General features: G+C 69.5%; 51 protein-coding genes (2 of these 51 running past the window's edge). 24 read left to right on the top strand and 27 right to left on the bottom strand.

The genetic code is table 11. The features are described 5' to 3' along the window. Window positions 1-282, top strand: the 3' portion of a protein-coding gene (locus ACQEU1_RS36435; protein ID WP_433212346.1) for a TetR/AcrR family transcriptional regulator. 309 nt of this gene lie to the left of the window's left edge; only the last 282 of its 591 coding nucleotides appear in the window; the start codon falls outside the window, past its left edge; it ends in the stop codon at window positions 280-282. Here ACQEU1_RS36435 and ACQEU1_RS36440 read toward each other — a convergent pair. The 3 genes from ACQEU1_RS36440 to ACQEU1_RS36450 are packed head-to-tail and all read right to left on the bottom strand — an operon-like array spanning window position 279 to window position 3,230. Next, the gene (locus ACQEU1_RS36440) at window positions 279-1,775 is read right to left on the bottom strand and encodes a tripartite tricarboxylate transporter permease (protein WP_433212349.1); all 1,497 of its coding nucleotides are present in this window, start codon (window positions 1,773-1,775) and stop codon (window positions 279-281) included. The genes ACQEU1_RS36435 and ACQEU1_RS36440 overlap by 4 nt on opposite strands. Further along, window positions 1,768-2,259, bottom strand: coding sequence for a tripartite tricarboxylate transporter TctB family protein (locus ACQEU1_RS36445; protein WP_433212352.1), 492 nt, complete (start codon window positions 2,257-2,259; stop codon window positions 1,768-1,770). The genes ACQEU1_RS36440 and ACQEU1_RS36445 overlap by 8 nt, the downstream gene beginning before the upstream one ends. Then, window positions 2,256-3,230, bottom strand: coding sequence for a Bug family tripartite tricarboxylate transporter substrate binding protein (locus ACQEU1_RS36450; RefSeq protein WP_433212354.1), 975 nt, complete (start codon window positions 3,228-3,230; stop codon window positions 2,256-2,258). Before ACQEU1_RS36450 ends, ACQEU1_RS36445 begins: the two co-directional genes overlap by 4 nt. A 172-nt stretch (window positions 3,231-3,402) precedes the next feature. Between ACQEU1_RS36450 and ACQEU1_RS36455 the strand changes: the two genes are divergently transcribed. Continuing rightward, on the top strand, window positions 3,403-4,944 hold the full coding sequence (locus ACQEU1_RS36455; protein WP_433212357.1) for an ATP-binding protein: 1,542 nt from the start codon (window positions 3,403-3,405) through the stop codon (window positions 4,942-4,944). Next, complete coding sequence (locus tag ACQEU1_RS36460; RefSeq protein WP_285639118.1) at window positions 4,941-5,612, top strand: response regulator; 672 nt, start codon at window positions 4,941-4,943, stop codon at window positions 5,610-5,612. The genes ACQEU1_RS36455 and ACQEU1_RS36460 overlap by 4 nt, the downstream gene beginning before the upstream one ends. Here ACQEU1_RS36460 and ACQEU1_RS36465 read toward each other — a convergent pair. Together ACQEU1_RS36465 and ACQEU1_RS36470 are read right to left on the bottom strand one after the other, a co-directional pair. Then, window positions 5,597-6,739 (bottom strand): FAD-dependent oxidoreductase, encoded by a 1,143-nt coding sequence (locus ACQEU1_RS36465; protein ID WP_433212361.1) that lies wholly within the window; start codon window positions 6,737-6,739, stop codon window positions 5,597-5,599. The two genes, ACQEU1_RS36460 and ACQEU1_RS36465, sit on opposite strands and share 16 nt — an antisense overlap. Continuing rightward, window positions 6,736-7,326: a PadR family transcriptional regulator gene (locus ACQEU1_RS36470; RefSeq protein ID WP_433212364.1), complete on the bottom strand. Its 591-nt coding sequence runs from the start codon at window positions 7,324-7,326 to the stop codon at window positions 6,736-6,738. The genes ACQEU1_RS36465 and ACQEU1_RS36470 overlap by 4 nt, the downstream gene beginning before the upstream one ends. Before the next feature lie 231 nt (window positions 7,327-7,557). Here ACQEU1_RS36470 and ACQEU1_RS36475 point away from each other — a divergent pair, with 231 nt between their 5' ends. Then, window positions 7,558-8,166 (top strand): LysE family translocator, encoded by a 609-nt coding sequence (locus ACQEU1_RS36475; protein ID WP_433212367.1) that lies wholly within the window; start codon window positions 7,558-7,560, stop codon window positions 8,164-8,166. 19 nt (window positions 8,167-8,185) lie between these two features. Beyond that, window positions 8,186-8,794, top strand: coding sequence for a LysE family translocator (locus tag ACQEU1_RS36480; protein WP_433212370.1), 609 nt, complete (start codon window positions 8,186-8,188; stop codon window positions 8,792-8,794). Between the two features lie 2 nt (window positions 8,795-8,796). Here ACQEU1_RS36480 and ACQEU1_RS36485 read toward each other — a convergent pair whose 3' ends face one another. From ACQEU1_RS36485 to ACQEU1_RS36500, 4 genes are all read right to left on the bottom strand, one after another. Continuing rightward, window positions 8,797-10,962: an ATP-binding protein gene (locus ACQEU1_RS36485; RefSeq protein ID WP_433212373.1), complete on the bottom strand. Its 2,166-nt coding sequence runs from the start codon at window positions 10,960-10,962 to the stop codon at window positions 8,797-8,799. Between the two features lie 64 nt (window positions 10,963-11,026). Continuing rightward, window positions 11,027-13,486: a rhomboid family intramembrane serine protease gene (locus ACQEU1_RS36490; protein WP_433212376.1), complete on the bottom strand. Its 2,460-nt coding sequence runs from the start codon at window positions 13,484-13,486 to the stop codon at window positions 11,027-11,029. Then, a complete protein-coding gene (locus tag ACQEU1_RS36495; protein WP_433212379.1) occupies window positions 13,483-14,775 on the bottom strand; it encodes an alpha/beta hydrolase in 1,293 nt (430 codons plus the stop codon). Before ACQEU1_RS36495 ends, ACQEU1_RS36490 begins: the two co-directional genes overlap by 4 nt. A gap of 91 nt (window positions 14,776-14,866) precedes the next feature. Then, window positions 14,867-15,805: a maleylacetate reductase gene (locus tag ACQEU1_RS36500; protein WP_433212382.1), complete on the bottom strand. Its 939-nt coding sequence runs from the start codon at window positions 15,803-15,805 to the stop codon at window positions 14,867-14,869. A 98-nt stretch (window positions 15,806-15,903) separates the two neighbouring features. Between ACQEU1_RS36500 and ACQEU1_RS36505 the strand changes: the two genes are divergently transcribed. Beyond that, on the top strand, window positions 15,904-17,754 hold the full coding sequence (locus ACQEU1_RS36505) for a Xaa-Pro dipeptidyl-peptidase (protein WP_433212385.1): 1,851 nt from the start codon (window positions 15,904-15,906) through the stop codon (window positions 17,752-17,754). 39 nt (window positions 17,755-17,793) lie between these two features. Beyond that, window positions 17,794-19,779 (top strand): DNA helicase RecQ, encoded by a 1,986-nt coding sequence (gene recQ / locus ACQEU1_RS36510; RefSeq protein WP_433212388.1) that lies wholly within the window; start codon window positions 17,794-17,796, stop codon window positions 19,777-19,779. Window positions 19,780-19,978: 199 nt separating this feature from the next. Here the strand turns inward: recQ and ACQEU1_RS36515 are convergent, their stop codons facing one another. The 5 genes from ACQEU1_RS36515 to ACQEU1_RS36535 form a co-directional block, all read right to left on the bottom strand. Continuing rightward, on the bottom strand, window positions 19,979-20,677 hold the full coding sequence (locus ACQEU1_RS36515) for a hypothetical protein (RefSeq protein WP_433212391.1): 699 nt from the start codon (window positions 20,675-20,677) through the stop codon (window positions 19,979-19,981). A gap of 52 nt (window positions 20,678-20,729) precedes the next feature. Beyond that, the gene (locus ACQEU1_RS36520) at window positions 20,730-22,760 is read right to left on the bottom strand and encodes an NACHT domain-containing protein (RefSeq protein WP_433212394.1); all 2,031 of its coding nucleotides are present in this window, start codon (window positions 22,758-22,760) and stop codon (window positions 20,730-20,732) included. Between the two features lie 132 nt (window positions 22,761-22,892). Beyond that, entirely contained in the window at window positions 22,893-23,087 is a 195-nt protein-coding gene (locus ACQEU1_RS36525) for an antitoxin (RefSeq protein ID WP_433212397.1), read from the bottom strand. 54 nt (window positions 23,088-23,141) lie between these two features. After that, a complete protein-coding gene (locus tag ACQEU1_RS36530; protein ID WP_433212400.1) occupies window positions 23,142-24,917 on the bottom strand; it encodes an FtsX-like permease family protein in 1,776 nt (591 codons plus the stop codon). Beyond that, window positions 24,914-25,597, bottom strand: a complete 684-nt coding sequence (locus ACQEU1_RS36535) for an ABC transporter ATP-binding protein (protein WP_433212403.1) — start codon at window positions 25,595-25,597, stop codon at window positions 24,914-24,916. Before ACQEU1_RS36535 ends, ACQEU1_RS36530 begins: the two co-directional genes overlap by 4 nt. A gap of 108 nt (window positions 25,598-25,705) precedes the next feature. On the opposite strand from ACQEU1_RS36535, the gene ACQEU1_RS36540 reads away from it, so the two are divergent. Genes ACQEU1_RS36540 through ACQEU1_RS36555 form a run of 4 tightly spaced genes read left to right on the top strand, consistent with a single transcriptional unit; the run spans window position 25,706 to window position 28,542 of the window. Continuing rightward, window positions 25,706-26,779: a sensor histidine kinase gene (locus tag ACQEU1_RS36540; protein ID WP_433212406.1), complete on the top strand. Its 1,074-nt coding sequence runs from the start codon at window positions 25,706-25,708 to the stop codon at window positions 26,777-26,779. Further along, complete coding sequence (locus ACQEU1_RS36545) at window positions 26,776-27,402, top strand: response regulator (RefSeq protein ID WP_433212409.1); 627 nt, start codon at window positions 26,776-26,778, stop codon at window positions 27,400-27,402. Before ACQEU1_RS36540 ends, ACQEU1_RS36545 begins: the two co-directional genes overlap by 4 nt. A gap of 60 nt (window positions 27,403-27,462) precedes the next feature. Next, entirely contained in the window at window positions 27,463-27,795 is a 333-nt protein-coding gene (locus tag ACQEU1_RS36550) for a hypothetical protein (protein WP_433212412.1), read from the top strand. A gap of 51 nt (window positions 27,796-27,846) precedes the next feature. Next, entirely contained in the window at window positions 27,847-28,542 is a 696-nt protein-coding gene (locus ACQEU1_RS36555; protein ID WP_433212415.1) for a peptidylprolyl isomerase, read from the top strand. Here ACQEU1_RS36555 and ACQEU1_RS36560 read toward each other — a convergent pair. From ACQEU1_RS36560 to ACQEU1_RS36585, 6 genes are all read right to left on the bottom strand, one after another. Continuing rightward, complete coding sequence (locus ACQEU1_RS36560) at window positions 28,539-29,081, bottom strand: TetR/AcrR family transcriptional regulator (protein ID WP_433212418.1); 543 nt, start codon at window positions 29,079-29,081, stop codon at window positions 28,539-28,541. The genes ACQEU1_RS36555 and ACQEU1_RS36560 overlap by 4 nt on opposite strands. 102 nt (window positions 29,082-29,183) lie before the next feature. Further along, a complete protein-coding gene (locus ACQEU1_RS36565) occupies window positions 29,184-30,350 on the bottom strand; it encodes an acyl-CoA dehydrogenase family protein (protein WP_433212421.1) in 1,167 nt (388 codons plus the stop codon). Beyond that, on the bottom strand, window positions 30,347-31,429 hold the full coding sequence (locus tag ACQEU1_RS36570) for a CaiB/BaiF CoA transferase family protein (RefSeq protein WP_433212424.1): 1,083 nt from the start codon (window positions 31,427-31,429) through the stop codon (window positions 30,347-30,349). The genes ACQEU1_RS36565 and ACQEU1_RS36570 overlap by 4 nt, the downstream gene beginning before the upstream one ends. A 148-nt stretch (window positions 31,430-31,577) precedes the next feature. After that, entirely contained in the window at window positions 31,578-32,696 is a 1,119-nt protein-coding gene (locus ACQEU1_RS36575; RefSeq protein WP_433212427.1) for a Glu/Leu/Phe/Val family dehydrogenase, read from the bottom strand. An 8-nt stretch (window positions 32,697-32,704) separates the two neighbouring features. Further along, a complete protein-coding gene (locus ACQEU1_RS36580) occupies window positions 32,705-33,865 on the bottom strand; it encodes an NAD(P)/FAD-dependent oxidoreductase (protein WP_433212430.1) in 1,161 nt (386 codons plus the stop codon). Further along, window positions 33,846-35,330, bottom strand: coding sequence for an aldehyde dehydrogenase family protein (locus ACQEU1_RS36585; protein ID WP_433212433.1), 1,485 nt, complete (start codon window positions 35,328-35,330; stop codon window positions 33,846-33,848). The genes ACQEU1_RS36580 and ACQEU1_RS36585 overlap by 20 nt, the downstream gene beginning before the upstream one ends. Window positions 35,331-35,411: 81 nt before the next feature. Between ACQEU1_RS36585 and ACQEU1_RS36590 the strand changes: the two genes are divergently transcribed. After that, window positions 35,412-36,329 (top strand): LysR family transcriptional regulator, encoded by a 918-nt coding sequence (locus tag ACQEU1_RS36590; RefSeq protein ID WP_433212436.1) that lies wholly within the window; start codon window positions 35,412-35,414, stop codon window positions 36,327-36,329. A 491-nt stretch (window positions 36,330-36,820) separates the two neighbouring features. Here the strand turns inward: ACQEU1_RS36590 and ACQEU1_RS36595 are convergent, their stop codons facing one another. From ACQEU1_RS36595 to ACQEU1_RS36605, 3 genes are read right to left on the bottom strand one after another with little or no spacing between them, the layout of a single operon-like run. Continuing rightward, window positions 36,821-37,306 (bottom strand): DUF664 domain-containing protein, encoded by a 486-nt coding sequence (locus tag ACQEU1_RS36595; protein WP_433212439.1) that lies wholly within the window; start codon window positions 37,304-37,306, stop codon window positions 36,821-36,823. A gap of 17 nt (window positions 37,307-37,323) precedes the next feature. Next, window positions 37,324-38,703: a glycosyltransferase family 39 protein gene (locus ACQEU1_RS36600; protein ID WP_433212442.1), complete on the bottom strand. Its 1,380-nt coding sequence runs from the start codon at window positions 38,701-38,703 to the stop codon at window positions 37,324-37,326. 29 nt (window positions 38,704-38,732) lie between these two features. Beyond that, window positions 38,733-40,316, bottom strand: a complete 1,584-nt coding sequence (locus ACQEU1_RS36605) for a thiamine pyrophosphate-binding protein (protein WP_433212445.1) — start codon at window positions 40,314-40,316, stop codon at window positions 38,733-38,735. Between the two features lie 451 nt (window positions 40,317-40,767). Between ACQEU1_RS36605 and ACQEU1_RS36610 the strand changes: the two genes are divergently transcribed. The 4 genes from ACQEU1_RS36610 (at window position 40,768) to ACQEU1_RS36625 (ending at window position 43,396) form a co-directional block, all read left to right on the top strand. Beyond that, window positions 40,768-41,124 carry a PLDc N-terminal domain-containing protein gene (locus ACQEU1_RS36610; RefSeq protein WP_433212448.1) on the top strand — a complete coding sequence of 119 codons (357 nt, stop codon included), beginning with the start codon at window positions 40,768-40,770 and terminating at the stop codon, window positions 41,122-41,124. A 56-nt stretch (window positions 41,125-41,180) separates the two neighbouring features. Further along, window positions 41,181-41,720 carry a hypothetical protein gene (locus ACQEU1_RS36615; RefSeq protein WP_433212451.1) on the top strand — a complete coding sequence of 180 codons (540 nt, stop codon included), beginning with the start codon at window positions 41,181-41,183 and terminating at the stop codon, window positions 41,718-41,720. 200 nt (window positions 41,721-41,920) lie between these two features. Further along, a complete protein-coding gene (locus tag ACQEU1_RS36620) occupies window positions 41,921-42,742 on the top strand; it encodes a hypothetical protein (protein WP_433212454.1) in 822 nt (273 codons plus the stop codon). Between the two features lie 42 nt (window positions 42,743-42,784). After that, window positions 42,785-43,396, top strand: coding sequence for an ANTAR domain-containing response regulator (locus ACQEU1_RS36625; protein ID WP_285639166.1), 612 nt, complete (start codon window positions 42,785-42,787; stop codon window positions 43,394-43,396). A gap of 1 nt (window position 43,397) precedes the next feature. On the opposite strand, the gene ACQEU1_RS36630 is transcribed toward ACQEU1_RS36625, so the two are convergent. Next, window positions 43,398-44,792 (bottom strand): hypothetical protein, encoded by a 1,395-nt coding sequence (locus ACQEU1_RS36630; RefSeq protein ID WP_433212458.1) that lies wholly within the window; start codon window positions 44,790-44,792, stop codon window positions 43,398-43,400. Window positions 44,793-45,254: 462 nt separating this feature from the next. Here ACQEU1_RS36630 and ACQEU1_RS36635 point away from each other — a divergent pair, with 462 nt between their 5' ends. The 5 genes from ACQEU1_RS36635 (at window position 45,255) to ACQEU1_RS36655 (ending at window position 50,724) form a co-directional block, all read left to right on the top strand. Next, on the top strand, window positions 45,255-46,484 hold the full coding sequence (locus ACQEU1_RS36635) for a branched-chain amino acid ABC transporter substrate-binding protein (protein WP_433212461.1): 1,230 nt from the start codon (window positions 45,255-45,257) through the stop codon (window positions 46,482-46,484). Window positions 46,485-46,560: 76 nt separating this feature from the next. Then, window positions 46,561-47,475, top strand: coding sequence for a branched-chain amino acid ABC transporter permease (locus ACQEU1_RS36640; RefSeq protein ID WP_433212464.1), 915 nt, complete (start codon window positions 46,561-46,563; stop codon window positions 47,473-47,475). Then, complete coding sequence (locus ACQEU1_RS36645) at window positions 47,472-49,196, top strand: branched-chain amino acid ABC transporter permease (RefSeq protein ID WP_433212467.1); 1,725 nt, start codon at window positions 47,472-47,474, stop codon at window positions 49,194-49,196. The genes ACQEU1_RS36640 and ACQEU1_RS36645 overlap by 4 nt, the downstream gene beginning before the upstream one ends. Next, the gene (locus ACQEU1_RS36650) at window positions 49,193-50,011 is read left to right on the top strand and encodes an ABC transporter ATP-binding protein (RefSeq protein ID WP_433212470.1); all 819 of its coding nucleotides are present in this window, start codon (window positions 49,193-49,195) and stop codon (window positions 50,009-50,011) included. The genes ACQEU1_RS36645 and ACQEU1_RS36650 overlap by 4 nt, the downstream gene beginning before the upstream one ends. Further along, window positions 50,008-50,724 carry an ABC transporter ATP-binding protein gene (locus ACQEU1_RS36655; protein WP_285639176.1) on the top strand — a complete coding sequence of 239 codons (717 nt, stop codon included), beginning with the start codon at window positions 50,008-50,010 and terminating at the stop codon, window positions 50,722-50,724. The genes ACQEU1_RS36650 and ACQEU1_RS36655 overlap by 4 nt, the downstream gene beginning before the upstream one ends. 142 nt (window positions 50,725-50,866) lie before the next feature. Here the strand turns inward: ACQEU1_RS36655 and ACQEU1_RS36660 are convergent, their stop codons facing one another. The 3 genes from ACQEU1_RS36660 to ACQEU1_RS36670 form a co-directional block, all read right to left on the bottom strand. Beyond that, window positions 50,867-51,199 carry a hypothetical protein gene (locus ACQEU1_RS36660; RefSeq protein ID WP_433212474.1) on the bottom strand — a complete coding sequence of 111 codons (333 nt, stop codon included), beginning with the start codon at window positions 51,197-51,199 and terminating at the stop codon, window positions 50,867-50,869. Between the two features lie 85 nt (window positions 51,200-51,284). After that, window positions 51,285-52,457: a lipase family protein gene (locus tag ACQEU1_RS36665; protein WP_433212477.1), complete on the bottom strand. Its 1,173-nt coding sequence runs from the start codon at window positions 52,455-52,457 to the stop codon at window positions 51,285-51,287. A gap of 97 nt (window positions 52,458-52,554) precedes the next feature. Next, entirely contained in the window at window positions 52,555-52,914 is a 360-nt protein-coding gene (locus tag ACQEU1_RS36670) for a hotdog fold thioesterase (protein ID WP_433212480.1), read from the bottom strand. Between ACQEU1_RS36670 and polA the strand changes: the two genes are divergently transcribed. From polA to ACQEU1_RS36685, 3 genes are all read left to right on the top strand, one after another. Beyond that, window positions 52,913-55,693 carry a DNA polymerase I gene (gene polA, locus ACQEU1_RS36675; RefSeq protein WP_433216962.1) on the top strand — a complete coding sequence of 927 codons (2,781 nt, stop codon included), beginning with the start codon at window positions 52,913-52,915 and terminating at the stop codon, window positions 55,691-55,693. The two genes, ACQEU1_RS36670 and polA, sit on opposite strands and share 2 nt — an antisense overlap. A 155-nt stretch (window positions 55,694-55,848) precedes the next feature. Continuing rightward, window positions 55,849-57,000, top strand: a complete 1,152-nt coding sequence (locus ACQEU1_RS36680) for a glycosyltransferase (protein WP_433212483.1) — start codon at window positions 55,849-55,851, stop codon at window positions 56,998-57,000. Between the two features lie 9 nt (window positions 57,001-57,009). Further along, on the top strand, window positions 57,010-57,153 hold the beginning of the coding sequence (locus ACQEU1_RS36685) for a SecDF P1 head subdomain-containing protein (RefSeq protein ID WP_433212486.1). Its footprint extends 489 nt past the window's final position; 144 of the gene's 633 nt are visible here — the first part of the coding sequence; it begins with the start codon at window positions 57,010-57,012; the stop codon falls past the right edge of the window.

Here is a 57,153-nt window from a genome sequence, read left to right on the forward strand (position 1 = left end):
TCCCCGCAGCGCGTGCTGGAGATCTCCGGGCTGATCTTCGCGAACCCGCCGCTGCGCTCCCGCTACTTCGAGAAGCGGCTGCGGTGGCAGCGCGCGCTGGTGCCCGCGATCGAGCAGCGGATGGGCATCGACTCCGGTGACATCCCGGACGCCCGTGCGATGGGCGTCATCGCCACGGTGTTCGCGTGCGTGGACGCCGCGACGGAGCTGTGGGTCCTGCACGGCGGCAAGGCCGACGCGTTCGAACTGTACGAACAGGCGCTTGCCGCCGTGCGCGACTAGACCGTCACCTCGGACTTCTTGCGGCGCAACCGAAGCACGACCGTCACCACGAGCAGCACGACCAGGATGCCGTAGGCGACCGCCGCGAACGGGCTCGTCACCAACGCGCTCAGGTCACCCTCGCTGATCTGCAACGTGCGCCTGACCTGCTCCTCCGCCATCGGCCCGAGGATCAGGCCGACCACCAGCGGCGCGACCGGATAACCGTGCCGTCGCATGAAGAAGCCGATCACGCCGATCACCAGCAGCACGATCAGGTCGTCCGTCACGAAGTTCACCGCGTAGGTGCCCAGCGCGGCGAACAGCAGGATGCCCGCGTACAGGTACGGCCGCGGGATCTGCAGCACCTTCACCCAGATCTTCACCAGCGGCAGGTTCAGCACGAGCAGCATCACGTTGCCGATGTACAGCGACGCGATCAACGCCCACACCATCGGGCCGTTGTTGGTGAACAGCAACGGACCCGGCTGGATGCCGTAGCTCTGGAACGCCGCCACGATCACGGCCGCCGTCGCGGTGGTGGGCAGGCCGAGCGTCAGCAACGGCACCAGCACACCCGCCGCGGCCGCGTTGTTCGCCGCCTCCGGACCGGCGACGCCCTCGATCGCGCCCTTGCCGAACTCCTCCGGCCGCTTCGAGAGCTTCTTCTCCGCCGCGTACGACAGGAACGTCGACACGTCCGCGCCACCGGCCGGCACCGTGCCGATCGGGAAGCCGATGAACGTGCCGCGCAGCCAGGGCTTCCACGAGCGCTTCCAGAACTCGCCCGTCATCCACTTGCCGCCGATCGGCACGACCTCGATGGGCCCGTGCCGCAGCCGTGACGCCACGTACAGCGCCTCGCCGACCGCGAACACACCCACCGCCACCACGACGACGTCGATGCCGTCGGCCATGGTCGTGATGCCGAGCGTGAAACGCTGCTGCCCGCTCAGCGTGTCGGTGCCGATCAGGCCGATGAACAGGCCCAGTCCCAGCGATGCCAGGCCGCGCACGGGGGAGGACCCGAGCAGGGCCGCGACCGTCGTGAACGCCACCACCATCAGCGCCACGTAGTCCGCGGGGCCGAGCTGCACCGCGACGTCCGCGATGGTCGGCGCCAGCAACGTCAGCAGCACCGTGGCGATCGTGCCCGCCACGAACGAGCCGATGGCCGCGGTCGCGAGCGCGGCAGCACCGCGCCCGGCCTTGGCCATCTTGTTGCCCTCCAGGGCAGTCACGATGGACGCGGACTCGCCGGGGGTGTTCAACAGGATGGACGTCGTCGAACCGCCGTACATGCCGCCGTAGTAGATGCCCGCGAAGATGATCAGCGCGGCCGTCGGGTCGAGCGTGTACGTCAGCGGTAGCAGCAACGCCACCGTCATGGCCGGTCCGATGCCCGGCAGCACGCCGACCGCCGTGCCGAGCGTGACGCCCAGCAACGCGTACAGCAGGTACTCGGGCTGGGCGGCGGTCGCGAAGCCCTCCATCAGCATGGTGATGCTATCCATCGAGGAACGGCACCCCTTCGAAGATCCCGGCGGGCAGCGAGAGGCCCAGGCCGTACGCGAACACCACCTGCACGACCAGCGCGAGCACGATCGCGATCGGCAGCGCCCGCCACCAGGTCGCGCCCAGCGTCCAGGCCGCGCCGAAGAACAGCAGCGCCGCCGCGACCGGCCAGCCGACGAGGTCGATCAGCACCAGGTGCGCGATCAGCACCGCGACGAGCTTGCCCACGGTGATCCAGTCGGTGCGGACGTTCTCGTCGACGTCCTCACCCTCCTCGGCCTCGCCGAGCTTGCCGCGGGCGGTCGCGACGATCGCCACGATGCCCGTGACGACGAGCAGAACTCCCACGGCGTAAGGAAAAGCACGTGGTCCAACGACGTTGTCGTCGCGCGCGGCGATCGTGGTCGCGTCGACCAGGGTGAAGACCCCGATCGCCGCGACCAGACCGCCGAACGCGTACTCCTCGAGTTTTGCCGTGATCACTTCACGAGCCCGATGTCCTGCAGTGCGGGCTTCACGCGGCCGATCTCCTTGGCCATGAACGTGGAGAACTCGCTGCCGGTCAGGAACGTGTCCGTCCAGCCCTTCTTGGTGAGCTCGTCCTTCCACTGCTGGCTCGCGTGCATGTCGGTGACGAGCTTCGTGAGCCGGGTCTTGGCCTCGGCCGAGATCGACGCGGGCGCCACGACGCCACGCCAGTTGATCAGCTCGACGCCCAGGTCGCCGAACGTGGGCACGTTCAGCTCGGGCACGGGGTTCGGGCCGGACGTGCCGAGCGCGCGCAGCTTGCCCGCCTTGATCTGCTCCTTGTACTCGCCGACACCGGAGATGCCCGCGTCGACCTTCTTGCCCAGCAACGCCGCCAGCGACTCGCCACCGCCGGAGTACGGCACGTAGTTCAGCTTGTCGGGGGCGATGTTCTTCGCCTTGAGCAGCATCCCGGCGAGGATGTGGTCGGTGCCGCCCGCGGAACCGCCGGTGATCGAGACGCCCTTGCCCTTCTCGTTGACGGCGGCGAGCAGGTCGTCGATCGTCTTGTGCGGCGAGTCCGCCGGCACCACGACGACCTCGTCCTCGGCCGTCAGCCGGGCGATCGGGGTGGTCTCCTCCAGCCGGGCGGCCGACGCGTTGGTCTCCACCGCGCCGACCATCACCAGGCCGGTGATCATCAGGTACGCCTCGGAACGCTCGTTCAGCAGCTTCTGCAGGCCGACCGTGCCGCCGGCGCCGCCGACGTTGGTGACCTGCACCGAGTTCGCGAGCTTCGCGCCCTGCACCGCCGACTGCATCGACCGCGCCGTCTGGTCCCAGCCGCCACCGGGGTCGGCGGGCGCCATGATCTCCAGCTTCGCGATGGAGTCACCGCCGCTCGCGCTCTTCGCCCCCTGACCGCACCCCGCGAGCACCAGCCCGGCGGCGGCGACCGCCACCGCTCGTCTCCATGCCGTGGTCATCCGAGCACTCCTCGCCTCGTCGCGAACGTTGGGCGGGGACGCTAGGTAACTGGTGGGCGCCTCGTAAGGGTTAGGTCGTAAGTTCCGTATTGGTCGTTTAGTTCGTGACCTGTTTCACAGCGGATGCGTCATGATTCCATTCATGTTCCGCCGGTCTGTTTCGTTTGGAGCCTTGCTGCTCGCGTTGCAGGTGGTCATCGTGCTGATGACCGTCTGCGCGGCCGGGCTGCTCGCCGCCAAACTGCAGAGCGACAGGATCCGCGACTCCTACAAGGACCGGATGCTGTCGGTCGCGGAGAGCGTGGCGCGGCTACCGACGGTCATCGAGGCGTTCGACTCGGTCGACCCGCCCGCCACCATCCAGCCGCTGGCCGAGCTGATCCGCAAGGCGTCCAACGTGACGTACGTGGTGGTCACCGACCGCAACGGCGTCCGCTACGCCCACCCCGACCCGAAGCGCATCGGCGAGCGGGTGTCGACCGACCCGACGTCGGCGTTGTCCGGCGAGGTCTTCGTCGGCACGGAGACCGGCACGCTCGGCACGTCGTTGCGGGCCAAGGTGCCGGTGCGCGACGCGGACGGCCGGATCATCGGCATGGCGTCGGTCGGCATCCTGGAGAGCGCGCTCTCCGACGACTTCGCGGAGGACCTGCCGGAGCTGATCGGCTGGCTCGCCGCGGCCGCGGCGATCGGCGTGCTCGGGGCCGCGTTGATCACGCAGCTGGTGCGGCGCAGGACGTTCCGGCTCGAACCCGCCGAGATCGCGCAGCTGCTGGAGACCAGGGACGCGATGCTGCACGGCATCCGCGAGGGCGTGGTCGCGGTGGACGAGAAGGAACGGCTGGCGCTGGTCAACGACGAGGCGATGCGGTTGCTGGACCTCGCGGAGAACCCCCGCGGACGGTTCGCTGCGGAGGTCCTGGACGACGGGCTGCTCGCGCTCGCCCGCGGTGACGACGACGTCGCGGACCGGCTCGTCCTTGCGGGAGAACGGGTTCTGGTCGCGAACCGGATGACGGCCAAGACGCACGACCGCGCGGTCGGCGTGGTGCTGACGTTGCGCGACCGCACCGAGCTGCACGACGCGTTGCGCGAGCTGGACGGCCAGCGCACCGTGACGGAGGTGCTGCGCGCGCAGGCTCACGAGTTCTCGAACCACCTGCACGTCATCGGCGGCCTGCTGGAGCTGGACCGCGGTGCGGACGCCGTCGCCTACATCGAACGGGTCGGCGGCGCCGGGTCCCTCACGGCCGACATCATCGACGGGGCGAACGCGGATCCTGCGCTGGCGGCCCTGTTGCTGGCAAAATCCTCCACCGCGCACGAACGCGGTGTGGAGCTCCGGCTCGATCCCGAGAGCTCCGTGGACATTCGTGCTGGTGACGACGCGTTGACCGTGCTGGGAAACCTGGTCGACAACGCGGTCGACGCCGTGGAGACCGGCGGAACCGTGCGGGTGCTGGTGCGCTCGTCGGTGAGCGGAGTGCGGGTGGTCGTGGACGACGACGGACCTGGTGTGGCCGAGTCGCAACGCGGCCGCATCTTCGACCTGGGCGTGTCCTCGAAGGACGCGCGGGGCGCGCACGGCAGAGGTATCGGCTTGGCATTGGTGTCGAGGGTGGTGACCCGGCGCAGCGGCCGGGTGGCGATCACCGACTCGGAACTCGGCGGCGCGTCGTTCGACGTGTGGCTGCCGGAAACGGGGAACCGATGAGCGTGCGGACGCTCGTGGTCGACGACGACTTCGCCGTGGCGGCGATCCACCGCGGGTTCCTGGAGGCGATGCCCGAGTTCGAGGTGGTCGGGGAGGCGCACCGGGGCGGCGAGGCGTTGCGGGCCGTCGAGTCGTTGCGCCCGGACCTGGTGCTGCTCGACATCCACCTGCCGGACATGTCCGGGCTGGAGGTGCTGTCGCGGTTGCGCGCTCGCGGCGGTCCGCCGGTCGACGTGATCGCGGTGACGGCCGCGCGCGAGCGGGAGACCGTGCGCCAGGCCATGTCCCGCGGCGTCGACAACTACCTGGTGAAGCCGTTCACGCGCACGGCGTTCCTGGACCGGATGCGCGAGTACCTGGCGCAGCGGATCGAGGTGCAGCGGCTCGGGCAGGTGCTCGACCAGGACGAGGTCGACTCGTTGATGCACCACCGGCCGCGCACGCCGGCGATGCCGAAGGGACTGTCCGCCGTGACGTTGCGGTTGGTGACGGACGCGTTGCGGGACAGCGAGAACGACCTGTCGGCCCAGGAGGTGGGGGACCGGGCGGGGCTGTCCCGCGTGAGCGCGCGGCGGTACCTGGAGCACCTGGTGACGATCGGCAAGGCCGAGGTGCAGCCGCGGTACGGCATGGCGAACCGCCCCGCGCACGGCTACCGGCTGACCTGAGCGTCCCAGTCGATGCGGTAGTTCTGGTCCCTGGTGAAGGCGCGCTTGCCGACGGTCTTCATGACGAGCGGCATGAGCAGGCGCGTGATCGGACCGATGCCGCGCTTGTTGCTGTTGGTGCGGGCCGCGCGGGCCGCGATCGCCTCGACCCGCGGGCGGCGCAGGCGTTCGTAGGCCGCGAAGGCCTCGGTCAGGTCGGGGATGTCGCGCAGGCACCGGGCCAGCTGCACGGCCGACTCCGCGGCGAGCGAGGCGCCCTGGCCGGAGCTGGCGCTCGGGGCGTGGGCCGCGTCGCCGACGAGGACCATGCGGTCGCGGTGCCAGCGGGGGACGCTGGGCATGATCTCCAACGGCCCGGCGCCGATCACGGTGTCGCTGTGCTCCAGGAGCCGCTTGGCGGGCATGTCGTCGCCGTAGGCTTCCGCGAGGCGGGCCAGCCAGGTCTCGGCGGAGATGTTCGCGATCTCGGCCGTGGTCAGGGGTTCGGGGACGGCGAGGTTGTTGAACCACGCGACGGTGCCGTCCGGTTCGCCCCAGTAGCCGAGGAACGAGGACCCGAAGACGAAGTACATGGTCTCGGGGTCGGCTTGGACGCCGCTTTCCCTCGCGTACGAACCGAAGCCGAGCAGGCCGACGTACTCGGGGCTCGGTGCGTCCGGGTCGATCAGCGTGCGGACGGTCGAGCGGATGCCGTCGGCGCCGATGAGCACGTCGCCGGATTCCGTGCTGCCGTCGGAGAAGAGCGCGGTGACGCCGTTCTCCCGCGTCTCCACGTCGATCAGGCGTTTGCCGTGCTCGACCTTGATCCGCTGGGCCGTCGCCAGATCCCTGAGCCTGCGGTAGAGGTCCTCGCGCCACACGACGCGGCTCGGGTCGCCGGTGATCCGGCCGAGCTCGTGACCCTGGCCGTCCGCCATGACCATCGTGCGGACGGGGTCGCCGAAGTCCGGTCGCAGCCCGACGATCTCCAGTGCCGCCAGGCCGTTCGGTGCGACGCTGAGGACGCCGCCGACGCCGTCCGCCGTGGAGTCGTACGCCTCGAACACGATCGGTTCGATGCCGGCCTTCCTGAGAGCCAACGCCGTGACGGGGCCGGCGATCCCGCCCCCGATGACCAACGCCTTCATCTTTCCCTCCCGAAGATCTCCCGCCACCGCAGCTGGTAGCCGGGTTTCGCCAGTTCCCCCGTGAGCTTCTCGACCAGGCGGAGTTCGGCCTGGGCCAACGACATCCGGTACTCCTCCTCGACCAGGAAGATCCACTCGACGCCGTCGCCCGCAGCCTTCTCGACCATCGCGCGGGTCTCGTCGAGGTCCTTCGTCAACGCCTCGGCGCGGGTTTCGAGCAACTCCACGGCCTCCACCGGGTCGAGCACCGCGATGAGCGACAGCGCGACGCCGAACCGCGGGTACTCGTGGGCCGGGTCGCGGACGAGCTCGCGCATCCAGTCGTGCAGCTCGGTGCGTCCGGCGTCGGTCAACGCGTAGATGGTGCGTTCGGGCCGTTGGGTGTCCTTGACGGTCTCCTGCGCGGCGATGAAGCCGGCCTTCAGCAGTTGCTCGACCACCATGTAGAGCGAGCCGCGGTTGAACTTGATGTTGCGGTCCTTGCCCGTGTCCTTGAGCTGTTTGCCCAGCTCGTAGGGGTGCATCGGGCCCATCACGAGATGGGCCAGCACCGCCAGCGCCAACGGGTTCGACACCTTGCGCCGCATCCAGCTCCTCCTTGGTCGATGTCAACTATCCGGCTCTAACTAGTCAGTGTCAACTATTTGCCGTTCACCAGCGGGCACACCGGCAGCCCGGACGGCACCGCAACGCCACCGGGGCTACGAGCTCGCGCAGTCGCAGTGGCCGATCGACACGTTTTGCGGACAGCCTTCCGCGCTCGTGTCCGGCGTGTTAACTCTTCCGGTGGCGCCGCTTTTCCGTGTTCTGATGGCGTCATGTCGACCACCGCGCTCCTGAGCTTCACGCTCGTCGCGTTGCTCACGGTCATCACGCCGGGCCTGGAGACGCTGCTGGTGCTGCGCACCGCACTGCTCGTCGGCCGCCGCGCCGCGATGGGCGTGGTGGTGGGCAGCACCCTGGGCTGCCTGGTGTGGGCGACGGCCGGACTGGTCGGCCTGACCGCGCTGCTGCAAGCGTCCGAAGTGGCCTACAACATCGTGCGCTGGCTCGGCGCGGGCTACCTGATCTACCTGGGCGCCAAGGCACTCTGGAACGCTCGCCGCCCGGTACCGCTGGACGAACCCGCCCCGGTGCCGTCCGTTCGCGCGGCGGTCCGCGTGGGCCTGCTGACGAACCTCCTCAACCCCAAGCCCGGCGTCTTCTACATCTCCCTGCTGCCGCAGTTCCTGCCCGTCGGCCAACCGGCGTGGGGCGGCGTCCTGGTGGCGATCCACCTGGGCATCGGCCTGCTGTGGTTTCCGATCCTGATCACCGCGGCCGCCCGCGCCCGTGCTTTCCTGCTGCGCCAACGCCTCCTGCTGGACCGGCTGTCCGCCACAGCGCTGATCGCGTTCGGCTTGAAGACCGCGGCCGACGCACGCTGACGTGTGATCTCATCTCCCCATGCCGACCACCACGCTCCTGAGCTTCACGCTGGTCGCGTTGCTCACCGTCCTCACGCCGGGCCTGGACACGGTGATGGTGCTGCGCACGGCCCTGCTCAGCAGCAAACGCGCGGCGATGGGAGTGGTGCTCGGCATCACCCTGGGCTGCCTGCTCTGGGGCGCGGCGGGCCTGGCAGGCCTGACCGCGCTGCTGCAGGCGTCCGAAGTGGCCTACAACATCGTGTGCTGGCTCGGCGCGGGCTACCTGATCTACCTGGGTGCCAAGGCACTCTGGAACTTCCGCAAGGCCACCTCGCTGGACGACACCCGCCCGGTACCCGGCGCGGCGGCGTCGCTGCGCGCAGGCCTGCTGACCAACCTGCTCAACCCCAAGGTGGGCGTGTTCTACCTGTCCCTGCTCCCGCAGTTCATGCCGGCGGGCGAACCCGCCTGGGGCGCCGTGCTGGTGGCGATCCACCTGGGACTGGGCCTGATCTGGCTGCCGATCCTGATCCTCGTGGCCGGTCGGGCCCGCGCCTTCCTGCTGCGCCAACGCATCCTGCTCGACCGCTTGACCGCCTCGGTGTTCGTGGCCCTGGGCCTGAAACTGGCCCTAGACGCCCGCTGAGGTCAGCGGCCCCCGGCGGCGGTGCGGTGCCAGGCCGCGAGCGCCACCCTGCTCGGCAGGCCCAGCTTCACCCGGATGTTGACCACGTGCCGGTCCGCCGTCCGCGGTGAGATGAACAGCCGCGCCCCGATCTGCTTCGACGTGAGCCCCTCCGCGACCAGGCCGGCGATCGTGAACTCCTGCCGCGTCAGGCCGCCCGGCAGCAGCGGCTTCGCCGGTCGCCGTTCGGAGTCCGGCACCGGTTCGAGCGCGAACGCCATCGCCTGGTCCGGGCGCAGGTCGGCGCCGAGCGTCGTGATCACCTGGTAGTCGTCGCCCAGCGACCGCCGGACGGTGCGGTCCGCGCGGTCGAGCTGCCGGCGCAGCGGGCTCATGCCGTTGAACGAGATCCGCGAGATCCGTTCCTGCGACCGCAGTGCGCCGAGCAGCCTCGCCGCCCGGTCGAACGCGCCGAGCTCCGCGCACGTGCAGGCCAGCAGCCACAGGCTGAACGGTGCGCCCCAGGTGTCGCCGAGCCTCAGCTGGATGCGCAACGCCTCGATCACCAGCGGGTGCACCTGGGCCGGGTCGCCGTGCAGCAGCTCGTAGAGGCCGCGGTGCCAGAGTCCCCAGGCGTGCGACCACGTGACGCCGTTGTGCTCAGCCTGCTGGACCAGTGCGGTGGTGGCCTTGTCCGCGTCCTCGGCGTCGAGCAGGAAGCACACCGCCATCGCGTGCATCAGCTCGGTGATGTAGACGTCGCCGGGCGCCGAGTGCTGCCGGCAGAGTTCGACGACGTGCGCGTACAACGGCACGCAGTCCGCTGAACCGTCCACGAAGAAGAGGTGCGTGGCCTCGGCGAGCACGAGGTGGATGTCCGTGATGGGCTGCCGGGGCAACGCGCGTGCCTCGTTCATCAACGGGAACGCCACCGCGCCGTCGCCGCGCACCTGCGCCATGTACGCGCAGTGAGCCAGCAACGACGTCCTCAGCGGCGCCTCGGTGATCACCGCGCGGGCGGCCGCGAGCAGGTCCCAGGCCTGGCCGAGCATGCCCGCGAACGACGTGAAGCGCGCCCGCTGCACGTTCATCGTCACGGCGGCGCCCATCGGGGCGAGATCAGGTGTGCGGAGTGCGTGCGCCACCGCCGTGCGGATGTTCGGCCACTCCTCCCACAGCCTGCCCATCCACAGCGCGTCGTCGGCCGAGAACCACGCGCGGGCGGCCGCGTCCACGAACTCGCTGTAGTGCACGGCGTGACGGCGCAACGGCTCGTCCGCGTCCGTCAGCAGCCGAGCGCCGAACTGAGCCACGGTGTCCAGCAACCGATAGCGGGTCTTTCCGGTGGCGGGACTCGTGGCCGTCCCCACGATCGACCTGCTCACCAAGGAGGACAACGGTTTCCGCACGTCCGCGTCCGCCACCGCGTCGGCGGCGGCGAGGTCGAAGTCCGCGGGGAACACCGACAGCCGCGCCCACAGCCGGCGTTCCTCGTCCGTGCAGTCCCGCGCCGTCCACTCCAGCACCTGCTCCAGCGTGGCGGGATCGGACAGGTCCCGCGCCTCGCCCGCGACGACCTCCGCGGGCAGCGCCGCCAGGAGCTCGACCGCGAGCGGGAGCCCGTCCACCGTGCGGCACAACGCCGTCACGTCCTCCGGCGCGGCCTCGGCTCGTTCCACGAACAGGCGCGCCGCGTCGTCCACGCTCAACGGCGGGACACGCAGCAGCTGCTCGCCGTAGACGCCGAGGGGTTCCCGCGAGGTCGCGAGGATCGTCAGCCCCTCGCAGTCGCGCAACAGGTGGTGCACCAGGTGCCGGACCGCGTCCAGCAGGTGCTCGCAGTGGTCGAGGATCAGCAGCAAGTGCTTGTCGTTCAACGACTCCACGAGCCGCGTCAGGCCGGGTTCCGGCGCGTTGTCGACGATCCGCAGCTCGGTCGCCACCGTGCGGGCCAGCGCCGCCGGGTCGTGCAGGTCCCCGAGCCGCACCCGCCAGACCCCGTGCTGGAACGCCGCCGCCCGCACCATCGCGCGACCGGTCTCCACCGCGATCCGGGTCTTGCCCGCGCCACCCGCACCCGCCAGCGTGACCAGCCGCGATCGGCGCAGGAGCGCCTCGGTGTCGGCGAGCACGGCCCCGCGGCCGACGAACGTCGTGGTCTGAGCAGGCAGAGTGCCCCGCACGGTCATCGGCGCATCTTCGCCTAGCCGCGCCGAAGTGTGACGGAGAGGATCGCGTCACCACCCTTTCGGTCTAGCGAGTTCGACCATGCGTGGTCACGCGGTCGCGCGTGCGGATGATCATCTTGCTCGCGAGCCGCAGTCCCTGCCGCGCGTTGAGGTGCGGCAGGTACGCGCGGCTCACCGCGTTCGCGATGCGCGGCAGGGCCGCCGAGTCCGGGTACGCCATGAACATCGGCTGGTAGGTCGGCTGGAACTTCGCCTTGAACGCGAACAGCGAGCGGAACCCGTACACCGGCTCCAGCACCTGCCCGGTGAAGTCCAGGACCCGCTGCAACGCCCGCGGCCGTTCGCCCCGGTCCAGCCGCGCGAGCGGTGCCCCGGACAGGCTGAGGAACCGCGCGCCCTCCGCCTGGAGCTCCAGCGCCGCCGAGGCGATCAGGAACTCCATCGAGCCGCGGAACCCGTCCGAGCGCCGCCGCATGAAGTCGAGCGTCCACCCGACGACCTCGCCGTCGGAGTACACCGGCAGCCAGCTCGTGATGCCGTGCACCGTCCGATCGGCGTCGATCGCCAGCAGGCAGCGCACCCCCTCTCCGGTCAGCTCTTCCAAGCCTCCCAGCGTGAATCCCATTTCGGGCAGGCCCTTGTCCGCCACCCACTCCGCCGAGATCGACCGGATCTGGTCGGTGATCGCGTACGGCGCGTCGGCGTACGTGCACCACTCGGCGGTGATGCCGGCCTTGCCGGCCTTGTTCAGCGCCGTGCGGACGTCCTGCCACTTCTTGCCGGTGAAGCTCAGCTTGTCCAGCTCGATCATCGTGTCCTCGGCGACCTGCACCGCGGACCAGCCGAGCCCCTCCACCGCGGCCCGCGTCTCCGCGCCCACGCTGTACAGACACGGCGTCCAGCCGTTGTGCGCGCAGAACTCCGCGAACCCGCGCACGGCGTCCACCCGCGCCGGGCCGATCGGATCGCCGACCGTCAGCGCGATGGTCGCCACCACCCGGTACGCGATGGCGTTCTCGCCGTCTGGCGTGAACCAGTACTGGTTGCCGCGCCACGTCGTCATGTACGACAACGACGAACCGCCGTACCGCCGCATGAGCTCGCGAGCGCGCACGGCCGACTCTTCGCACGAGGACGGCCACGTCCGCCACGACGCCATCAGCAGACCGGCGAGCACGATCAGCCAGAACACCACGCCCGTGTACTCGAACAGCAGCGTGCCGACGAACCCCTCGGCGGAGAACCGCAACGGCACCAGGCCGAGGTACCCCGGCGGCAGGAACCGCGTCGGCAGGTCCGCGAGCAGCGCGCCGAAGCCCGGCTCCGGCGTGAACTGGTCGCGCACCAGGTACCCGCCGAAGACGTACAGCGCCGACAGCAACGCGACGCTCACCGCCGTGAACCGCCAGAACTTCACGACGGCGTGCCGGGGCAGCCGCACGTCGAAGTGCCTGCGGGTCACCAGCAGCACCACGATGATCGCCAGCGGGGCCAGCATCGGCACACCGAACGAGACCGACAGCTCCAGCAGCGTCGCATCGGGGAACTGCGCGACGTACACGACGTACGAACCGATGAACGCCGCGAACGCCAGGTTGAACACGAGCGCCGTCCGCCACGCGAACCGCCGTCCGCGCCGCAGACCTTCCGCCAGCACCAGCAACAACAACGCCGGCAGCAACGACATCACCATCGCGGGGACCCGGCCGTAGGACAGCTGGACCATCATCGTCCGGCACTGCTCGACCATGTCCCCGAAGCACGTCGCGTCGACGTCCTCCTGCAACGGCTGGGTCACCGCCACCACGTCGGCGAACCACCACAGCGGCCCGTTCGGGTACGGCGACATCATCGACACCACCGGCCCGAGCGCGGACGCCGCGAGCAGCAACGCCACCAGCACTCGCGTCTCCTGGAGCGACCGCGCCGGACGAACCGACCCGGTCCTCAGGAACAGCGCTCCGATCAGCAGTCCGGCCACGCCACCAGACACTCGGAGCACGTCTTCGAGCCAACCCGAGTACAGCATAAGAACCAGCACCGACAAGATCATCAACAGCCGTACGCGGCGCCTCCACAGAGGCGGCATCCGGAACGTCAGCGCGAGCACCAGCCCGACCAGGCCGATCGACGGTCCCACCGCGTGCTCGACCGGCTCGCTCACGAGCGACTCGAGCCAGCCCCAGCCCAGGTCGCGCCCCAGCAGCACGAAGCCCAGCCCGAGGTACGAGCCGGCCACGTGCGACGCGAGGAAGATCGCCGCCGTCCGCGCCGCGCCGAACTCCCGTTCCGCCAGCACCCCGGCGACCAGCAGCAGCGCCGTGGTGCCGAGGTAGCCGAGCAGGTCCACCGACCACAGCGCGGAGCTGAGGACCGTCCACACCGGAGCGCCGGCGCCGAACCCGACGCGCTCCAGCATCTCGTCGCTCATCTCGCCGACGGCGCCGGTGAGCGCCCCGACCGTCCAGAAGACGATGAGGGACGTGCAGGTCAGCGGCGCGGTGCGGAACAGCTTGGCGATCATCTGACCAGCCCTGTTCGTTGCGCGAGCCACGGCAGCGAGCTGTACAGCCCCGGCCGCCACACGTTCCAGTCGTGTCCCCCCGGGAGTTCCTTCCACTGCACGTCCATTCCGGCCTTGCGACAGGCCTCGAACACCTCGGCGTCGGCCGGGCGGTACTGAGCGTCGTCCTTGCCCGCCACGATCACGCCCGCGGTCCGCGGGAACTTCTCGCGGGCGAGGATGTCGAGGGGGTTGACGCGGGCGAACGCCGCCGCGTCGCCGCCGAAAGCGGCCTTGACCGTCTCCTCGCGCGTGCCGAGCGTCGGCTCGCGCTGACCGGAGATGTCGATGAAGTTGCCGTACACGTCCGGCGCGCGCACTGCGAGCTGCACGGAGCACGTGCCGCCGTGCGAGAAGCCCGCGATCGTCCACGCTTCCCGGCGTTCGTCGACGGTGAGGCGTTCCTTGATCCAGCCGGGCACGTCCTTGGCCAGGTAGGTCTCGGACTGGCCCAGCTTCGAGTCGAGGCAGAGGGGGTTCGCCGTGGTGGCGCCGAGCGGGTCGGCCATCACGACGATCGGCGCGAGGCCGTGGTGGGCGCGCGCGAACGCGTCCATGTTGTCGACGATGCCGCCCGCGTCGTACCAGTCGCGCGGCGAGCCCGGCTGGCCCGCGAGCAGGACGACGACCGGCAGCTTCGGCCGCGGCTTGGCGGCGTAGGCGGGCGGCAGGTAGATCCACGCCGGGCGGGCCTTGAGCGCGCCGGGGATGGTGACCTCGGACATCGTGCCCTTGTCCGGCAGGCCGGTGGCCGTCCAGACGTCCGCGAGCTTCTTGCCCTCCGGAACTTCGAGCACGTCCGAAGGCGGCGCGGTGTCCGGCAGGTCGACGCTCGGGTTGTGGAACACCTGGAGCACGGCCCGTGCGGTCGGGTACTGCCCGTAGAACGCGTTCGTGGCCGTGACCGCGCTGCCCAGCACGACGATCGCGGCGACGACGCTCAGCACACGCCCGTACCACCGCGACGGCCGTAGGCGTGCCACGGCCAATGCGAGGGCCACGAGAGCAGCACCCAGCCAGACCATGAGGATGATCGGCAGCGGCTCGGGCCACGGTTTCCACAGGTGGTTGACCACGAGCGTGAGGCCGGTCACCACGAGCGCGCACGCGAGCACGACGATCGGCAGCACGCGGACCCACCAGGTCCGGTTCTTCCGAATCGCGAGGTACGTGAGGGCGACCGCGGCCGCGACGGTGGCCGCCTTGGGGATCGGTCCGTTTATCAGGGACAGATCCAACGGGCTGAGCATGCCCTCAATGCTTCAGGAAGTCTTCAGGAAACGCATCGGTGATTCGTCTCTGTTCAGAGGCGTGAACATCAGCCTTAAGAATGACAACCCATCAGCCGCGCGGTGCGTCGCGCCAGGCGTTCGTGAGGGTCGTCAGCGCGTCCGGGTGGCCGGCGATCTCCGCGGCGCGGGACAAATCGGACTCCGCCATTCCCAGCTCCCGCAAGGATGTCACGGCGCCGAACCGCGTGGCCGTGTCGTGGATGCGTCCCGCCAGATCCGCGGGCGCCGTGTGGGGGAGCAGTGCCGTGTGGGTGGCGGCGTGCGGCAAACCGAACGTACCGCCCAAAACGTGCGCGAGCTTGTGGTGCAGTCCCATGGGGACGGACGCGAGACATGTGCCACCGAGCCACGCTGAGGACAACAGCTCCGTGCGCGCATCCACAGTGGACGGGTTTCCGCTCAAAGCGTGCAAAACGCCCTCGATCGCCTTGGTGGCGATGGCGTCCACCAACGGGTTCTCGTTGCCGCGGGCCGCGACGGCGTGCGCGAGAGAGTTGAGCGCGCTTGTCACCGTGACGTCGAGTGGCAGGTCCAGCGTGAGGTCGACGTCGTAGACGACGGTGTTCGGCTGGATCGCGGGGTCGCGGCGCGTCTCCTTCAGCCCGGCCGCCGTCTCGCCGAGCACCTGGGTGACCTCGGACCCGGCGTAGGTGGTCGGGATGACGACCTGCGGCACGCCGGTGCGGATCGCCAGCGCCTTCGACAGCCCGGTGCTCGATCCGCCGCCGACGGACACGATGCCGTTCACGTCGTGTTCGCGTAACGACGCGAGCGCGCGCTCTGTGACCTCCACCGGCGTGTGCATCGCAGCGCCCGTGAACCGCGTCACCAGCAGCGAGCCGAGTTCGGCGGCCACCTTGTCACCGCCGTGGCGGGCGATCAGCAGCACGCGCGTCGCACCGAGCCGTTCCGCCTCGGCGCGGACGGTGGCGGCGGTGCCGCGGCCGAAGACGACGCGGGTGCGGCCGGGTTCGAAGGTGAAGCTCACCCAGGACGAATACGTGAGGCACGGGCCCGGCGCAACAGCAGAGGGTCAAGCCTTTCGGCTCTGACGGGTGACTTCGTCACTCCTTAGCGTGAATCTTCATGAAGCGTGTTCGTGTTGTAGTGGCGTTAGCAGGGGCCCTGACCCTGACGCCAATCCCTGCCACAGCGGCGACACCAGCGTTCCAGCTGTCCGGCGGCGTCACCGCGCCGATCCACTCGATGGCCGACGCGGTCCGCGAGACCGTGTACGTCGACTCCGGACTCGACCTCGACGGCGACGGCACCCGTGACCGGGTCGCGGCCGACATCATCAGGCCGTCCACCACCGCGCGCGTGCCGGTGATCATGGACGCCAGTCCCTACTACCAGAGCGCGGGCCGCGGCAACGAGAGCGAGGTCAAGACCTACGACTCCGCCGGCGTGCCGGTGAAGTTCCCGCTCTTCTACGACAACTACTTCGTCCCGCGCGGCTACGCCGTCGTGCTGGTCGACTTCCTCGGCACGAACCGGTCGCGCGGCTGCGTCGACGTCGGCGGCCAGTCCGAGATCGCCTCCGGCACCGCCGTGATCGACTGGCTGAACGGGCGGCGCACCGGCTACTCGACCCTGACCGGGGCCACGACCAAGAGCGCCTCGTGGTCGACCGGGGCCGTGGGCATGATCGGCAAGTCGTGGGACGGCTCGATCGCGAACGGTGTCGCGGCCACCGGCGTCGACGGGCTGAAGACGATCGTGCCGATCGCGGCCATCAGCTCCTGGTACGACTGGTTCCGCTCGGACGGCGTCGCGTACCCCGGGTACAGCTCGCCGACCGGGCTGGGGTCGCAGTTCGAGAACTCCAACGCTCGCTCGCGATGTGCGACGGTGCGTTCGCAGATGACGAACGGTTCCCCGGCCAATGGCGACTACACGGCGATGTGGCAGACACGCGACTTCGTGCGCAACGCGTCGAAGGTGAAGGCGTCGATCTTCGCCATCCACGGGCTGAACGACCTCAACGTGAAGACGTTGCAGTACGGGCAGTTCTGGGACGCGGTGCCCGCCACGGTGCCGAAGAAGCTGTGGTTCTCGCAGACCGCGCACGTCGACCCGTTCGACTTCCGGCGCAGCGAGTGGGTGCCGACGCTGCACCGCTGGTTCGACCGCTGGCTGCTGGACGTGCAGAACGGCATCGAGAACGAGCCTCAGGTGTCCGCGGAGCGCGCGCCGGACGTGTGGTCGACCGACCAGACGTGGCCTCCCGCCGGGACCGTCAGCACCGTGTTGCGTCCTTCTTCTTCGGGGCTCGGCACGGCGGCAGGGACGGGCACGTCGGCGTTCACCGACAACGGCAGCGGCACGCCGACGAACTGGATCTCCGGCTCGAACACCGGCCGGGCGATCTGGTCGACCGCCGCGCTGGCCTCGGACCTGCGCATCGCCGGCACGTCGTCGATCACGGTGGGGGTGTCGTCGTCGACGCCGACCGCGCACCTCACGGCGTACCTCGTCGACTACGGCCCGGCGCGCGTGCGCACGGGCGAAGGCATCCGCACGTTGACCACGGAGTCGTGCTGGGGCGAGAGCCGCACGGGCGATGACGCGTGTTACCGCAACACGGAGGCCACGACGGGCAACGTCGACGCGCAGATCATCGCGCGCGGCTGGGCGGACCTCGCGAACTACCAGTCGCTCACGACCCCGCGCACGATCACGCCGGGAACCAAGTACCGCATGACGTTCCGACTGTCCACAACGGACTGGGTCGTGCCGGCGGGCCACCGGCTGGGCCTGGTGATCGGCGGCACCGACACGACCGCCATCGTGCGGCCGAGCCAGCTGCCGCGGCTCACCGTCGACCTGGCGGACACGTCGGTGCGGGTCCCGCTGAAGGGCACCGTGCCGTCCGCCTCGCCCGCTCCGCTCGTCGCCGCCCGCGTTTCCGCTGGTACGAAGAGCGCGTTGGGCTAGCGAACCGGACTGTCGGTGCCGCTCGCTAGCATCGGCGCCATGGGTTCAACCGAGCACGGAGACGCGCTGCAGGTCCTGCAGCGCGTCTTCGGGTACCCCGAGTTCCGCGGCGACCAGGCCGCCATCGTCGAGCACGTGATCGCGGGCGGCGACGCGCTCGTGCTCATGCCCACCGGTGGTGGCAAGTCCCTGTGCTATCAGGTGCCCGCCCTGGTGCGCCCCGGCACGGGCGTGGTGATCTCGCCGCTGATCGCCCTGATGCAGGACCAGGTGGACGCGTTGCGCGCCCTGGGCGTGCGCGCGGGCTTCCTGAACTCCTCGCTGTCGTGGGACGAACGGCGGCTCGTCGAGGCCGAGTTCGTCAACGGCGAGCTCGACCTGCTCTACCTGGCGCCCGAACGCCTGACGTCCGAGGCCACCCTCCGGCTCCTCGAGCAGGGCGAGATCGCGCTCTTCGCGATCGACGAGGCGCACTGCGTCTCCCAGTGGGGCCACGACTTCCGGCCCGACTACCTCTCGCTGACGCACCTGCACGAGCGCTGGCCGAAGGTGCCGCGCGTGGCGCTGACCGCCACCGCGACGGAGGCGACGCGCCAGGAGATCCTCACCCGCCTGGAGCTGACCGAGGGCCGCCAGTTCGTCTCCAGCTTCGACCGCCCGAACATCCAGTACCGCATCGTCGGCAAGAAGGAGCCGAAGAAGCAGCTCCTCGACCTCCTGCACGGCGAGCACCGGGGCGACGCGGGCATCGTCTACTGCCTGTCCCGCGCCTCCGTCGAGAAGACCGCCGAGTTCCTGTTGGCCAACGACATCCCGGCGCTGCCTTACCACGCGGGCCTCGACGCCTCGGTGCGCCAGCGCAACCAGGCGCGGTTCCTCCGCGAGGACGGCCTCGTCATGGTCGCCACCATCGCGTTCGGCATGGGCATCGACAAGCCGGACGTCCGCTTCGTCGCCCACCTCGACCTGCCCAAGTCGGTCGAGGGCTACTACCAGGAGACGGGTCGCGCCGGCCGCGACGGCCAGCCGTCCACCGCCTGGCTCGCCTACGGCCTCTCCGACGTCGTGCAGCAGCGCAAGATGATCGAGTCCTCGGAAGGCGACCTGGCCTTCCGCCGCCGTTCCCAGGCGCACCTGGACGCGATGCTCGCCCTCTGCGAGACGATCACATGCCGCCGCAGCATGCTCCTCGACTACTTCGGCGAACCGGGCGTCGCCTGCGGCAACTGCGACACCTGCCTGACCCCGCCGGAGTCGTGGGACGGCACGGTGGCCGCCCAGAAGATCCTGTCGACGGTCTACCGCCTGCGCAAGGAGCGCAACCAGAAGTTCGGCGCGGGCCAGTCCATCGACATCCTCCTGGGCCGCAAGACCGCCAAGGTGATCCAGTTCGACCACGACCAGCTCAGCACCTTCGGCATCGGCGAGGACCTCAACGAGAGCGAGTGGCGAGGCGTCGTCCGCCAGCTCCTCGCCCAGGGCCTGCTGGCCGTGGAAGGCGAGTACTCGACCCTGGTCCTGACCCAGGCGAGCTCGGACGTGCTGTCCCGCAAGCGCGAGGTGAAGCTCCGCAAGGACCCGGCCCCGGCGCGGGCCAGGACCTCCGCCCAGTCCTCGTCCTCCAGCGGCACCAAGCAGAAGGTGGACCTCCCGCCCGAGGCGGCGCCGCTCTTCGAGGCCCTGCGCGAATGGCGCGCCCAGCAGGCCCGCGAACAGGGCGTCCCGGCCTACGTGATCTTCCACGACGCCACCCTGAAGTCCATCGCGGCCACCCGCCCCACCAGCCTCTCGGCCCTGGGCGGCGTGAGCGGCGTGGGCCAGGCCAAGCTGACCAAGTACGGCGACCAGATCCTCGAGGTGGTCACCGCGGGCCCGGCCGCCCCCGCCCAGCAGGCGGCGCCCGCCGCCGAACCCGCCAAACCCAGGTCCCGCACCACCGGCACGGGCGGCGCGGCCTGGGGGTCGGGCGAGGCGGCCGACGAGTGGCCGGAGCCGGAGGAACCGGACGAGCCGATGGACTGGTGACCCACCGCCCAGTCCGAGAGATCGCTCACCGCCGAGCCGTGCGGTGAGCGCCCGCCCGGCGGCATGACGGCTGTCAGCGCGCCTCGGCGACGCCGCAGAGCCGGCCTGTCCGGCGGCCCCTGAGTCGTGGGCCGCCGTTCTCAGCCGTGTCGCAGCCGCGCCTTGACCGGCGCCCCAGGGCCTGTTGCGCCCGCAGGGGTCAGGTCACCTTCTCGATCTGCGCGCGTTTGATCACGTTCTTGCCGGACTCGCCGACGAGGTCGAAGGCCGCGCTGTTCAGCACCACGCAGGACGGGCCGACGCCGACGATCCGCACGGTCGTCTGCTTGCCGTTGTCGAGATTGGTGACCCGGACCGCTGACCCCACCGGGAGCTGCGACGAGAACGCCCCCGGTTCACCGCCCACTGAGGACAGGCCGACGGTCGCGCCGTCGCAGACGACCTGGCCCACCACACCGGAAGGGCGCACTCGGGAGACCGAGGTTCGCGACGCGGGAGTGGGGGCCGGTGCGTTTCCGACGATCTCCACCCGGATTCGGCGGAGGACGCTTTCCACGCCGCCCTCGCCGGTTTCGGCGGACCACAGGGAATCCAGCGCGGCCGTGTTGATGAGCGCGCAGTTGCTGGAGGTGCCGATGACCGAGACGGTGATCGCGCGTCCGTTGGCGGGATTGGTGAGCCTGAGTTGTGTGCCCAACGGGAACTGGTCCGACAACACGCCTGCCGGGCCTTTGGCGTTCGTCGTTCTCACCTGTTGACCGGCGCACACCTCTTTGCCCGCCACCCCCGACTGCGACGACGGGGCCCCGGAACCGGCGAGAGCGAAGGCCGCACCCCCGATGGCCGCGACGACGGAGAAGACCCCCGTGCCCGCGACCCAGCCCTTCGACCAGCGCATGTGCAACACCCGACCTCTCTGTCAGGCCGTACGGCCCGCGGATCGGGGTGGTTCAACGGCGAGTGGCCCTCACCAGCGCGGTCGGGTCGCAGGACGCCAGATGATCACGCAGCGCGACGTGCGCGAAGCGGTACTCGCCGTCCACTCGGGTGAGCAGCAGCCTGTCCTGTGCGAGATGGAGCAAAGCCTTGCGCCGGAAGGACAACTCACCGAGCGACAAGGGGCGGGTGACACCTTCCGCGGCGACTTCGGAGAGTGCGTCGAACGGCCACACGTAGTCGCGTGCGGCCGTTGGGGTGACAAGCAGCCCGAGTGCCACTCCCAGTGCGGTTCCCCAGGATCCGAGCGTGCCGATCCCGCCCAGCAGACCGACCGCGCCCAGGACCGGGACCGCCGGCTGCACCCACCACGGTCTCCCCAGCCGCATGCGTTGCTGCTGTCCCGGACGCACCGTGCGCCACACACGTGCCACTGCCGCGGCGAAAATTCCGCCTGCCACGCCGGCGGAAAAGCCGACTCCCATGCCGGCCAGCACCACGTACGGGCCGGTCCAGATCATCGAGACGCCCGGCGCGGCGGCGATCAACAACGCCCACGGCACCGGCGCGTCACCCGGTATGAAACCCAACGCTAAGAAGAATGACGCCACCACCACGAACACATACGTCACGAGATACGGCCACGGCGTGCCGATTCCGCCGAGCCACAACCCGACGAGCCCGACCATCAAACCGCCAGCCACGCCGGCGATGAATCCCAGCGCGGCGGTCAAAATGCCGTGCGCACGGCCAGGCGGATGAAAGACGTGCGGCAGTTTGTTCACCATCACGAGCAACGACGAAGCGGCGACCACGAACACCAACGCCGGCCACAAGCCGAGGCGCAGGCTCGTCATGAACGCCACGGCACACACACCACCGGCATATGCGGCAGGCACCGCGCGCACGAACAGCAACCACAACGGCCGCGTCGGCAGCAGCGGAAGCCACGCACGGCGGTGCGGCATGTGCACGGGCGCGCCGAGATCCGGTCTGTCCAGCCGTGCGAGGAACTTCAACGCGCGAATGGTCGGGCCCGCGCCGCGTTGGCCGGAAAGCCTTTCCACGACGAACGACCCCACGAAGTCCGTGCCGATCGTGTCGACCTGCTTGTCGAGGTGCGTCAACGCCAGCAGGTTCAACGCCAGGGGTGAGTCGAGCTTCTCCCAGATCTCCGGGGTGAGCGCCGACTCCAGGCTGTCGAGCCGGGGACTGACCGAGGCGATGTACTCCAGGACCTGCCCGCGCGACAACGGTTCGACGTGCACCGACGGCAGGTTCTCGATCGGGCCCGTCGAGAGGACGACGGAGGCGAACGGCGCGAGCTCGGACTCGCAGTGCGCGCGGTCGACGCGTGGCACCTCGTCCAGGCCGTCGATGAGCACGGCCACGCGTTCGCGGCGCAGCCAGATCGTGCCGGCCGAGCGGCTGATGCCGTAGCGGCGGTTCATCTCGCGCAAGAGCCACGCGGTGAACTCCGTCGGCTTGCGCGTCCCGTACGCGCGCCACGTCGCCAAGTCCACGACGACGGGAATCGGCGCGTCCGGGTCGTCGCGGGCCCGCTGGACCAGCACCAGGCACAGTTCGCGCAGCAACGTCGACCGCCCGCTGCCGACCGGCCCGATCAGGACCATGGTGTGGCCGAGGCGTTCGTAGACGGCCTCCAGGTCGGCTGAGGAGATCTCCTCGCCGTCCACCCGCACCGCGAGCTTCGGCTGCTGCAGCACACCCAGTTTGATCTGCGTCTGGGCCGCTAGCGACGCGGCGAGCAGCGCTTTCACCCGCGTCTCGACGCGGGCGAGTGCGGCGGTGCGGCTGCTCGTCTCGTGGCCGCGCACCCGTTCCCAGACGGCGAGACCGACGGCGACGAGCACCATCACGCCGACCGCGGGCCACAACCACCTGCCGAACTCGCCGATGAACCCCGGCACGGGCCCGCCGGTGCTCACGCTGATGGCGGCCGGAAGCAGCAGAACGACGGTGACCAGGCACAAGGCGGCCAACGCGGTCAGCCGCGCCGCTCTCGTCACCCCGCTCGGATCCACCTTCACCTCCGCGATCCCGGCGAACGACGGTAACCGTGCCGCCGGGATCGCGGAAGTGAATCCGATCAGGCTTAACTCACATGCGAACCAAGCGCCTGAGTCGCCTCACGCACCCACTCCGAGTGGGTACCGCTACTGCTGTTGCTGGCCACCGAAGTTGCGGAGGCCTTCCTTGAGCTTGTCCTCGCCCTGGTCGATGTGCTCGCTGTGCTTGCCGCCGGTCTTCTCGTCGGCGAACTGCCCGGCGCGCTCGACGCCCTGGTCGACCTTGTCGCCGTGCTCGCCGATGAGGTCCTTGGCCTTGTTCTTCAACTCGTCGAATCCCATGACTGCATTACCTCCCTATGCAGTTCGGTTACCCGGTCTTGGATCCGGTACACGTCACTGGATCGAGTGAAGTGCCGCGACCGGGCTCACCCGCGCCGCCCGGCGGGCAGGCAGCAGCCCCGCGCCCGCAGTGAGTGCGGTGAGGACGAGCACGACCACGCCGATCGCCACGACGGGAACCTGCAACGGCCACTCGACGCCCAGCGCCACGATCGCGAGCCAGGCGTAGGGGACGCCGATGGCGAGACCCATCACCGCGCCGACGGTTCCGTACAGGGCGGCCTCGGTCGTGATGAGGAGGCCGAGACCCTTGCGGGGCAAGCCGATCGCACGCAGCAGACCGGACTCGCGGGTTCGTTCGAGCACCGACAACGCCGTGGTCGAGCCTACTCCCACCACGGCGATGAGAATCGTGAGGAACAGCAGTCCGACCGCGATCACCACCAAAGAGGTGAACCCGTTCTCCTGCACCTGACGACGTTCCGCGAGCGACTCCACCTCGAAGCCGGCGGGCACCCGTTCCTTGGCGCCGTCGGCAAGTGCACCGACGATGGCACCTTCCGCATCGGACGAGTGCAGCAGCGCACTGCCGAGCGGGATCTCCCCGAACAACGTCGCCGCGACGGTCATCCGCACGCCGTTGACGTCCACGGCCGAGCCGGCGGTCAGACCGAGCCGGGTCGCCGTCGAGGTGGACAGGATGAGCTTGCGGGGCCCCATGTCGGCGAGTGCGCCGGAGTCGACGCGGAAGTCGCCGAGGTCGCTCAGCCCGGTCATGTCGAGGTCGGTGGCGCGCATGGTGAGCGTGCCGTCGACGGTGATCTCGGTGCGGCGGTAGGGGAGCACGTTCGTCAGCCCGGCCGCGGTCAGCGCCGCGGGATCGACCGGCCCGGTGATCTCCAGCTCGGCGGGGTAGGCGCTCGCCATCTCCGCCTTTCCCAGTCCCTGCAACGTGTTCGCGCCGGTCAGGGTCGCGATGACGAGGCTGACGCCCACCGCCACCACCGCCGTGACGGACGCGGCCCGGCGCGGCGCACCCCCGACACCGCTCACCGCCAGCGTGCCGATGGTGCTGCGCCGCAACAGGAATCCGAACAGCCGCAGGACCGGCGTGATCAACGCGGGTCCGAGCGTGATCAACGCGCCGAACGTCAGCGCACCGCTGATGGTCGTGCGCAGCAGCAGATCCTCGATCATCCCGCTCGGCCGCCTCCCGTCCGCGAGACCGTCGATCGCGACGGACACCAGCAGCCACCCGGCGCCACCGGCCATGAGCACGCCGAGCACCCAGCGCGGCACGCCGATGCGGCTCTGGGCGTCCTGCACGGCCGACGTGCGCAGCGCCTCCAGCGGGGAGACCTTGGCCGCCGACCACGCGGGCGCCAGCACGGCGAGCGTGGTCAGCACGAACGACCCGGACACCACGGCCAGCGCGGGCGTGAGCGGGAACCCCGGTGCCACCAGGCCCGCGAGCGGCACGAGCTGCCCCGCGCCCGCCGCCAGCGCGACCCCGGCGACGGAGGCCAGCAACCCGGCCAGCGCGCCCTCCACGACGAGCCCGCGCGCCAGCCTGCCTCGGGTGGCACCGACCGCGCGCAGCAACGCGAGCTCCCGCATCCGTTGCGCGAACACGATCCGGAACGTCGAGGTGGCGACCAGCGCGGCCACGATCATCGCGACCGTGACGAACGCGCCGAGCAGCACGAACACCTCGACCAGCTCCTTCGCCTGAGCGGCCAGCGACCGTTCGGCGACGTCCTTGGCGAGTGCCGTCGAGTAGGCGAAGAACGCGGCGATCGTGATCGACAGGACCGGCAGGAACCTCCTCATGCGGCGACCGCCTGCACGACACGGCCGTCCGCCATGTGCACCACGGCGTCGGCATAAGAGGCGGCCCTGTCGTCGTGCGTCACCATCACGATCGTCTGACCGAACTCGCGCACGGCCCGTCGCAGCAGGTTGAGCACGTCCGCCGCCGACCGCGAGTCCAGGTTGCCGGTCGGTTCATCAGCGAAGACGACGTCAGGACGCGTGACCAGCGCACGCGCCAACGCCACCCGCTGCTGCTGCCCGCCGGACATCTCCGGCGGCCGGTGCGACAGCCGTTCCGACAGCCCGAGCACCTCCACGAGCTGTGCGAACCAGGCCTGGTCGACGGGGCGTCCCGCCAGCGTCAGCGGCAGCAGCACGTTCTGCCGCGCGGTCAGCGCCGGCAGCAGGTTGAACGACTGGAACACGAACCCGACCCGGTCCCGCCGCACCTTCGTCAGCGCGGTGTCGGAGAGCCGGGTCAGGTCCTTCCCGCCGAGCAGCGCCGCGCCGGACGTGGCGGTGTCGAGGCCCGCGAGGCAGTGCATGAGCGTCGACTTGCCGGACCCGGACGGGCCCATGATCGCGCTGAACGCGGCGGGCCGGAACCCGACGGTCACCCCGTCGAGTGCTCGAACCGCGGTGTCACCGGAGCCGTACACCTTCACGAGGTCGGCCGCGGCGGAAGCGAAGTTGTTCACATGGTCAGCAAAGTCCCCGGAAGCGAGCGGGACCTCGGTCCTGCGCCGGGTTCGCCTCTGTCTTTCGGCCGATCTGCGGACCGCGTGCGGATGCCTAGAGTCGTGGCCATGCTCTGGAGGTTCGGTGCGGTCGCCGCACTGCTCGCCGCGTCGTTCGCGGACTTCTGGTACGGCCTGTTCAAGTCGCCGGGGCTCTACCCCTGGACGGGCTGGGCCGCGTTCGCGTGCATCGTGCTGCCGGCCCTCGCCTGGCTGCGCCCGAACCGCGCCCTCGCCGCCGTCGCCGCCACCGCCAGCCTGACGTTCACGCTGGTCAACCCGCTCGACAAGGAGTTCGGGCTGGCCGAGGCGCTCGCGCTGACAGGCGTGCTGGCGGTGACGACGAACCGGGCGAGGTCGTGGTGGGACGCGCCGCTGGTCGCCCTGGTCGCCGTCGCGCTGGTCACCCAGCCCTGGGAGTACCCGCCCGGCAGCACCGCGCTCACGCTGATGATGGGCCTGCTGGTCGTCGCCACCGGGGTGCTCGCGCTGGTCGGCTACCTGCGGCTGCTCGGCACCGCCAGGGAGAAGCAGGTCGAGGCCGTCCGGGCCGAGCAGAAGGCCGAGTTCGCGCGGGACCTGCACGACTTCGTCGGGCACCACATCACGGGCATGGTCGTGCTGGCCCAGGGCGCCGGCCGGATCGTCGAACGGAACCCCGCGCAGGCACGGGACGCCCTCGAACGGATCGAGGCGGCCGGCGGCGAGGCCATGACCGCGATGCGCCGCATGGTGGGCATGCTGCGCGACGACGCCCCCGTCGCACCGGTCGCGGGCATCGTCGACATCGAACCGCTGATCGCCGCCGAACCACGCGCGACCCTCGAAGTCCACGGCGACACGGCGACCCTCCCTCCCGAGGTCGCCAGTTCGGTGCACCGCGTCGTCATGGAGTCGCTGACGAACGTCCGCAAGCACGCCAGGGAGGCGACCGCGGTGGACGTCCAGATCCAGACCACATCGGACTGGGTGACGGTCAAGATCTCCAACGACGGCAGGCCCGCGAGGCAGGGCAGCGGTTTCGGGCTCGTCGGACTCACCGAACGGGTGCAGGCGCTCGGTGGCAGGCTCAGAGCAGGGCCGGGCATCGACGGCGGCTGGGTCGTCGACGCCGCACTCCCGACCGGAAAGGCGACCGCGTGATCAGGGTTCTCGTCGCGGACGACCAGGCGATGGTGCGCACGGGCTTCGGCATGATCCTAGGAGCCGAGTCCGACATCGAGGTCGTGGCGGAAGCGCAGGACGGCGTCGAGGCCGTCGCCGAGGCACGACGTACCAAGCCGGACGTCGCGTTGATGGACATCCGCATGCCCCGCATGGACGGACTCGAAGCGCTCAAGCAGATCGCCGGCGACGTGAACGTGGTGGTGTGCACGACGTTCGACCACGACGAGTACGTGCACACGGCGTTGAAGAACGGTGCGTGCGGCTTCCTGCTGAAGGACGCCGGTCCCAACCTTCTCGTCGAAGCGGTCCGTGCGGCCGTCACGGGCGATGCGCTCATCAGCCCGTCGATCACCGTCAGACTGTTGCAGCACATGAACACGCCCGCACCGCAAGAGCCGCACAAGCTTTCGGCACGAGAGCTCGACGTCGTGAAGCTCGCGGCCGTCGGCAAGACGAACGCCGAGATCGCGCAGGAGCTGTTCATCTCGCTGGGCACGGTGAAGACGCACCTCGCGAGCGTTCAGACCAAACTGGACGCCCGCAACCGCGTCGAGATCGCCGCCTGGGCCTGGGAAACCCGCCTGGTCGGCCAAAAGTAGGACCCACAACCGGTCTCCGGACAGAAGCCCGGCCCCGCGCACATCACCAGAATTCGAGCCATGAAGAAACTCCTCCTGCTGATCCCCGTGCTGGCGCTCACCGCGTGCGGCCCGAAGAGCTACACCTACGAGGCGTTCTACGACATCGAGGGCACCGGCAAGGCGCAGCTGACGCTCACCGTCCCCGGTGGCGACTCGCGGTCGGAGACCGTCGACCTGCCGGTGAAGAACGTCGGCATGCTCGCCAACGCCCTCGGCAAGGTCACGCTCGTCGTCAAGCCCGAGTCCGGCCGGGCCACCTGCAAACTCCGCGTGGAGAAGGAAGAGGAGATCACCAACTCCGGCGCGGAGGCGAAGTGCGAGTACGACATCACCGAGTCGACCGACAACTGAGTGATCCGTTAAAGCTTGCCCGGTCACCGCGGCCTCCACTAGGAAACGCGCATGAGGCGAATCGCAGCTGGACTGGCAGTGGCGGCGCTGGCCGTGGGTTTCATCGCGACGGGCACCGCGTCCGCCGACGTGCAGACGGCCCGGCCCGACTGCGGCTACACCGCGACCCCCGAGGAGCCCGCCGCACGGCCGGTGTCCATCCCGCACGACCCGTGGTTCACCAAGGGCAAGGTGCTGGTCAAGGTCAAGACCAACCAGGGTGACATCCCGCTGGTCCTCGACCGGACCAAGGCCGCGTGCACCGCGCACAGCTTCATCCACCTCGCGCACCGCGGCTTCTACAACCAGACCGAGTGCCACCGGCTCACCGCGTACCCGACGCTGAAGGTGCTGCAGTGCGGCGACCCGTCCAGCACCGGCGAGGGCGGCCCCGGCTACAGGTACAAGGACGAGCTGCCGACCGACCTGCAGCCCGCGCCGAACGACCCGACCGGGCAGCGCCGGATCTACCCGCGCGGCACGCTCGCGATGGCCAACGCGGGCCCCGACACCAACGGCTCGCAGTTCTTCCTGGTGCAGTCGGACTCGATCCTGCGTCCCAACTACACGGTGTTCGGCCAGATCCTGCCCGAGGGCCTGAAGACCCTCGACAAGATCGCGGCCGGCGGCATCGCGGGGGAGGACCCGCTCGACGGCCGTCCGAACGTGAAGTCCGAGCTGAAGTGGGTGCTCCCGCTGGGCCTCTAGTGCGAAGCCCAGCCCTGCAAGGCCCCGTAGAACGCGTCTGAGAGCCGCCGGACCACCTGTTCGTCAGGTAGTCCGGCGGTTTTCGTCAGGTCGAGGATCTCGCGCGGGTCGAACAACGCGTTGTGCAGAAACCGAGCCACGTTCAGCAGAGCGTCGGGTAACGACAGTTCGATCAGCACACCGCGCAGCGCCTGGTCCCACGCGCCGCACGACAGCTTCGCCATCGACTCGCCGCCGTGCAGGCGGTCGAGGAACCCCCGTTGCGACGAGTACCGCACCATCACCGGGCCGTGGGCGTTCTGCAGCTTCACCCACCGCGCGGCCTGGTGCTCGAACAGTTCCTTGCCGGTCTTGCGAGACCGTTCGCCGTGGTCGACCAACGACGCCATGACGTCTTCGTGGTACGCCACCACGAGCGCTTCCACGGACGGGAAGTGCCGATACGCCGTCGCCTGGGAAAGCGCCGCCTTGCGCGCGATCGACTGCATCGTCGCCGTTGCTGGTTCAGCCCGCAGGACGTGCGTCGCGGCATCCAGCAATCGCTTGCGGTTGCGGCGCGCGTCACTGCGGCTGTTTGTCTCCTCCGGCAGAACTTCCTCCCACCCCCGAGCCCAGTGCGAGGTGCAGGATAAGGCGAAAGATCAGCGGAACGAGGAGATTCCGGTCAACGCGTGGCCGATGGATAGCAAATGGATGTCGGAAGTCCCCTCGTACGTCAGGACGGATTCCAGGTTGTTGGCGTGACGCAGTGGCGAGTACTCCAGTGAGATGCCGTTCGCGCCGAGGACGGTCCTGCTTTCCCGCGCGATCGCGATGGCCGACTCGACGTTGTTGTACTTGCCGACGCTGATCTGCTCGGGCTTGAGCGTGCCCGCCTCCTTGAGCCTCGCGAGGTGCAACGCCAGCAGCATCGAGTTGCTGACCTGCACCGCCATGCTCGCGAGCTTGCGCTGCGTCAGCTGGAACGAGGCGATCGGCTTGTCGAACTGGACGCGCGTGCCGGAGTAGCGCAGAGCCGCCTGCAACGAATCCCGCGCGGCCCCGACGGCGCCGAACACGATCCCGAACCGCGCCTCGTTCAGACAGGTGAGCGGGGCCCGCAAGGAAGTCGCGAGCGGCAACCGAGCGCTTTCCGGCAGCCGCACGTCCTCCAGGACCAACTCGGAGGTGACGGACGCCCGCATCGACAGCTTCTGCTTGATGTCGCGCGTCGAGAATCCCGGCGTGCCGCGGGGAACGAGGAATCCTCGAATTCCCTCCTCCGTGCGCGCCCACACCGTCGCCACGTCCGCCAGACCGCCGTTCGTGATCCACATCTTGGTGCCGTTGAGCACCCAGTCCGCGCCGTCGCGCACCGCCTTCGTGCGCATGCCGGACGGGTTAGACCCGAAGTCGGGCTCGGTCAGCCCGAAACAGCCGATCGCCTCACCGGCGGCGAGCCGCGGCAGCCACTCCTGCTTCTGCTCCTCCGACCCGTACTGCCAGATCGAGAACATCGACAGCGACCCCTGCACGGACACGAAACTGCGGATGCCGCTGTCCACGGCCTCCAGCTCCAGGCACGCGAGCCCGTACGCGAGCGCCGACGTGCCCGCGCACCCGTAGCCCTCCAGGTGCATGCCGAGCACACCGAGCTTGCCCAGCTCCTGCGCCAGCTCGCGCGGCAACATCCCCGCCTCGAACCACTCCGCGACGTGCGGGCGCACGTGCTCCGCCAGGTACGCCGCGACGGTGGCCTGGATGTCGCGCTCCTCGTCGCTCAGCAACGACGGGATGTCCAGCAACTGCAACGGGTCCTGCACGGTCACTCCAGCTTCGGCGGGCGCAGCCGGTACGTGACCGGCGTGCGCGACAGGCGGATGGGGTTCGCGACGAGCGTCATGTCGCCGATCGTCGCGGTCGGGTTGAGGTCCAGCGACTCGGCCAGTGCGAACGCGTGCGCGACATCGTTGACAGGGCCGCACGGCACGCCGAGGGGCGTCAGCGTCTCGAACCAGTGCTGCGCGGGCCGCGTCCGCAGCCGCGCCGACAGCACCTCGAACAGCTCGTCCACGTGCTCCACCCGGTCGGAGTTCGTGACGAACCGCTCGTCGGTCGCGAGCTCCGGCACGTCGAGCACCGAGCACAGCCGGCGGAACTGCCGGTCGTTGCCCACCGCGAGCACGATCGGATGGTCGACCGTCGGGAACACCTCGTACGGCGCGATCGACGGATGTCGGTTGCCCATCGGCTTCGGCACCGACCCGGCCAGCGTGAACCCCGCGCTCTGGTTCACCATGCTCGACAGCAGCACCGTCAGCAGGTCCAGCTCGACGAGCTGCCCCAGCCCCGTCGCCTCGCGGTGCCGCAGCGCCGCCAGGATGCCCACGCAGGCGTGCAACCCCGTCAGCACGTCGACCAGCGCCACGCCGGTCTTCACCGGCTCGTACGGACCGGGCCCGGTCACGCTCATCAACCCGCCCACGGCCTGCGCGAGCAGGTCGTAGCCAGGCAGGTCCGCGCCCTTGCCGGAGCCGAACCCCGAGATGGAGCAGTAGACGAGGTCGTCACGCCCGAGCGACTCGTAGTCCAGGCCGAACTTCTTCATCGTGCCGGGCTTGAAGTTCTCGACCACGACGTCCGCCCGCGCGATCAGCTCGCGCGCCTGTTCCCTGCCCTTCTCGGTGGACAGGTCGATCTGCACCGACGTCTTGTTCCTGTTGACGGACAGGAAGTACGTCGCCTCGTCCTCGTAGTGCGGCGGACCCCACGTGCGGGTCTCGTCGCCCCTGCCGGGCTGTTCGACCTTCACGACCTCGGCGCCGAGGTCGCCCAGCATCATCGTCGCGTACGGTGCCGCGAGCACCCGGCTGAAGTCCGCGATCACCACGCCTTCGAGGGAGCTCATGCCGTTCGCCTCCGCTGCTTCGTCCTCGCGCACAACGCATGCGCGTGTTCCTGACCGCCGTTCTTGTACCCCGTTCTTCGTTGCTTCGTCGTTGCATGCGGCATCGCCGGCGCACCGCAATATGCCGATCCGAACGCACCGCCGCCGTTCACGCGACCCTGCCGCGCAGCTTCATCGCGGCCAGCACGCGCTCCTGTGCGAGTGCGCGCGCCGCCACATGCGTTGTGGTGCCACGGCTTCGCGCCTCGGCGAGGACGGTGACCGCGTTCGCCCTCAGCTTCTCCGACACGGCCTCCAACACGGTCGCGGGGTTGACCGGGAACGGCGAGTACCGCGCGTCCATGCCGTACGCCGCCGCCACGACCCCGCCGGCGTTCGCGATGAAGTCCGGCACGACCGTGATCCCGCGCCGCGCGAGAACCTCCTGCGCCGCAACGGAAGTGGGCAGGTTCGCGCCCTCGATCACCAGGGTGGTGTCGAGCTCGCCCGCCAGCTCCGCGTCGATCACGTCCTGCAGCGCGGCGGGCACCAGCACGTCGCACGGCACCCGCAGTTCGGCGCCGAGCTCCCGGACGCTGCCGTACTCCTCGACCGCGAGATCACCGAACTCGTCTCGCAGCTTCAACAGTCGTGCGACGTCCAGGCCGCCGGCGTCGACCAGTGCGCCGTGCACCGACGACACGGCGACGACCACCGCGCCGAGCTCGGCGAACCGCTTCGCCGCCGCGGCGCCGACCGCGCCGAAACCCTGCACCGCCACGCGTTTGCCGCGCAGCTCCGTCAACTCGTCCGCCACCTCGGCCACGCCGTACCCGGTGACGCCCAGCTCGTCGTACGGAAGACCGCCGAGTTGAGCCGGTGCGCCCATCATAGCGCCGCGGTCCGACAGTTCGTCCTGGACGATCGCCGCGTCCCGTTCGGTGAGGCCCACGTCGAGGCCGAGCACGTACTCGCGCGGCACCTCGTTGGAGAGCTTGCGCGCGAACGCCCGCAGCGCCGCTTCTTTGTCGGGAGAGGAAGGATCGAACCTGATCCCGGCCTTCGCGCCGCCGAAGAACAGGTCGACCCCGGCCCACTTCCACGTCATCACGCGCGCGAGGCGGGCGATCTCCTCGACGGTCACGGCCGGGCTCATCCGCGTGCCGCCCTTGCCCATGCCGCGCGCGGTGTTGTCGATGACGAGCACGCCCTTCATGCCGGTGCGCCGGTCCGACACGCAGACGACCTTCTCGGGCCCCCACTCGTCCATGAGCTGGAGAACGTCCATCGCATTCCTCACACGCAGTTGAGTTCGGGCCGCGCCTGGTCGGCGGCGAACCGGGAGGCGTTCAACGCGGACACGTCGACGAAGGGCTCGCGGCCGAGCACGAGGTCGCGCACGACCTCGCCCACCGCGGGTCCCTGCAGGAAGCCGTGCCCGGAGAAACCGGTGGCGTAGAAGAAGTTCCCGGCCGAACCGATGAGCGCGTTGTGGTCCGGCGTCACCTCGTACAACCCGGCCCACCCGTCGCGCACGCCCACGTCCAGCAGCCTCGGCGCACGCCTGCCGATCGCCTCGGTGAGCCGCGGCAGCCACGCGTCGGACATGTCGAGCTTGAAGCCGGGCGTCTCGTCGGGGTCGGACATGCCGAACAGCAGCCCCGGACCCTCGCGGTGGAAGTAGAAGGTGCTGCCGAAGTCGATGGTGAAGGGCGTCACCCGATCGTGTAGCTCCGGCATGGGTTCGGTGAACATGATCTGCCGTCGCAAAGGGGAAACCGGCAGGTCGACGCCCACCATCGCGCCGATCTTTCGGGACCACGCGCCGGCCGCGCAGACGACTTTCCGCGCCGAAACGGCCCCGCTGCCGGTCTCCACCCGAAAACTGTCGGACCCCGTCCCTACTATCGATTCCACGGTCGTTCGAGTGCTGAAGCGGGCACCGAACCGGCGGGCAGCGGTGGCGTAACCGAGGACGACGGACTCAGGCGTGCAGTGGCCGTCGTCAGGAGAGAACGCCGCCGCGAGCAGGCCGTCCGCCTCGATCAACGGCGACATCCGCCGCGCTTCCTCGACAGTCAGCATTCGACTGCGCACGCCGAGGGAGTTCTGGAGGTCGACGTTGCGCTCGAACGCCGTGACGTGGTCCCGAGAGGAGAGGAGGAAGAGGTAGCCGACCTGGTGCAGGTCGATCACCTGCCCCGGACGCTGCGGAAAGCGTTGGAACAGTTCGATTGAGCGAGCTCCGAGCCTGATGTTCAGTTCGTCGGAGAACTGGGCGCGCACCCCACCCGCCGCTTTGCAGGTGGAGCCGGACCCCAGATCATCCTTCTCCACGACCAACACGTCGCGGACTCCTGCCTCGGCCAGGTGAAAGGCGATGGATGTGCCGATCACCCCGCCGCCGATGACGACGACCTCTGCCTGAGCGGGCAGCTCAGGCGAGGCGGAAGTCAAGGTTCGCCTCGATCGCGAGAGTGTCCATCTGCGCTTTCTGCAGCTTCCCCGAGTAGTCCCAGTTCATGGACTGCCAGCGGGTGAACTGGTCGAGCACCCACACGCCCGACTGCCGGGAGCCGTTGCCGCTCTTGCCGTTGCCGCCGAACGGCAGGTGCGCCTCGGCCCCGGACGTCGAGTTGTTGACGCTCACCATCCCGGCGGAGATGCCGGCGCGGAACCGGAAGGCCTTGTTCGGGTCCGTGGTGTAGATCGAGCAGGAGAGGCCGTAGCCCGGCTTGTTGCCGAGCTCGATCGCCTCGTCCAGGTTCGAGTACCTCATGACGCCGACGATCGGGCCGAACGTCTCCTGGAGGAAGAGCTCGTCGTCGTCGCGCACACCGGAAACGATTGCGGGGTGGTAGAAGAAGCCGTTCTCACCGGTGAAGCCGTCGCGCGGGCTGGCGGCGGAGATGCGGCCGGTCGGGCCGTGCACCGCGTGGTGCTCGCCGATCCAGCCGAGGTACTTCTCGTACGCCAGCGCGAACTTCTCGTCCAGCAGCGGTCCGTAGAGGACGTCGCCGGTCGGGTCGCCGACGCGGGCGCCGGCGACGGCCTCGGTGAACCGGGTGAGGAACTCGTCGTACCGCGACTCGTGCACGATCGCCGTGCCGAGCGAGGTGCAGCGCTGGCCCGCGGAGCCGAAGCCGGCGAACAGCGCGCCCTGGACCGCGAGGTCGAGGTCCGCGTCCTCGGTGACGACCATCGGGTTCTTGCCGCCCAGCTCCAGGCACGGAGTCTGGAGGTGGCGTCCGCACAGTTCCCCGATGCGCACACCGACCTCGCTGGAGCCGGTGAAGCCGACCTTGTCGACGAGGCCCTGCCGCAGCGACTGCTCCAAGCCGGTGAACGTCTCCGAGCCCTCGGCGAAGACGATCTCGAACACGCCGCCGGGGATGCCGGCGGCCTGGAACACGTCGTAGAACGCCTGGGCCGAGGCGGCGGAGTACTCGGCGGGCTTCCACACGACCGAGTTGCCGCACAGCAGTGCGGGGACGATGTACCAGGACGGCACGGCGACGGGGAAGTTGCCGGCGGTGATGATCGCCGCGACGCCGACCGGGTTGCGGAACGTGAAGAGCTGCTTGTCGGTCATCTCGGAGGGGACCGTCTGCCCGTAGAGGCGCCTGCCCTCGCCGACGAAGAAGTCGCAGGTGTCGACGATCTCCTGGACCTCGCCGCGGGCCTCGCCGATCGGCTTGCCGATCTCGCGGGTCACGAGCTGCGCCAGGGGTTCGAAGTTCGCCTCGACCAGGCGGCCGATGTTGCCGATGACCTGGCCTCGCACGGGTGCGGGCACGCGTGCCCACGCGCGCTGGGCGGCTTTGGCCCGGTGGGCCGCGTCGACGAAGGCGCGGCTGGTCGCGAGCTCGATCTCGGCGACCACGTCGGAGGTGTTCGACGGGTTCGTGGAGATGTACTGCATACCTCCACCCTGGTGGGCGGGCGGCGGATGCGCCAGAGGTCGCAGAATGAAACCTCGCGACGTTGAGCATAAGCTCGCCTGGTGCTCAATCCGGTTCATCTCCGCACGCTCGTCGAGGTGGTGAAGGCGGGGTCGTTCGCCGAGGCCGCACGGCGCCTCGGCTACACGTCCTCGGCCGTGTCGCAGCAGATCTCGGCGTTCGAGCGGGCGGTCGGCGTGACGCTCTTCGAACGTGAGGCGCACTCGATCAGACCCGCGAGCGCCGCCCTGCTGATCGCCGACCGCGGCGGCGAGCTGCTCGCCGCGTTCGACGGCTTCGAGCACGAGGTGAAGGCGATGGTGCAGGGCCTGCGCGGCCGCCTGCGCATCGGCACGTTCCCCACGGCGAGCGCGCGGATCGTGCCGCGGGCCCTGGCGCGCCTGCAGGCGGACCTGCCGGGCGCAGAGATCCGCCTCGACGAGGCGGAACCGGACGACGTGCTGCCGCTGGTGCTGACCGGCGAGCTCGACCTGGCCCTGGTGTACGCGTACGACCTGGTGCCGAGGACGTGGCAGGAGGAGCTGACGGTGGTGCCGTTGCTCGACGAGGCACTCCTGGTCCTGGTGCCGGCCGGGCACCCGGCCGCGAAGAACAACGTCAAACTCGAAGACCTCAGGGACGAGAGGTGGATCGCCTCCCGCGACGGGACCTCCGGCGTCACCTGCCTCACCAGGCTGTGCGCCGCGGTGGGCTTCGCGCCGCGAATCGTCTTCCGCAGCAACGACTACGAGGTCGTGCAGTCCCTGGTGGTGGCGGGCGTCGGCGTAGCGCTGGTACCCGCGCTCGGCTACAAGGAGCTGCCGGGCACGCACGCGATGCCGTTGCGGCACAAGCCTTTGCGCCGGCACGTGTACGTCGTCCACCGCACAGCGAACACGAACCCGTTGCTCACCGACGCGCTGAACGCCTTGCGGGATGCGTGCCACAACACCGCAGGTGGCCACATGAGCCGGCCATGACGGGCGCCCGCCGCGCGGGCACCGTTCTGACCAGGCGAAAAGCGGACGAGCACGGGGATCGCGGCTGCTTTGGTAGCGGTATTCACGGTGTTCGTGGCGGAAGTGCCCGCGCACGCTGTTCCTCCCGCCACGCCGGACGCCGCCAAGCTGAAGGCAGACTTCACGCCTTTGCTGAGCAAGCAACAGCACGAAGTGAGGACCTGTGGCCGGCACGGCTCCGGACCCCGACGAGAAGAAGGCGCTCGTCCAGATCGCCTCCGGCACCGAGGAGGACTGGAGCGAGGCAGCCGCCGTGCCGTCCACCGGTTCGGGCCCGGTGGTCGACCACGAGCTGCTGGCCGTGTTCGACACCGCCGTGAGCAGGCGTGAGGCCGACAGGACCGAGCTGGCTCGCGGGAGAGCTGGGACCGGGTGCGTCTGGCTGGGGCTTCACCCGCCTGCGCCGGCTGGAGCCGGTCCGGCAACGCGGGCCAGCTGCGCACAGGCGCTGGTCATTCGCCGGTTTGGCCGTCCGCCAGTTCGCGGAGCAGGTCCAGATGGCCCACGTGGCGCGCGGTCTCCTGCGCCACGTGGGCCAGGATCCAGCGCACGGTGCGTTCGCCGTCGGCTGCCACGGCTTCGGGAGAGAGCTTCCTGACCGCCTCGGCGTTCGCCCATTCCTCGCGGTAGGCATGGATGAGCGATGCCGGGGTGTCGTCGTCTTCGAGGTGCCACGACGGGTCCGGGTCGCCCTCCCACAGCGACGGCAGGTCGAGGCCCGCGCCGGCGATGCAGAGCCAGTAGCGTTCCACGGCCGTGAGGTGTTTGAGCAGACCCAGTGCGGTCAGGCCGGGGGACGTGGCGATGGGGGCCGCCACGGCCTGGTCGCGGGTCAGGCCGTCCACCTTGAGCACGGCGGTCTTGCGCAGGAAGTCGAGGAACTCCCAGGCGAGTGCGGCTTCGTCAGTGGCGAGCTTCTCGGGCCAGGTTCGGGTCACCGGGTGAGTTTGTCAGCTCAGTAGTAGTGGCGGAGCTTTGGCCAGAACGCGTCCCACGGTTCCGTTGGGGCCGTGCACAGCTTTAGCTCCGTGCCGTCTTCTTCGTTCTCCACCGGGTTCTTGTGCTCGGCGACGACCTCGCAGTCGGTGAACGGTGGTTGGGCGAAGCCGACCAGCAGGACCTTGTCGGTGGTCACCTGGGGTGGTCCCCAGTCGTAGAACGACATGTGGCCTGAGTAGACCGGGATGCCCGCGTGGGCTTCCACGGCGCCTGCCTGGCCGTAGTTGCGGGTGATGACCACGGGATGGTCGTTGTCCTGCCAGGCCTTCTTCACGGTGGCGGCCAGTTCCGGCCAGCCGACCTGTTCGCCCTGTTCCGGGTTGACGGCGACGATCGGGGTCAGTGCGCTGGGCGGCAGGATCGGCAGCGAGATGACCGCGGTGGCCACGACGCTCACCGCCGCGAGCACTCGTCCGCTCGTTCTGTTGCGCAGCAGCCATTCCTGGGCCTGGGCGGCGCCCGCGGCCGTGAGCACGAGCAGGAGCGGGACCGCGTAGTAGGGCTTGCCGCCGGTGATCAGGCACAGCGCGCAGAGGATCGGGTAGGCGAGTGCGATCGACCGGAACGTCCTGTCGCGCCACAGCTTTCGGAAACCCTGGAACCACACGGGGACCAGGACCGGGGACAGCAGCAGGACCTGCATGGGGACGAACAGGACGCGGTTCTCGGTGCCGTCGTCCTCGCTGATGCCCTGGGCGACGGTGAGCAACGGGAAGTCGTGCAGCGCCTGCCAGATCACGACGGGAGCGGCGAGCACCGCGCACACCGCGACGCCCGCGAGGAGCCACCACGTGCGCAGGACGGCGCGCGGTCCCACGGCGAGGAGGGCGGCTCCCAGGGACGCCACCAGCAACAGCAACAGCCACTTGTTGGCGAGGCCTACCCCTGCCGCCGCGCCGATGGCGAGCCACCAGCGGCCGTCGCCGGACTTCAGGAGCCTGACCGCGAAGTAGCCGAGGAGGACCCAGACCAGCAGGTCCGCGGTGGCGGTGGAGAGCATGTGGCCCACGGCCAGCACGAAGCTCGACGTGGCGGAGGCGGCGGCCGCGAACGTGGTGCCGCCGCCCAGTTCCTTCGCGATCAGGGCGACCACGACGGTGATGCCCAGCGCCAGCAGGGTGGCGATCACGCGGAGACCGACCGGGGTCTCGCCGAACACCTCCGTGCTGAGGCGGGCGAGGAACGGGGTGACCGGGGGCTGGTCGACGTAGCCCCAGTCGAGCCGTTTGCCCGCCGCGAGGAAGTAGAGCTCGTCGCGGTGGAAGCCGTAGCGGCCGGACAACGCGGTCAGCACGACCGCCTGCACGATGAGCACGATCCTGAGCCCACGTCCCATGTGCGGGACGGTACCCACGAGGTGCCTGATCAAGTAGAGGTTTTGCGGTACCAGCGCGGGGAGGTGTTGATCGGCGGCTGGAGGCGCGCGTTGACGACGATCATGCGCGGGCCTTCGGCGGCGAGGGCGGGCCCGAGGTCGTCGAAGCCGCCGAGCGTGACGGCGGGGATGCCGAAGCTCTCGGCCAGCCTGGCGAAGTCGGGGCGGGTGAGGTCCACGCCGCTGATGGCGTGGTTCGCGACCTGCTGGTCGTAGCGGAGCATGCCGTAGCCGCCGTCGTCCACGAGGACGATGGTGAGCGGGAGGTCCTCCTGCCTCAGCGTCGCCAGGTCCCCGCAGGCGAAGAGGAAACCGCCGTCGCCGACGACCGCGACGGCAGGGCCGTGCAGCGCCGCGCCGATGGCCGCGGGGAAGGCGAAGCCGAGCGTGCCCCAGCCGACCGGGTAGGCGAGGCCGCGTGGCCTGGTGACGTGGTGGAAGCCGCCGATCCAGTAGCCGGGGATGCACATGTCGGCGACGATCGTGGCGTCCGTGTTCTCCAACGCGCGCAAGAACTTCACGGCTTCGGGGGAGTCGGCCTCCGCCAGTGCGCGGACCTCGGCGTTGAGCGCGGCGACGTCGGCGTGACCCGGCCGTGCGGGCAGTGCGGCCGCCAGGGCGGTTGTGACGGTCGCGGCATCGCCCTCCAGCGTGACGTCGGCCGGGTAGTTCTTGCTCGCCTCCGCCTTGTCGATGTTGACGGCGAGCAGGGCGGGTGGCTTGGGCTGCAACCAGTTCTGCGTCATCATGCCGTCGAAGTCGGTGCCGATCGCGATCACCAGGTCGGCGTCGTCCCAGAGCTTTCCGACGGGCGGCGCGTGCACGGGGCCGCGCACGACGTGAGGGTTGTCCGTCAGGCCACGTGCGCCGTACGTCGTGATGATCGGCGCATCGAGCTTGTCGGCCAACGCGCCGATGGCAGGTCCCGCACCGGAACGCGCCGCGCCGCCGCCGGCCCAGATCAACGGCCGGACGGACCCGTCGATGAGGGCAGAGGCTTCGGTGAGGTCCACGGCCGAGTGCACGGGAGCGGGTTTCGTGACGGTGTGGCCGGCGACCTCGGCGGACAGGAAGTCCGTCGGCACGCCCAGGTAGACCGGGCCATGTGGACTGCGGAGTGCCTGCTGGACGGCCTTGTCGGCGTACGACGGGAGTTCCGCGGCCGTGGGAACGTCGAACGCCGCCTTGGTCACCGGGACGAACATCGCCCGCTGGTCGCGCGTCTCGTGCAGGACGCCGCGGTGCACGCCGGGCCGCCGGAGCGTGGACGGGATGTCGGTGGCGACCACGAGCACCGGGCTGCCCGACGCCCACGCCTCGCCGGTGGCGCCCAGGGTGTTCGCGGCGCCGGGGCCGGTGGTCACGATCGCGACGCCCAGCCTCCCCGTGCTGCGGGCGTAGCCGTCGGCGGCGTAGACGGCCGTCTGCTCGTGGCGCACACCGACCATGCGGATGCCGGTGTGCCGTCGCAGCGCCTCCCAGATCGCGAGGTTGTGGACGCCGGGGAGGCCGAACACCACCTCGACGTCGTGCGCGGCCAGGACGTCCAGCAGGCTCTCGGCACCCTTGGGCATGTGTCCGACGCTAAGGCGCGCTTACGACGCGGGCAATGGATTGACAGCAGGTCTGGTGCTCAGCGCCACGTTCGCTCACGGCCTCCAGTCCACCTGGGACGGTGTGAACGTTCCGGCCCGCGAAACCTCGTTCGAATCGCGGGAAACACAATTGGGGCCGCCGCGCGAGCCTTCCCGAATTCTGGACGAACGTTCAGCTTTTTCGTCCTCCAGGCCGAATTGGTTGCGCGGGTCGGCCGACACCCGAGATGGACCCGACGGCCGAGTGCGTGACCGGAGGCCCAGGTACGGCGATCGAACGCCCGTGCGGCATTTCCGGCCTCGCGCGGCTTTTGTTTCGGCGGGATTCACGGGCTTGTGAATTTATGGCCCGATGATTGACCTGTGAACTGTGTCCAGGGAGTAGCCCGCTGTGCCACCATGTGCGCGACCGCACGACCTGGGGGTGGAGATGCTGTACTTCGGTGGGCTGTTCGGAGTGGTGATGATAGGGCTGACGATCTTCGCGGTCGTCGACGTCATCACGAGTGACGACGGCGCAGTTCGTCATCTGCCGAAGATGATCTGGCTTCTCCTGGTCCTGCTGTTCCCGTTGGTGGGTTCGATCGCGTGGCTGATCGCGGGCCGTCCGGTGGTGGGGACCGGAAGGGTGCGGTTCGGAGCCTTCGAACGCGGTACGCCCGCCTATCCCGAGTACGACCGGCCGGGGCGGTTCGCGGCCACCAATCCTGACGACGATGAGGACTTCCTGCGCCGCTGCCGTGAGCGCGCGGAGGAACAACGACGCAAGGGACGCGAGAACCAGTGAGGATAGTCCTGCTGTTCTTGGTTGTTCTGCTCGCCGGTTGTGGCGGAAACGCGCAAATGGCGGCACAACCCCCCACTCAGCCGTCCACTTCGGACAAACTGGCGCCCGCCGACTTCCAGGCGCTCTGGTGGACGTGGGCCTCCCAGCCCTCCGGGAGCAACCCGGTGTCCGACACCTCCGGGCGGTACTGCATGCGCGACCAGCCCGTCGAGGTCTGGCTGCTCGCCGGGTCGCTCAGCGCGGGCCCGGTCGAGCGGCAGTGCCGCGTGCCGGCCTCGAAGCCGTTGCTCGCGCCGGTGGTGAACCTCGCGAGCGACGTCGCCTCCTGCGAGACGTTCATGAAGGGCGCGCAGGGCGAGGTGCTGATGGACGGCTCGACGCAGGCGCTCACGCGGGTGACCGCCACGCCGTTCACCTACGAGGCGCGCGCGGGCAACCCGTTCGGCGGCCAGACCGGCCGGACCAACTCGGTGGGCTGCGGCCTCTACGCGTGGATCTCCCCGCCCGCGTCCGGCGAGCACGAGCTCGTGATCCGCGGTTCGGCGAACGGCAAAGAGGTCGACGTGAAGTACAAGCTGATCGTGGGCGCCGACTAGAAAATCAGGTGCGCTTGTCCGGTACCGTGGTCAGTGGCGTCCGAGCAGACGTGAGGCTGGAGCCGCTCCCCGGCAGTGAGCGGCACGTTCCGCCGCAGTGTTCAGCAACTCCTGCTCGCCGAAGCGAACCGACCACGTAGACGCGTGACTCATGCGTCCTTGTCGTGCCGAGCCGGGCGGCGGAAACGAGGACTGCTGTCATGGCACGTCTGTCCATCACGGACCAGCTGGCCGATCTGCGGCGCACCTACACCGGCGAGAACCTGTCCCAGGCGGTCCCTGCCGTCCGCGACGGGGGCTCGTCCCTGCCCGCGGCCGCCACCGAGGCGCAGGTCCGGCTCGAGGCCAAGGTCCTGCTCGCGGCCTGCACCGCCGCGAGCATGCTCCAGCTGATGCCGCCGGCGAGCATCGTCAGGCCCGCCCACGCGTTCCGGACGGTGGAACCGGGGGAGCCGCCGAAGCTGCACCTGAACGACAGGGCTCTCGGCCCGCTGCTGTTCGAACTGCTGCCGCGCACCGAGGGTGGCTTCGGCATGGGCGTCGCCGGGCTGGAGCACCGGCAGCACCGGCGGTCGGCCGAGCTGACCACCGGGGACGCCGCGGTCGTGCTGGCCGGCGTCGACGAGAACGCGTGGGACCTCGGCATGCGGTACGTGCGCTGGATGCACGAGCACCGCGGCGTCGAGTACACCGACGGCGGCGGTACTGACGAAGAGGTCGCGGAATCGGCCACTGGGAGCGCTCTCCTGCGCCGGGTACACCTGTGGCATGAGGCCAGCTGGTTGCGAGCACTCCCGATGGGCGGCGCCTGGTTCGTCGAGTGGGCGGGCGGCCCGGCCGAGGACGAGATCAGGACCGCGCTCGCCCACCCCGGGTTCGGGATCGGCGGCCGGACCACGTTGCGGCGTCAGGACGCGCCGGCCCAGGACGTCGAGGAGGGCATGCGGACCTATCCGTGGCCCGAGGAGTTCGTGTCTGCCGTCACGGCCGGTGACCCTGATCAGCGGCCTGACCGCCGGTAGACTGCGCTTTCGCCCGCAGGAACGATCGTCAGGAGGACCCCGGTGACCCAGCAGGCTGCCGAGGCCCAGTCCGAAGCCACGCGCAAGGCCCCTCGCGTGCTCGTCGCCGAGGACGAGGCGCTCATCCGCCTCGACCTCGTGGAGATGCTGCGCGAGGAGGGCTACGACGTGGCGGGCGAGGCCGCAGATGGTGAAGAGGCCATCAAGCTCGCGACCGAACTCAACCCCGACCTGGTGATCCTCGACGTGAAGATGCCGAAGGTCGACGGGATCGAGGCGGCGCAGCACATCGCGGGCAACCGGATCGCGCCCGTCGTGATCCTCACCGCGTTCAGCCAGCGCGACCTGGTCGAGCGCGCCCGTGACGCGGGCGCGATGGCGTACCTGGTCAAGCCGTTCGCCAAGCGGGACCTCGTGCCCGCGATCGAGCTGGCGATGAGCCGGTTCAGCGAGCTGGCCGCGCTGGAGCAGGAGGTCGCCGGGCTCACCGAACGCCTGGAGACCCGCAAGACCGTGGAACGGGCCAAGGGCATCCTCATGACCAAGCAGGGTCTGAGCGAGCCCGAGGCGTTCCGGTGGGTGCAGCGCACCGCCATGGACCGCCGCACCACGATGAAGGCCGTAGCGGAGGCCGTCATCGAGAACTTCGGCTGAGTCAGTTCTGGCCGAGTTCGAGCCACACGGAGTCCGTCTGCCGCCCCGGATCCTCGGGGCGCAGGCGGACTTCGACGTTGTGGCGGCCGGTCAGCGCGAGAGTCAGCTCGTGCCGGCCACCTATGCCACCCGGAATCGGCATGGTCGCCGCGAGAGAGTTGTCGACGTACACCTCATAGCCCGCTATCGGCGCCACTGAGCGTGCGTGAGCCGCGTCGAGGGTGATCACCAGCACAGCATCGTTCGGGCCCTTAGCGGTGATCTCAGCGGTCATCACGGGCAAAACGGGCGGTGGCTCGGGCGGTGCGAGGGCGAGCTTCGTCTCCGACCGGCCCGGCACCTCGAAGTAGCTCTCGACCACCTCGGCCTGCGCCGCGTCCGGCATCCGCAGCACGAACGGCGTCAGCGCGTCCGGCCCGGCGGTTCCCAGCAACTCGGCCGGCAGGTCTCCTGCCAGCGACAACTCGGCGCCCTCTGCCGCGGACCAGCCGCTCACGACCGGCCGCAGCGGCACCCGCGCCGACCCGAGCTGCGCGACCACGGCGTTCGGATCGCCGCCGGTGCCCAAACGCACCGTTGTCCTGAGACGCGCCGAGGGGGCTCCACGCAACGGTGCGCGCGCCACGCCGATGCCCGGCGCCGCCTCCTCCGGATCGAGCACGCGCAACGTCCCCGCCACGATCTTGGTGTCGATCGCCTCGGCCTCGGGGCCGCGCGACCCGGAGATGCCGACGGTGTCGATCTCGACGCGTCCCGGATAGCCGGGTGGAGGCGTCACGCCGATCAGCACGCTCGCCTCCCGCCACCGCGGTACGACGGGGAGGGTCGCGATCCGGGTGCCGTCCTGAAACACCTTCACGTCGTTATCTGTCAGCACCGCTTCGAATCGATGCAGAACGCCCGCGCCGCGCGTTCCGGGGGCCACGGAGTCGTCCACCACCACGCGCACCGCATCAGCAGGAGGTATGGGTCCGAGGCGGTCGGGCGTTCCGGGCAGCAGGTCGAGCACGAGCTTTCCGCGCGGGCCGGCCGCGTCCGTGACGACGACGACCCGGCCGCGTTCCGGTGCCTCGGTGAGACGCAGCAACGTCCGTGCGCGCAGCACGGCGGTGTCGTTGCCGCACGGCATGTCGAGCACCAACCGGCCGTTGGACCCCGAACTCGGGTTCACGCACCCCTCGCGCGCGCTCAGGTGGTACCGGCGGGCCAGGAACGTGTCGTCGAAGTCGTCCAGCCAGCCGCCGACCGCTCCGCGCCAGCTGTCGTCACCCGGCCGTTCCTCCGCTCTGACCGGCGCGGACCGCTGCCCGAACGCGTCCACGGAGCGGATCTCCGGCCGTCCGGAGCCCGGGATCTCCGGCGACGCGACGAGCCTCCCGCCGACCTCGTAGCCCACCGCGCCGTCGACGGGAAGCCATTGGACACGTCCGCCGCTGCTCCATCCGGAGGACGGAGGGTTCGGCCGTGCCGGTCGATCTGGAACAGAGACGTAATCCGCTGTGTACTTAGTTAAGCGAACGGCCTCTGAACTGGGCTTCTTCGCGGCATCATCGTGGGTGCGCAGGGCGAGCACCGCGGCCACGAGAACCGCGGCGGCACCGACTGCGGTGATCACTCGACGACGCGGAGTCATACGTCCACGTTATGACAGCCGTCCAAAGAGTGAACGAGAGTTACCGTCTGTGACATTCCTTAAACCAAACATAACGCCGAGTTGCGTTATGGTCACGAGCCCATTGGCTTTGATGACTGCGGTCACAGTCATCGCCTAGGTTCCGGCCATCCCTCAGGAGAGGGTGATGGAGCGGTGCGCGGAGATCTCGCGTTGCCGGGAGCAGGGATATAGGAGGGACATCACGTGCGTAAGCACTCTGTGAAGTCCGCAGCGATCGTCGGTGCCTCGCTGCTTGTTCTCGCAGCCTGTGGCTCGAACAAGACCGAGGGCGGCGGCACCAGCGGGGGCAGCTGCGACACGTCGAAGGGCACTCTGACCGTCGGTGTTGTCGCCCCGTTGTCCGGGAACCTGTCCGCTCTCGGCCTCGGCATCAAGCAGTCCGCCGAGCTCGCCGTGGACGAGGCGAACAAGAAGTGCACGGTCCCCGGCTTCAAGCTGACCGTGTCCGCCCAGGACGACGAGGCCAACCCCGCCAAGGGTGCCCAGGCCGCCACGAAGCTGTCGACCGACCCGAACGTCGTGGGTGTCGTCGGCACGCTGAACTCGTCCGTGGCCCAGACGGTGCAGCCGATCCTGCGGGACAAGAAGATCCCCCAGGTGTCGCCCGCGAACACCAACCCGTCGCTGACCAGGGGCAACGACTTCCTCACGGCCCCGAAGCGCCAGTTCGACAACTACTTCCGCGTCTGCACCACCGACGACCTGCAGGGCCCGTACGCGGCCAACTACCTCGTCGAGAAGGCAGCCAAGAAGAAGATCGCCATCATCACCGACGGCAAGACCTACGGTGAGGGCCTGGCGGCCGAGCTGCAGAAGCAGGTCACCAAGAAGGGTGGCACGATCGTCGGCTCCGAGAAGGTCGGCGAGAAGGACACCGACTTCTCCGGTGTCATCTCCAAGATCAAGGCGCTCGCGCCGGAGGCCGTCTACTACGGCGGTGAGTACCCGGTCGCCGGCCCGCTGTCCAAGCAGATGAAGGACGCCGGTCTCGACGTTCCGCTGATGGGCGGCGACGGCATCTACGACGGCAAGTTCATCGAGCTCGGCGGCAAGGAGGGCGACCTCGCCACCTCCGTCGGCGCGCCGACCGAGTCCCTGGCCACGGCCAAGGCCTTCGTCGAGGCGTACAAGGCGAAGTTCGGCAAGGAGGACTACGCCGCCTACGGTGCGTTCTCCTACGACGCCGCGAACGCGATCATCGGTGGTCTGGCCAAGACCCTCGAGGGTGGTTCCGCGTGGGACGACTCGAAGCGTGACGCGATGCTGACCAACGTCGGTTCCTACAGCGGTTCCGGCGCCACGGGTGCGGTCAAGTTCGACCAGTACGGCGACAGCACCAACAAGGTCCTGACCGTCTACCAGGTCACCGGTGGCAAGTGGAAGGACGTTCAGACCGGCGAGTTCACCGGCTGATCGACTACCCAATACTGATTGAGCCACGGCGGGGGCGGGCGTTCTTTGCTCGCCCCCGCCGTCTACGGAGGTAGTCGTGTCAGTCCTGCTCCAACAGCTGGCCAACGGGGTGATCCAGGGTGCGTTGATCGCCCTGATCGCTCTCGGGTACACGATGGTGTACGGCATCATCCAGCTGATCAACTTCGCCCACGGCGAGGTTTTCATGGTGGCCTCGTACGGAGGCCTCGCCACGTTCACGCTTCTTCCTGACGATCTCAAGAAGTCGCCTGCCGTGGCCCTGCCGCTCATGTTCGTCGGCGGCATCCTGGTGGCGGTCCTCGTCGCCGTGATCATGGAACGGTTCGCGTACCGGCCGTTGCGCGGCGCGCCCCGCCTGGCGCCGCTGATCACCGCGCTCGGCGTGTCCGTCTTCCTGCAGGAGGCTGTGCGCGTCTTCTACCCGAACGCCAAGTCGAACCTGCCCTACCCGAAGGTCTTCCCCGAGGGCAACCTGACGCTCGGCCCGGTCAACATCGCGTGGACCGGCGTGCTCCTGGTCGCGCTGTCGGTCGGCCTCGCGGTCATCCTGCAGACCTACATCAACAAGTCGCGGATGGGCCGCGCGATGCGCGCGACCGCGCAGGACCCCGACACCGCGAAGCTGATGGGCGTCAACCCGAACCGGGTGATCGTCCTGACGTTCGTCTTCGGTGCCGTGCTCGCCGGTGTCGCCGGCATCATGTACGGCGGGTACCTGAACAACATCAACATCGACATGGGCTTCCAGACCGGCATCTTCGCCTTCACGGCGGCCGTGCTGGGCGGTGTCGGCAGCATTCGCGGCGCGGTCATCGGCGCGTTCATCATCGGTCTGATCAAGACCGTGTCCGGGCAGTACATGCCGGGTGGTACCCAGTACGACTACGTGTGGATCTTCGTCGTGCTGATCCTCGTGCTCGTCTTCCGCCCGCAGGGTCTGTTCGGCGAGCCGGAAAGGGTGCGCGCATGAGCACGGTTGACAGTTCTGCGAAGCGTTCCGCACTCGCACCGCTCGGCAAGCCGTTCGCGATCGCCGGTGGCGTCCTCGCCATCGTCGCGGCACTGCTGCCCTGGGTCACGTTCAGCCTCAACGACGGCAACTGGCCCGACAAGTCGACGCTCCAGTTCTTCGACGCGCCGTTCCTGGTCACCGGCTTCCGCTGGCACCTGCTGGTGCTCGGCGTGCTCGTCCTCGTCGCGACCTTCGCGCCGATCCCGTCGCGCGGCCGGGTCGTCCGGGCGCTCGGCTGGGGCGTCGCGCTGGTGTCGTTCATCAACGCCGCGTACATCACGGTCAAGGGCGGTGGCCTCGCCGCCATCACGGCCCTCGACGGTGCCACCGCGTTCGGTGGTGTCGTCGGCCTCGTCGCCGGTGTCCTGGTGATCCTCGCCGGGTACGGCATCGGCATCGAGCCGGTGCAGGACTGGAAGATCAAGGTCTCCACCCCGGTCGCCTACCTGGTGCTGCTGGTGTCGTTCGGCGCGGTGCTCTACGCCGTGGCAGCGATGCTGACCACCGGTGGCGTCGGCACCTCGAACCCCTACGCGGGCGCGATCTTCCTGTCGTTCCTCGGGTTCGCCGCGGGTCTGCTCGCCGCGCTGAGCGGCGTCGGGTTCGTCCGCTGGCTCTCGGCCCTGTCCGAGCAGCACCGCGTGTTCAGCGTGATCGTGCTGGCGGCGTGCGCGCTGCTGCTGCCGTTCACCGACGCGGGCAACGAGTACTGGATGACGGTCGCGGCGAACATCGGCATCTACGCCGCCACCGCGATCGGCCTGAACATCGTCGTCGGTCTCGCGGGTCTGCTCGACCTCGGGTACGTGGCGTTCATGGGCATCGGCGCCCTCGTGGCGGCGAACTTCTCCGGTGCCGCGACGGCGCACTTCGGCATCACGCTGCCGTTCCCGGTCGCCGCGGTGATCGCGGCCATCGTGGCCGGCATCTTCGGCGCGGTCGTCGGTTCGCCGACGCTGCGGGTCCGCGGTGACTACCTCGCGATCGTGACGCTGGCGTTCGGTGAGATCTTCACCCGTTCCGCGCAGAACAACATCGGTGGCATCACCAACGGCTCCAACGCCATCCCCGGCATCCCGGCGCTGTCGCTGTTCGGCGCGGAGTTCAACCGGTCGATCTCGATCGGCGCCGTGAAGCTCCCCGCGGGTGTCCTCTACTACATCCTCATCGTGCTGCTCGTCGCGGCGACGATGGCGGTGTTCGCGAACCTCAAGTTCAGCCGCATCGGCCGTGCCTGGATCGCGATCCGCGAGGACGAGGACGCCGCCCGCGCGATGGGCATCCGCACCGGCAAGATGAAGATCCTCGCGTTCCTCATCGGCGCCATGCTCGCGGGTCTCGCGGGCGCGGTGTTCGCGCACAAGAACGGCACCGTCTCGTACGAGTCGTTCAAGTTCCTCGAGTCGGTCACGCTCCTCGCTGCGGTCATCCTCGGCGGCATGGGCTCCATCCCGGGCGCCGTGCTCGGTGCGGCGCTGCTGTTCGTGCTGCCCGAGAAGCTGCGCGACTTCGAGGAGTACCGCCTCATGATCTTCGGCCTCGCGCTGATCCTGATCATGCGGTTCCGTCCGCAGGGGCTCATTCCGGACCGGCACCGCCGGGCCGAGCTCGCGGGCGAGGATGTTGACGGTGCGCCGATCGACGAGGCGCACGTCGGGCCGAAGGAGGCGAAGGCGTGAGCACGCCAGTTCTGGAGGCGCGCGACGTCTCGATGGTCTTCGGTGGCCTCAAGGCGTTGAAGGGCGTCACGCTGACGCTCGAGGAAGGCAAGATCGTCGGCCTGATCGGCCCGAACGGCGCGGGGAAGACGACGTTCTTCAACTGCCTCACGGGTCTGTACACGCCGACCACCGGTCAGGTGCTGCTCAAGGGCAACGTCCTGCCCGGCGACCCGGCGAAGGTGACGGACGCGGGCGTGGCCCGCACGTTCCAGAACATCCGCCTGTTCCCCAGCATGACCGTGCTGGAGAACGTCATGGTCGGCCGGCACGTGCGGATGAAGCAGGGCCCGCTGGCCTCGCTGTTCCACGGCCCGGCGTACCAGAAGGGCGAGCGGGCGGCACGAGAGCGTTCGCGGGAGCTGCTCTCGTTCGTCGGCTTGAACAACCTGGACGACGAGCTGTCGCGCAACCTCCCGTACGGCGACCAGCGCCGTCTGGAGATCGCGCGCGCGTTGGCGACGGACCCGGCGGTGCTGCTGCTGGACGAGCCCACCGCGGGCATGAACCCGCAGGAGACGGAAGCGACGCAGCAGCTGATCTTCCGCATCCGCGAGACGGGTGTCTCCGTCGTCGTCATCGAGCACGACATCAAGTTCATCTTCGGACTGTGCGACTCGGTCTCCGTGCTCGTGCAGGGCGAACTGCTCGTCGAGGGCAGCCCCGAGGTCGTGCGGGCGGACCCGCGGGTGGTCGAGGCCTACCTCGGCAAGCCGCCGGAGGAAGTCCAGCACGACGTCGAGGCCGCCGCAGCTGCTGAGGAGGAGCAGGCATGACCGCGCTGCTCGAAGTCCGCAACCTCTCGGTCGCCTACGGCGCGATCGAGGCCGTCCGCGACATCTCGTTCACGGTCGAGGCCGGCCAGATCGTGTCGCTGATCGGCTCGAACGGTGCGGGCAAGACCACGACCCTGCGCACCATCTCGGGTCTGCTGCGGCCGGCGTCCGGCGAGATCCTGTTCCAGGGCAAGCCGATCCACAACGACCCGGCGCACGCGATCCTCGGTGAGGGCATCGCGCACTGCCCCGAGGGCCGCCGGCTCTTCCCGCGGATGACCGTGGAGGAGAACCTGCAGCTCGGCGCCTACGTCCGCAAGGACGACGGCGTGCAGGCCGACATGGACCGCGTGTACGAGCTCTTCCCCGTCCTGGGGGAGCGCAAGCACAACAAGGCCGGTCTGTTCTCCGGTGGTGAGCAGCAGATGCTCGCCATCGGCCGCGCGATGATGTCGAAGCCCCGCCTGCTGATGCTCGACGAGCCCTCCATGGGTCTCTCGCCGATCATGACGCAGCGGATCTTCGACACCATCAAGGAGCTCCAGTCGCTCGGCACCACCATCCTCCTGGTGGAGCAGAACGCGCTGGCGGCACTGGCGCTGTCGGACCACGGCTACGTGATCGACCTCGGCAAGACCACTTTGGACGGTCCGGGGCACTCGCTCCTGGCCGACCAGCGGGTGCGCGACGCGTACCTGGGTGAGGCTCACTGAGGTTTTCCGCGTTGTGGGAGCGGGGCGGGGGAGTTTCCTCCGCCCCGCTTTCGTTTGCCCTGGCTGGGATCCGCGCCCGGGGTGGCTGGCGTGTTGTGCTGGGTCGGAGCGAGGTGGAAGGGGTCGTCCGCCTCGCATGCGTTCAGGTGCGGTCGGGGTGCGTGAGGATGCGTGGCAGGGCCGGCTTGGCGGCCTGGTCGTGGTTCACGGCTGCGCCCGTGCCAGCGGGCGCGTTGTTGGAGCGGGCGGGAGGTTTCCTCCGCTTTCGTTCGCGCTCCCGGGAACCGCGGGAGCTGATCCCGGACCGGTGCGGGCAGTACGTCGCTGGCCGGCCGGCTCCAGGTCGGACCTGGGGGGCGAGCGACCTCAGGTCCTCGCTGTCGGCCGCGGCCCGGAAGAAGCGCCGCAGCCGCCGGGCGGCCTGGAAGTGCTGGTGCTGGAACGGGTTCGCGGGCAGGTCGACGTGCCCGCGCACTGGCGTTCGCGCGCACGCCGGCCGCGAAGACCATCGGTCAGCCGGCCGCAACTTCCCGTGCGTGGGCTTGCTTGCTGCCTCGCGGTCAGGTGCGGTCGAAGGTGGTGAGGATGCGGGGGAGGGCCAGTTTGGCGGCTTGGCCGTGGTTCACGTCCGCGCCCAGGTCTACGAGCGTGCTGCGGGCGTGGCGTTGTTTGAGGCGTTGGTCGCAGTAGGCGGAGGTTTCCAGGAGGGTGTCGCGGTCGCCCGTCGAGGAGTAGATCGTGACGGGGACGCGTGGGCGCCAGTCGCAGGTGCTGTCCGCTTCGCGGAGCTTTGCCTTCAGGACGCCGGTCGGGTGGCGCAGGCGGGCGGCGTAGTCGTCGGTCAGGAGTTCCGGCATCGTCGCCGGGAGGTGGGGGAAGATGTCCTCGTTGCGGTGTTCGCCGTCGAAGAGCTTCTCGATCGACGGGTCGCGGAAGACCTCCGCCGGGTCGTCGTAGAGGTGGAAGAGGCGGTTCCAGGCGACCGTCCAGTACGCCATGTACGCGACGCCGTTGGCGATCTCGCCGTTCAGCGCCTTGCCGACCAGCAGGCTGGGCTGGAACGGGCCGCCGATCGGGGCCAGGGCGCCTACCTCCAGACGCTGGTCGGCGCCGTTCTGCAGAGCCTCGCCCAGCGCCATGGCCGCGTGGCCGCCCTGGGAGTGGCCGGTGATCATGACGCGCCGGTCGGGGCGCAGGCCGCGGGAGGCGGCGTACTCGCGGGCCGCTCTGAGGGCGTCCACGGAGGCCGTGACGGTGGACTTCGCGTCCACGTACGGGTGGAAGCCGGGGCCGGTGCCCAGGCCCAGGTAGTCCGGGGCCGTCGTCAGGTAGCCGGCCGCGGCGAACAGGTAGGTGGCGGCTCTGTCGTTGCCGTCGGCGACGGACGCCACGGAACCCCGGTAGCCGGTGGTGCCGTGCAGCCACGTGGCCTGGCGGGGTGTGCGGTCGCCGTTGCGCGGCAGGGCGACCAGCGCGCTCGCGGTCGTGGGTCTGCCGAACGCGTCGATGGTCCGGTAGGTGATGCGCTTCGCGTCGACGGCGAAGCGGACGCGGGAGGCGTCCAAGGCGTGGTCCCCCAGATACTTGACCAACTGGGTGGTGTCCAGCGTGGACACCGGGACGACGTCGAGGAGGCTGCCGCGAGCCGGGTGCGCGGACGCGGCGGCCGGGACCGAGGCCGCGACCACCGCACCGCACAGGACTGCTGCTGTCAGTCGAGTCGTGAAGGTCATGCGGCCAACGATCTCGGGCTGATCTTGGTCGCACACTGGGGTTAACCGCACAGTCGTGGTGGGGTTGACCGCACAGTGCTGGTGGGGTTCACCCCAGTCAGGCGGCCGGCGGCTTGGGACGCAGGATGCACGTGAGGCGGGCGGTGCAGGTGCGCTTGCCCTCCTCGTCGGTGATCACGATCTCGTAGGTCGTGGTGCTGCGGCCCAGGTGAATCGGGCGGGCGACACCGGTGACGACGCCCTCGCGCGCCGCCCGGTGGTGGGTGCAGGACAGTTCGAGGCCGAGCGCGATGAGACCGTGCTCCGAGGCGTGCATGGCCGAGGCGATGGAGCCGAGCTGCTCGGCGAGGACCGCGTTGGCGCCGCCGTGGAGCAGGCCGAACGGCTGGCGGTTGCCCTTGACCGGCATCGTGCCGACCATCTCGTGGACATCCCATCGGGTGATTTCGATGCCCATGCGGACGTGCAGCTGCTCGTCGGCGAACTCGATTGGCAGGTCGGCGGTCACACGGGCTCCAAGGGCTCAAGCGAAACTGTCAGACCCCCACCCTAGACTCGGGCTCGTGACTCCCTCAGACGTGAAGCGGCTCCTGCTCATCGACGGTCACTCGATGGCCTACCGAGCGTTCTACGCCCTGCCCGCCGAGAACTTCGTGACGAAGACGGGCCAGGTCACGAACGCCGTGTACGGGTTCACGTCCATGTTGATCAACATCCTGCGCGACGAGCAGCCCACGCACGTCGCGGTGGCGTTCGACGTGTCGCGCAAGACCTTCCGGTCCGAGCAGTACCCCGAGTACAAGGCGGGGCGCACCAAGACGCCGGACGAGTTCCGCAGCCAGGTCTCCCTGATCAAGGACGTGCTGGCCACCCTGGCCATCCCGACCATGGAGAAGGAGAACTACGAGGCGGACGACATCATCGCGACCCTGACCACGCAGGCCGTGGCGCAGGGGATCGAGGTCGAGATCGTCACCGGCGACCGGGATGCATTTCAGCTGGTCAACGACAAGGTGACGGTGCTCTACCCGGTCAAGGGCGTCTCCGAGATGGGCCGGTTCACCCCGGCGTACGTCGAGGAGAAGCACGGCGTGCGGCCCGACCAGTACGCGGACTACGCGGCGGTGCGCGGCGACTCGTCGGACAACCTGCCGAACACCCCCGGCGTCGGGCCGAAGACGATCATCAAGCTGCTCAACCAGTTCGGCGGGCTCAACGAGCTGGTCGACCGGATCGACGAGGTGCCCGGCAAGGTCGGCGAGGCCCTGCGCGGCAACCTTGCGAACATCATCATGAACCGCCAGCTCACCGAGCTGATCAAGGACGTCGAGCTGCCGTACACGATCGACGGGCTCGAGGCGCAGCAGTGGGACCGCGACGCGGTGCACCGCCTGTTCGACGAGCTGGAGTTCCGCGTCCTGCGCGACCGTCTCTTCCAGACGCTGACGACCGCGGAACCCGAGGCCGAGGAGGGCTTCGAGGTCTCCGGCGGCGCGATCGCGGCGGGCACGCTCAAGAAGTGGCTGACCGAGCACGCGAGCAAGACCCGCGTCGGCGTCGCGCTGCGCATCACCACGGACCTGGAGGGCGTCGCGCTCTGCACGGCCGACGGCGAGGGCGGCTACGTCGACGTCACGCAGCTCGACGAGGCCGACGAGCAGGCGCTCGCGCAGTGGCTCGGCGACGAGAAGATCGCCAAGGCGGGCCACGACCTGAAGCTGCCGCTGCGCCGCGTGCGCGCCCGCGGCTGGAAGCTGCGCGGCCTGTCCTCCGACACGGCGCTCGCCGCCTACCTGGTGCGGCCGGGCCAGCGGTCGTTCGCGCTGGACGACCTGGCGCTGCGCTACCTCAAGCGCGAGCTGCGGGCCGAGGAGTCCGGTGACGGTCAGCTGTCGCTGCTCACCGACGAGTCCGAGGAGGCGCAGAAGGTCGCCACCAGCACGATCCTGCGCGCGCGGGCCGTCGCCGAGCTCGCGGACCGCCTCGACGAGGAGCTCGTCACCATCGGCGGCACCGACCTGCTCGCGAAGATCGAGCTGCCGCTGATGAACGTGCTGGACGAGGTCGAGGCCGTCGGCATCGCAATCGACGTCGACCACCTCTCCGAGCTGGAGGCGCACTTCGCGGCCGGCGTGAAGCAGGCGGCGCAGGACGCGTACTCGGTGATCGGCAAGGAGATCAACCTCGGCAGCCCGAAGCAGCTGCAGGCGGTCCTCTTCGACGAGCTGAACATGCCGAAGACGAAGAAGACCAAGACCGGCTACACCACGGACGCGGACGCGCTGCAGAACCTGTTCGAGCAGACCGAGCACCCGTTCCTGCAGCACCTGCTGTCGCACCGGGACGTCACCCGGCTGAAGTCCACTGTGGACGGCCTGCTGAAGTCGGTGGCCGACGACGGCCGCATCCACACGACGTTCCACCAGACGATCGCGGCGACGGGCCGGCTGTCCTCGACGGACCCGAACCTGCAGAACATCCCGATCCGCACGGACGAGGGCCGCCGCATCCGCCAGGCGTTCGTCGTCGGCGAGGGCTACGCGGAGCTGATGACCGCGGACTACAGCCAGATCGAGATGCGGATCATGGCGACGCTGTCCGGCGACGAGGGCCTGATCGCGGCCTTCAACTCGGGCGAGGACCTGCACACCTACGTGGCGTCGCAGGCGTTCTCGATCCCCACCTCCGAGGTGACGGGCGAGATGCGCCGCCGCATCAAGGCGATGTCGTACGGCCTCGCGTACGGCCTGTCGGTGTTCGGGCTGTCGCAGCAGCTCCGCATCCCGACGGAGGAGGCCCGCGAGCAGATGGAGGCGTACTTCAACCGCTTCGGCGGGGTGCGCGACTACCTCAACGAGATCGTGAAGAAGGCAGGCAAGGACGGCTACACCGAGACCGTGCTCGGCCGCCGCCGCTACCTGCCCGACCTGACGTCGGACAACCGCCAGCGCCGCGAGATGGCCGAGCGGATGGCCCTCAACGCGCCGATCCAGGGCAGCGCCGCCGACATCATCAAGGTGGCCATGCTGGGCGTGTACAAGGCGCTGGAGGAGTCGGGTCTGCGGTCGCGGATGCTCCTGCAGGTGCACGACGAACTGGTGCTGGAGATCGCCGAGGGCGAGCGCGAGGCCGTCGAGGCGCTCGTGCGCGACCAGATGGGCAACGCCTACCAGCTGCTGGTGCCGCTGGAGGTCTCGGTCGGCGTCGGCCGCTCCTGGGACGACGCGGCCCACTAAAGGCCCGGAACGCGAATCAGCCCGCCTGAGCCAGGTGCTCGGGCGGGCTGCGTTTTTCTCCCCATTGGAACTTATAGCGCGTGGGGGGACTTGCCGCAAGACCCCGCACCGGCCCCACAATTCGTGCCCTGACCAGGGGATTGAGGGGATTCACGATGCGGTTTCTGCTGTCCACGATCGGCTCGCGGGGCGAGGCGCAGCCGGTCACGGCACTCGGCGTCCGGCTCCAGGCGCTCGGCAACGACGTCCGCGTCGTCGCCCCGCCCGACTTCGAGGACCTGATCACCGGCAACGGCCTCGCGTTCACGCCGGTGGGCCCGGTCCTCCGCGACGTGAAAGCCGTCAAGACCACGCCCGACGAACTGCGCAGGCTCGCCGAGGAGTCGGTGAGGGAGCAGTTCCGGGTCGTCACCAAGACGGCCGTCGACGCCGACGTGCTGGTCGCGGGCGGTGCGTTGCAGCACGCGACCAGGTCCGTCGCGGAGAGCATCGGGGCGCGGTACGTGTACGCGAGCTTCTGCGCGAACACGCTGCCCTCACCGCACCACGCGCCGCCCGCGATGCTGGGCCGTGTTCCGGTACACGGCACCCCGGAGGAGAACCTCGCGCAGTGGGAGCAGCACCGCCGGTACTTCGTGAGCTCCCGCGACACTCTGAACGAGGAACGCGCGAAGCTCGGCCTCGCCCCGGTCGAGGACGTCCGCGACCACATCTTCGGCGACGCCCCGTGGCTCGCCGCGGACCCGGTGCTCGGCCCGTGGCCAGGACCGGGGGAGCTGACCCAGACCGGTGCCTGGCTGATCGACGACCAGCGCCCGCTCGGCCCGGAGCTCGAAGCGTTCCTGGACGCCGGCGCACCACCGATCTACTTCGGCCTCGGCAGCATGCGCGGCTCCCAGGACGCCGTGCACCACGCCGTCACGGCGGCCAGGGCGCTCGAGAAACGCGTTGTCCTGCAACGAGGCTGGGCGAACCTGGAGATCGACGCGCCGGACTGCCTCACCGTCGGCGAGGTCAACCAGCAGGCGTTGTTCCGCCGCACGGCCGCGGTCGTGCACCACGGCGGCGCGGGCACCACCACGACCGCCGCCGCGGCGGGCGCACCGCAGATCGTGCTGCCCCACATGTACGACCAGTACTACTGGGGCGCCCAGGTCGAACGGCTGAACATCGGCCGTGCGACGACAACGGTCACCACGGACGTCCTGGCCGAGGTGCTGGAACTCGCCGACCAGGCCGGGAAGCTCTCCGCACAGGTGCGCACCGATGGCGCCGAAGTCGCGGCGCGGCGCCTGATGTCGTGGTAAGCCAACGACATGAGGATCCTCGCCGCGGTGCTGCTGCTCGCCCTCACCGCCTGCACGGCCACCGAACAGGGCGTCCCGACCAAGCAGGCGTGGCTCGACGGCAAGCTCACCTTCCGCGTGGTGACGGACGTGGCACCGACGTCCAAGCCGTCG

The sequence above is a fragment of the Lentzea sp. CA-135723 genome (genome assembly GCF_050936595.1).
Classification (GTDB): domain Bacteria; phylum Actinomycetota; class Actinomycetes; order Mycobacteriales; family Pseudonocardiaceae; genus Lentzea.

Coding starts and splice junctions, on each gene's coding strand:
- ACQEU1_RS36440 (WP_433212349.1), bottom strand. CDS start 1,775: ATGGATAGCATCACCATGCTGATGGAGGGCTTCGCGACCGCCGCCCAG.
- ACQEU1_RS36450 (WP_433212354.1), bottom strand. CDS start 3,230: ATGACCACGGCATGGAGACGAGCGGTGGCGGTCGCCGCCGCCGGGCTG.
- ACQEU1_RS36460 (WP_285639118.1), top strand. CDS start 4,941: ATGAGCGTGCGGACGCTCGTGGTCGACGACGACTTCGCCGTGGCGGCG.
- ACQEU1_RS36465 (WP_433212361.1), bottom strand. CDS start 6,739: ATGAAGGCGTTGGTCATCGGGGGCGGGATCGCCGGCCCCGTCACGGCG.
- ACQEU1_RS36470 (WP_433212364.1), bottom strand. CDS start 7,326: ATGCGGCGCAAGGTGTCGAACCCGTTGGCGCTGGCGGTGCTGGCCCAT.
- ACQEU1_RS36475 (WP_433212367.1), top strand. CDS start 7,558: ATGTCGACCACCGCGCTCCTGAGCTTCACGCTCGTCGCGTTGCTCACG.
- ACQEU1_RS36480 (WP_433212370.1), top strand. CDS start 8,186: ATGCCGACCACCACGCTCCTGAGCTTCACGCTGGTCGCGTTGCTCACC.
- ACQEU1_RS36485 (WP_433212373.1), bottom strand. CDS start 10,962: ATGACCGTGCGGGGCACTCTGCCTGCTCAGACCACGACGTTCGTCGGC.
- ACQEU1_RS36490 (WP_433212376.1), bottom strand. CDS start 13,486: ATGATCGCCAAGCTGTTCCGCACCGCGCCGCTGACCTGCACGTCCCTC.
- ACQEU1_RS36495 (WP_433212379.1), bottom strand. CDS start 14,775: ATGCTCAGCCCGTTGGATCTGTCCCTGATAAACGGACCGATCCCCAAG.
- ACQEU1_RS36505 (WP_433212385.1), top strand. CDS start 15,904: ATGAAGCGTGTTCGTGTTGTAGTGGCGTTAGCAGGGGCCCTGACCCTG.
- recQ (WP_433212388.1), top strand. CDS start 17,794: ATGGGTTCAACCGAGCACGGAGACGCGCTGCAGGTCCTGCAGCGCGTC.
- ACQEU1_RS36515 (WP_433212391.1), bottom strand. CDS start 20,677: ATGCGCTGGTCGAAGGGCTGGGTCGCGGGCACGGGGGTCTTCTCCGTC.
- ACQEU1_RS36525 (WP_433212397.1), bottom strand. CDS start 23,087: ATGGGATTCGACGAGTTGAAGAACAAGGCCAAGGACCTCATCGGCGAG.
- ACQEU1_RS36530 (WP_433212400.1), bottom strand. CDS start 24,917: ATGAGGAGGTTCCTGCCGGTCCTGTCGATCACGATCGCCGCGTTCTTC.
- ACQEU1_RS36540 (WP_433212406.1), top strand. CDS start 25,706: ATGCTCTGGAGGTTCGGTGCGGTCGCCGCACTGCTCGCCGCGTCGTTC.
- ACQEU1_RS36550 (WP_433212412.1), top strand. CDS start 27,463: ATGAAGAAACTCCTCCTGCTGATCCCCGTGCTGGCGCTCACCGCGTGC.
- ACQEU1_RS36555 (WP_433212415.1), top strand. CDS start 27,847: ATGAGGCGAATCGCAGCTGGACTGGCAGTGGCGGCGCTGGCCGTGGGT.
- ACQEU1_RS36570 (WP_433212424.1), bottom strand. CDS start 31,429: ATGAGCTCCCTCGAAGGCGTGGTGATCGCGGACTTCAGCCGGGTGCTC.
- ACQEU1_RS36575 (WP_433212427.1), bottom strand. CDS start 32,696: ATGGACGTTCTCCAGCTCATGGACGAGTGGGGGCCCGAGAAGGTCGTC.
- ACQEU1_RS36585 (WP_433212433.1), bottom strand. CDS start 35,330: ATGCAGTACATCTCCACGAACCCGTCGAACACCTCCGACGTGGTCGCC.
- ACQEU1_RS36600 (WP_433212442.1), bottom strand. CDS start 38,703: ATGGGACGTGGGCTCAGGATCGTGCTCATCGTGCAGGCGGTCGTGCTG.
- ACQEU1_RS36605 (WP_433212445.1), bottom strand. CDS start 40,316: ATGCCCAAGGGTGCCGAGAGCCTGCTGGACGTCCTGGCCGCGCACGAC.
- ACQEU1_RS36610 (WP_433212448.1), top strand. CDS start 40,768: ATGCTGTACTTCGGTGGGCTGTTCGGAGTGGTGATGATAGGGCTGACG.
- ACQEU1_RS36615 (WP_433212451.1), top strand. CDS start 41,181: ATGGCGGCACAACCCCCCACTCAGCCGTCCACTTCGGACAAACTGGCG.
- ACQEU1_RS36620 (WP_433212454.1), top strand. CDS start 41,921: ATGGCACGTCTGTCCATCACGGACCAGCTGGCCGATCTGCGGCGCACC.
- ACQEU1_RS36645 (WP_433212467.1), top strand. CDS start 47,472: ATGAGCACGGTTGACAGTTCTGCGAAGCGTTCCGCACTCGCACCGCTC.
- ACQEU1_RS36655 (WP_285639176.1), top strand. CDS start 50,008: ATGACCGCGCTGCTCGAAGTCCGCAACCTCTCGGTCGCCTACGGCGCG.
- ACQEU1_RS36665 (WP_433212477.1), bottom strand. CDS start 52,457: ATGACCTTCACGACTCGACTGACAGCAGCAGTCCTGTGCGGTGCGGTG.
- polA (WP_433216962.1), top strand. CDS start 52,913: ATGCGGACGTGCAGCTGCTCGTCGGCGAACTCGATTGGCAGGTCGGCG.
- ACQEU1_RS36670 (WP_433212480.1), bottom strand. CDS start 52,914: ATGGGCATCGAAATCACCCGATGGGATGTCCACGAGATGGTCGGCACG.
- ACQEU1_RS36680 (WP_433212483.1), top strand. CDS start 55,849: ATGCGGTTTCTGCTGTCCACGATCGGCTCGCGGGGCGAGGCGCAGCCG.